Annotated in this window: 44 protein-coding genes, 1 other RNA gene and 2 pseudogenes (2 of these 47 only partly in view); 28 read left to right on the top strand and 19 right to left on the bottom strand. The window is 36.1% G+C overall.

All coding sequences use genetic code 11. The features are described 5' to 3' along the window. From G498_RS0108210 to G498_RS0108170, 7 genes are all read right to left on the bottom strand, one after another. Positions 1-1026: part of a hypothetical protein coding region (locus G498_RS0108210; protein ID WP_026980738.1), annotated on the bottom strand (this coding region is incomplete at its 3' end). Its footprint begins 194 nt before the window's first position; the window shows 1026 of its 1220 annotated nt. Between the two features lie 256 nt (positions 1027-1282). Next, positions 1283-2326, bottom strand: coding sequence for an o-succinylbenzoate synthase (locus G498_RS0108205; protein ID WP_026980737.1), 1044 nt, complete (start codon positions 2324-2326; stop codon positions 1283-1285). A 119-nt stretch (positions 2327-2445) separates the two neighbouring features. After that, the gene (locus G498_RS0108195; protein WP_026980736.1) at positions 2446-3123 is read right to left on the bottom strand and encodes a metal-dependent hydrolase; all 678 of its coding nucleotides are present in this window, start codon (positions 3121-3123) and stop codon (positions 2446-2448) included. A gap of 11 nt (positions 3124-3134) precedes the next feature. Next, the gene (locus tag G498_RS0108190; protein ID WP_026980735.1) at positions 3135-4037 is read right to left on the bottom strand and encodes a 1,4-dihydroxy-2-naphthoate polyprenyltransferase; all 903 of its coding nucleotides are present in this window, start codon (positions 4035-4037) and stop codon (positions 3135-3137) included. 351 nt (positions 4038-4388) lie between these two features. Further along, positions 4389-5915, bottom strand: coding sequence for a PH domain-containing protein (locus G498_RS0108180; protein ID WP_035744665.1), 1527 nt, complete (start codon positions 5913-5915; stop codon positions 4389-4391). Then, the gene (locus G498_RS14850; protein ID WP_051269800.1) at positions 5893-6444 is read right to left on the bottom strand and encodes a PH domain-containing protein; all 552 of its coding nucleotides are present in this window, start codon (positions 6442-6444) and stop codon (positions 5893-5895) included. Before G498_RS14850 ends, G498_RS0108180 begins: the two co-directional genes overlap by 23 nt. A 98-nt stretch (positions 6445-6542) precedes the next feature. After that, complete coding sequence (locus G498_RS0108170; protein WP_026980732.1) at positions 6543-7382, bottom strand: 1,4-dihydroxy-2-naphthoyl-CoA synthase; 840 nt, start codon at positions 7380-7382, stop codon at positions 6543-6545. Positions 7383-7563: 181 nt separating this feature from the next. On the opposite strand from G498_RS0108170, the gene G498_RS15885 reads away from it, so the two are divergent. The 3 genes from G498_RS15885 (at position 7564) to G498_RS0108150 (ending at position 9753) form a co-directional block, all read left to right on the top strand. Further along, on the top strand, positions 7564-7764 hold the full coding sequence (locus tag G498_RS15885) for an entericidin (RefSeq protein ID WP_131387695.1): 201 nt from the start codon (positions 7564-7566) through the stop codon (positions 7762-7764). A gap of 319 nt (positions 7765-8083) precedes the next feature. Further along, complete coding sequence (locus G498_RS0108155; RefSeq protein WP_026980731.1) at positions 8084-9271, top strand: serine hydrolase domain-containing protein; 1188 nt, start codon at positions 8084-8086, stop codon at positions 9269-9271. A 56-nt stretch (positions 9272-9327) separates the two neighbouring features. After that, positions 9328-9753: a PH domain-containing protein gene (locus G498_RS0108150; RefSeq protein WP_026980730.1), complete on the top strand. Its 426-nt coding sequence runs from the start codon at positions 9328-9330 to the stop codon at positions 9751-9753. A 178-nt stretch (positions 9754-9931) separates the two neighbouring features. Here G498_RS0108150 and ygiD read toward each other — a convergent pair whose 3' ends face one another. The 6 genes from ygiD to G498_RS0108120 all read right to left on the bottom strand — a co-directional run bounded on the left by ygiD (position 9932) and on the right by G498_RS0108120 (position 15326). Next, complete coding sequence (gene ygiD / locus G498_RS0108145) at positions 9932-10765, bottom strand: 4,5-DOPA-extradiol-dioxygenase (RefSeq protein WP_081694219.1); 834 nt, start codon at positions 10763-10765, stop codon at positions 9932-9934. 131 nt (positions 10766-10896) lie between these two features. Next, entirely contained in the window at positions 10897-11724 is an 828-nt protein-coding gene (locus G498_RS0108140) for a CvfB family protein (RefSeq protein ID WP_026980728.1), read from the bottom strand. 125 nt (positions 11725-11849) lie between these two features. Next, positions 11850-12191, bottom strand: a complete 342-nt coding sequence (locus tag G498_RS0108135) for a DUF2853 family protein (protein WP_026980727.1) — start codon at positions 12189-12191, stop codon at positions 11850-11852. Between the two features lie 96 nt (positions 12192-12287). Beyond that, a complete protein-coding gene (gene menD, locus G498_RS0108130) occupies positions 12288-13940 on the bottom strand; it encodes a 2-succinyl-5-enolpyruvyl-6-hydroxy-3-cyclohexene-1-carboxylic-acid synthase (RefSeq protein WP_026980726.1) in 1653 nt (550 codons plus the stop codon). Between the two features lie 49 nt (positions 13941-13989). Beyond that, on the bottom strand, positions 13990-14490 hold the full coding sequence (locus G498_RS0108125; protein ID WP_026980725.1) for a hypothetical protein: 501 nt from the start codon (positions 14488-14490) through the stop codon (positions 13990-13992). 245 nt (positions 14491-14735) lie between these two features. Then, a complete protein-coding gene (locus tag G498_RS0108120) occupies positions 14736-15326 on the bottom strand; it encodes a lysoplasmalogenase family protein (RefSeq protein ID WP_026980724.1) in 591 nt (196 codons plus the stop codon). A 148-nt stretch (positions 15327-15474) separates the two neighbouring features. Between G498_RS0108120 and G498_RS0108115 the strand changes: the two genes are divergently transcribed. Continuing rightward, positions 15475-15972: a GNAT family N-acetyltransferase gene (locus G498_RS0108115; RefSeq protein WP_026980723.1), complete on the top strand. Its 498-nt coding sequence runs from the start codon at positions 15475-15477 to the stop codon at positions 15970-15972. A gap of 96 nt (positions 15973-16068) precedes the next feature. Here G498_RS0108115 and G498_RS0108110 read toward each other — a convergent pair whose 3' ends face one another. The 3 genes from G498_RS0108110 to G498_RS0108100 form a co-directional block, all read right to left on the bottom strand. Next, the gene (locus tag G498_RS0108110; protein ID WP_026980722.1) at positions 16069-16656 is read right to left on the bottom strand and encodes a glutathione peroxidase; all 588 of its coding nucleotides are present in this window, start codon (positions 16654-16656) and stop codon (positions 16069-16071) included. A 108-nt stretch (positions 16657-16764) separates the two neighbouring features. Then, the gene (gene ccsA / locus G498_RS0108105; protein ID WP_026980721.1) at positions 16765-19962 is read right to left on the bottom strand and encodes a cytochrome c biogenesis protein CcsA; all 3198 of its coding nucleotides are present in this window, start codon (positions 19960-19962) and stop codon (positions 16765-16767) included. A gap of 119 nt (positions 19963-20081) precedes the next feature. Further along, on the bottom strand, positions 20082-21299 hold the full coding sequence (locus G498_RS0108100; RefSeq protein ID WP_026980720.1) for a porin: 1218 nt from the start codon (positions 21297-21299) through the stop codon (positions 20082-20084). A gap of 99 nt (positions 21300-21398) precedes the next feature. On the opposite strand from G498_RS0108100, the gene prmA reads away from it, so the two are divergent. Both prmA and G498_RS0108090 read left to right on the top strand, forming a co-directional pair. Next, complete coding sequence (gene prmA, locus G498_RS0108095; protein ID WP_026980719.1) at positions 21399-22235, top strand: 50S ribosomal protein L11 methyltransferase; 837 nt, start codon at positions 21399-21401, stop codon at positions 22233-22235. Positions 22236-22262: 27 nt separating this feature from the next. Further along, the gene (locus G498_RS0108090) at positions 22263-22538 is read left to right on the top strand and encodes an ATP-dependent Clp protease adaptor ClpS (RefSeq protein WP_026980718.1); all 276 of its coding nucleotides are present in this window, start codon (positions 22263-22265) and stop codon (positions 22536-22538) included. 30 nt (positions 22539-22568) lie between these two features. Here the strand turns inward: G498_RS0108090 and G498_RS0108085 are convergent, their stop codons facing one another. Together G498_RS0108085 and G498_RS0108080 are read right to left on the bottom strand one after the other, a co-directional pair. Next, positions 22569-22991 carry a DUF6691 family protein gene (locus tag G498_RS0108085; RefSeq protein WP_035744657.1) on the bottom strand — a complete coding sequence of 141 codons (423 nt, stop codon included), beginning with the start codon at positions 22989-22991 and terminating at the stop codon, positions 22569-22571. A gap of 9 nt (positions 22992-23000) precedes the next feature. After that, positions 23001-23558, bottom strand: a complete 558-nt coding sequence (locus tag G498_RS0108080) for a YeeE/YedE family protein (protein ID WP_026980716.1) — start codon at positions 23556-23558, stop codon at positions 23001-23003. Positions 23559-23679: 121 nt separating this feature from the next. Between G498_RS0108080 and G498_RS0108075 the strand changes: the two genes are divergently transcribed. From G498_RS0108075 to creD, 7 genes and pseudogenes are all read left to right on the top strand, one after another. Next, positions 23680-24162, top strand: coding sequence for a DUF4199 domain-containing protein (locus tag G498_RS0108075; RefSeq protein ID WP_026980715.1), 483 nt, complete (start codon positions 23680-23682; stop codon positions 24160-24162). A gap of 2 nt (positions 24163-24164) precedes the next feature. Then, positions 24165-24632 carry a hypothetical protein gene (locus G498_RS0108070; protein ID WP_026980714.1) on the top strand — a complete coding sequence of 156 codons (468 nt, stop codon included), beginning with the start codon at positions 24165-24167 and terminating at the stop codon, positions 24630-24632. 89 nt (positions 24633-24721) lie between these two features. Then, on the top strand, positions 24722-25540 hold the full coding sequence (gene kdsA / locus G498_RS0108065) for a 3-deoxy-8-phosphooctulonate synthase (RefSeq protein ID WP_026980713.1): 819 nt from the start codon (positions 24722-24724) through the stop codon (positions 25538-25540). 21 nt (positions 25541-25561) lie between these two features. Beyond that, entirely contained in the window at positions 25562-26407 is an 846-nt protein-coding gene (locus tag G498_RS0108060; protein WP_026980712.1) for a hypothetical protein, read from the top strand. Positions 26408-26569: 162 nt separating this feature from the next. Beyond that, positions 26570-27178, top strand: coding sequence for a hypothetical protein (locus tag G498_RS0108055; RefSeq protein WP_026980711.1), 609 nt, complete (start codon positions 26570-26572; stop codon positions 27176-27178). 1 nt (position 27179) lies between these two features. Next, entirely contained in the window at positions 27180-27476 is a 297-nt protein-coding gene (locus G498_RS0108050) for a winged helix-turn-helix domain-containing protein (protein ID WP_026980710.1), read from the top strand. Positions 27477-27635: 159 nt separating this feature from the next. Continuing rightward, a pseudogene (creD, locus tag G498_RS14845) lies at positions 27636-28936 on the top strand (cell envelope integrity protein CreD). A 69-nt stretch (positions 28937-29005) separates the two neighbouring features. Here creD and G498_RS0108040 read toward each other — a convergent pair. Next, entirely contained in the window at positions 29006-30208 is a 1203-nt protein-coding gene (locus G498_RS0108040; RefSeq protein ID WP_026980709.1) for an NAD(P)-dependent oxidoreductase, read from the bottom strand. Between the two features lie 289 nt (positions 30209-30497). On the opposite strand from G498_RS0108040, the gene ssrA reads away from it, so the two are divergent. From ssrA to G498_RS0107975, 15 genes and pseudogenes are all read left to right on the top strand, one after another. After that, positions 30498-30895, top strand: a transfer-messenger RNA (tmRNA) gene (gene ssrA, locus G498_RS15610). 245 nt (positions 30896-31140) lie between these two features. Further along, a complete protein-coding gene (locus G498_RS0108035) occupies positions 31141-32391 on the top strand; it encodes a site-specific integrase (protein WP_026980708.1) in 1251 nt (416 codons plus the stop codon). Between the two features lie 741 nt (positions 32392-33132). Next, a pseudogene (locus G498_RS15960) lies at positions 33133-33381 on the top strand (ATPase); the annotation flags it as partial. A gap of 117 nt (positions 33382-33498) precedes the next feature. Beyond that, positions 33499-34113, top strand: a complete 615-nt coding sequence (locus G498_RS0108030; protein ID WP_026980707.1) for a hypothetical protein — start codon at positions 33499-33501, stop codon at positions 34111-34113. Between the two features lie 234 nt (positions 34114-34347). Further along, positions 34348-39498: a DEAD/DEAH box helicase gene (locus tag G498_RS0108025; protein WP_026980706.1), complete on the top strand. Its 5151-nt coding sequence runs from the start codon at positions 34348-34350 to the stop codon at positions 39496-39498. An 8-nt stretch (positions 39499-39506) separates the two neighbouring features. After that, on the top strand, positions 39507-42344 hold the full coding sequence (locus G498_RS0108020; RefSeq protein ID WP_026980705.1) for a helicase-related protein: 2838 nt from the start codon (positions 39507-39509) through the stop codon (positions 42342-42344). Positions 42345-42347: 3 nt separating this feature from the next. Further along, positions 42348-46730, top strand: coding sequence for an Eco57I restriction-modification methylase domain-containing protein (locus tag G498_RS14840; RefSeq protein ID WP_051269798.1), 4383 nt, complete (start codon positions 42348-42350; stop codon positions 46728-46730). Positions 46731-46732: 2 nt separating this feature from the next. Continuing rightward, positions 46733-47119, top strand: coding sequence for a hypothetical protein (locus tag G498_RS0108010; protein WP_026980704.1), 387 nt, complete (start codon positions 46733-46735; stop codon positions 47117-47119). Position 47120: 1 nt separating this feature from the next. Next, positions 47121-47942: a hypothetical protein gene (locus G498_RS0108005; RefSeq protein WP_131387694.1), complete on the top strand. Its 822-nt coding sequence runs from the start codon at positions 47121-47123 to the stop codon at positions 47940-47942. Between the two features lies 1 nt (position 47943). Beyond that, positions 47944-48621: a hypothetical protein gene (locus tag G498_RS0108000; RefSeq protein WP_026980702.1), complete on the top strand. Its 678-nt coding sequence runs from the start codon at positions 47944-47946 to the stop codon at positions 48619-48621. Between the two features lie 10 nt (positions 48622-48631). Then, positions 48632-50134: a Fic family protein gene (locus G498_RS0107995; protein ID WP_026980701.1), complete on the top strand. Its 1503-nt coding sequence runs from the start codon at positions 48632-48634 to the stop codon at positions 50132-50134. A 30-nt stretch (positions 50135-50164) separates the two neighbouring features. After that, the gene (locus G498_RS0107990; protein WP_026980700.1) at positions 50165-54784 is read left to right on the top strand and encodes a DUF3883 domain-containing protein; all 4620 of its coding nucleotides are present in this window, start codon (positions 50165-50167) and stop codon (positions 54782-54784) included. Then, positions 54781-56751, top strand: coding sequence for a DUF2779 domain-containing protein (locus G498_RS0107985; protein ID WP_026980699.1), 1971 nt, complete (start codon positions 54781-54783; stop codon positions 56749-56751). Before G498_RS0107990 ends, G498_RS0107985 begins: the two co-directional genes overlap by 4 nt. Positions 56752-56755: 4 nt before the next feature. Beyond that, positions 56756-57514 carry a metallophosphoesterase gene (locus tag G498_RS0107980; protein ID WP_026980698.1) on the top strand — a complete coding sequence of 253 codons (759 nt, stop codon included), beginning with the start codon at positions 56756-56758 and terminating at the stop codon, positions 57512-57514. Between the two features lie 90 nt (positions 57515-57604). Beyond that, positions 57605-57671, top strand: partial view of a MarR family transcriptional regulator gene (locus G498_RS0107975; RefSeq protein ID WP_026980697.1) — the 5' portion only. It continues 923 nt past the right edge of the window; only the first 67 of its 990 coding nucleotides appear in the window; the start codon lies at positions 57605-57607; its stop codon lies off the right edge, out of view.

The raw sequence follows: 57671 nt of genomic DNA, 5'->3' as shown, positions 1-57671 counted from the left end.
TACATAAACTGTCGTTTCTCCTACCGGAAATACATACGGGTTGGGTATGGTTGGCCCAAAATTACTGAGACTGTAACTCAGTGTTGGTGCCGGATTACCTGAAAAGGAAATAGTACTGCCTAAACTTACTGAAGCGGAGCAAACTCCACCATCATTTGGAACAAATATATCTTCTGCAGCTGTAATCGATGGCCCGGAATTCACATTAACTTGTGGCTGTGTGGCTAAATCCGGAAATTTTGTCGTGGAAAAATCATTTCCAACCCATGCTGATGTAGTAAACGTATAAGGATTAGAAACTAAAACAGGTGCAGTTGCCGTAAAATTTATTACTATTGATTCACCTATTCCTAATGCGTTTGAAGCTCCTCCCGTCCTACTGACATTAATGTTTCCGGAAGTATAACTGATTGCAAACCTAGTTGGCAAGCTTGTCGTCCAATCTGAAACAGAAGTAAATTCGGGCGGAACCGCAATTCTCATCGATCCGCATCTTGCGTTGTTTCCTGGTGGAGATCCTCCAAATGTTAAATTAGTAACTGTCATTGAGAAACTCGTGTTTGCTCCGGCACATATAATGGAAGGCGTTGATACGATTGAAGCCGAAAACAGCAACGCATCTGTAAAAGTCGTCTGAGCCATTAAGCCGGAAGATTGTCCGGTAGCCGTCACAACAAAAGTTACCCCTAAATGATAGGTGTTAAAATAGAACTGGTCATAAAAAATATTCCCGTTGGAATCTGCCACCGTATAGCGGTTATGACCATTGGTACAAACAGCTGGTGTTTCATCAAAATGCAGCTGAACCGTTTCTCCAGGCTGCCATCCGGAGCCGTAAAGACGTAAGGTGTCTCCGGGTTGATAATCCGGCCTGTCCGAAGCGATTGATGCCGAGGATTTTCTGAAGGATATTTTTTTCTTAGTTGAGGGATGATGGTCGTGACCAAACACTGCGATAGTCGCTAACAACATCAGCAAAATCGTGAAACAACCCCAAAATCCTTTTTTGTGTATTTGTGTTTCCATAGGGTAGAGATTTACTTAAACAATAGATATGCTTAACAACTTAACTAAAGCGTCAAGTTGCTCATTTATTCATAAAAATGAGGTAAATTGTTTTTAGGAGTTTAAGGCTTGTGTGGTATTTCGCTTCTTAAACTAAGTAGATAATCCGATGTATTTCTGAACACTAAATTATAACATGAAACCAAGTAAGCTTAACATTAATTGAAATTTTCGACAAAAGGAATAAAAAAAGCCGCATAACGCAGCTTTAGGTATTTTAGAACGCTCCTTTCACAATATCCCATTGATATTCAGGAATATAATTTAATTCTCCCTTGCTAACTTCAAGAGGACAATCGAAGTTGTTGGTGTAAAGTGCTCCGGTTCCTAATCCCTGCGGCATCGGATTGTTTAATGTGTAAGTCCATTGCGCAATGGCGTTCAAACCGATGTTGGATTCTAAAGCGGAAGTAATCCACCAGCCGATTTGGTATTTTTCAGCCAGTTCGATCCACTCCTGAGAGCCTTTGAAACCACCAACCAAACTTGGCTTTAAAATAATATACTGCGGTTTGATGGTTTGCAGCAATCGTTCTTTTTCTTCGTAAGTGAAAATTCCGATTAGCTCTTCGTCCAGCGCGATGGGTATTGGTGTTTTTTGACACAGAACCGCCATTTCGCTCCAATTTCCGGCTTTTATGGGCTGTTCGATGCTGTGTAATTTGAATTCCGATAATTTTTGCAGTTTGGATAACGCTTCTTCGAGAGGAAATGCTCCGTTGGCGTCTACGCGGATTTCGATGGTTTTTTCGTCGAAGTTATTCCGGATGAATTGGAGTAAATCGAGTTCCTGCTGAAAATCTATGGCGCCGATTTTCAATTTGATGCAGTTGAAACCCACCGCAAGTTTTTCTTCGATTTGCTGTTTCATGAAAACTTCGTCGCCCATCCAGACTAAGCCGTTGATGGGAATGCTTTGTTTTCCAGAAGTGAATTCAGAAGGAAATAGCAAAAATGGATTGTCACTTTCCAACGATAAAAAAGCCTGCTCCACTCCAAATTGTATAGAAGGAAATTCCCGTAAGGCTTCCCAAAGTTTTTCCTTTTCTAAATTGATATTTTCACAAACCCATTTTAATTTTTCTTCATAATCTGGGCGGTCGTCGATGCTTAAGGTTCGTAGGATACCGCACTCGCCTATTCCTTTTTTGCCGTTTTGCTCCAAAAGGATAAACCAGGTTTCTTTCTCGGTTAAAACGCCGCGTGACGTTCCCGAAGGCCGTTTGAAATGGAGAATATATTTTTTATACGATGCGTGAATCATGGTATGTTTACTGGTACAAAAACGGATTACTTCCTAGCCCCGATTGCAGTGGCACGAAGTAAAACGGAAAGCGGGAAAAAGGTTTCCAAAAAAGCCTGAACCATTCGCTCCCAAAATTATAAATCGATGGAACCGCCAATCTCCAAAAGCATCAAATCTTTGCCTTTGTCGAAAAATTTCTTGATGGCTTCTTCGTGGTTGATTTTAATAAAACCGAACGTATCGTAATGATAACCAAGCACTTTGTCGCACTCCAAAAAGTCAGAAGCGATGATGGCATCGTTGATATCCATCGTGAAATTACTGCCGATGGGAAGGATGGCCAAATCGAGTTTGGTACGCATCGGAATGAGTTTCATGTCCAGGGTTAAGGCGGTGTCGCCGGCGATGTAGATGTTTTTGTGTTCGCCTTCGATTACAAAACCTCCGGGGTTTCCGCCGTAAGTGCCGTCTGCGAAAGAGCTGGTATGATGGGCAGTTACGTATTTTACGGTTCCGAAATCGAATTTCCAGCTTCCGCCGTGGTTCATCGGGTGGTAATTCAGGCCTTTTCCGGCAAAATGCATCGCGATTTCATAGTTGGAAACAACTACTGCTCCGGTTCTTTTTCCAATGGCTTCCACATCCAGAACGTGATCCTGATGAGCATGGGTTACTAAAATATAATCCGCTTTTAAGGTATTGATGTCGATGTGGGATGCCAACGGATTACCACTGATAAACGGATCCACCAAAATGTGTTTTCCGCTTACTTCAATGCCGATGCAGGCGTGACCATAAAATGTAATTTTCATAAGATTGTATTTTACAGATATTTCTTTAAAAGTACTAAAAAAACATAAAACAATAAGGACAGTAAAAACGTGCTTAAGGCTACTTTTTTAAGTTCGGGATCGAAATCTTTGTAGGTTTGCGCGCGGTTAACCACTTTTATGTGTCGTATTAAAAGGAAAAAAACGATAATAACCGGGACAATAGACGTTTTGGTTAACATACAAAAAGTCAACATACACGGCATAGGCATGAAAACCAGAAAGTTATGATAGTGCTTTGCATTTTCCAGCCCCATTTTTACAACCAACGTGTTCTTCCCGGATTTTTTATCGTTTTCGATGTCGCGCATGTTGTTGAGATTCAGTACCGCCACACTTAACAAGCCAATGGAAATAGCCGGTAAAACCAACAGCCAGTCGAATTGTTTGGTGAACAGAAAATTACTTCCCAAAACGCTCACCAGCCCGAAGAAAATGAACACGAAAACATCACCAAAACCGCTGTAACCGTAAGCGCCTTTTCCAACGGTGTATTTGATGGCGGCAACAATGGAAGCGATTCCCAAAAAGAAAAACAACAGCGAATAGCCGAAATCTTTCTTACCAAAAGCTACGTAAATCAACGCTACTGCGGATAGTAACGACAACAAAGACGTAATAATGATGCCTTTTTTCATCTGCGAAACGGAAATGATTCCGCTTTGAATGGCGCGTTTCGGGCCTACGCGGTCTTCGTTGTCGGTTCCTTTTACGCCATCGCCGTAATCGTTGGCAAAATTGGACAGGATTTGAAAGAAAAGCGTGGTCAGCAAAGCCAAAACCACAATTTTCCAGTTGTCATGTCCTTTAAAATAAGCGTAACTGCTTCCCACAATTATCCCCGACACCGATAGCGGTAACGTTCTGAGCCTCGCGGCTTCAATCCATTTTTTCATATTCTTTTTCTAATACCCGACGCTTTTATACAAGTAAAAAACGGTCAGGCCATTTATCAATAAGGCGTAAAGCCAAATCGTTTTAAAACTAAATTTATTTTTAACATACATCACCAGATTGATTATTGGTAATGTAAAAAACAGCAACAGAAACGGGAACCACAATATTTCGTAAACAGCTCCCACTACAGCATATTGGTAAACATCAATTGAACCGAAAATTACCCAAAACGCTAAAAGTAAAACACTTAACAGGAAAAGCAATTTAGCTACTCGCTCAAAAAAATCGAAAATTTTTGTCATAACATAATCATTTTGAATCTTTTCACTTCTCACTTCTCACTCCTCATTTTACATCCAGTTTTTCTCCGTAGTTTCCACCTGATACAACCAAAGGTTCGCCAATTCTTTTACCCTATCAAAATTCCCCAGTCGGAACGATAAACTACCGCCTGCCGTTGCTATCGTAATGCTTCCGATATTTGCCCGTTTGTGCCAAAACAACTGACTTACTTTAACCGACTGGATTTTATGCGGTTCAATGATTTCCCGGTCAATATCCCAGGCTCCGCTTTGTCGGATGATGTATTGTTCATTAACAAACAAGCGGTAGTGTCGGTAACTGAAATACAGCATGATTGCCACAAAAGCCAAATAAAACGGGAGAAAAACCAGATAATTTAACGTTGCTTCTTCGCTGTTGAACACATAAAGCAACAACACGGAAACCGGAATTACGACGTAAAATAACACCGGAAAGAGCAAATAACGCCAATTCGGTTGCAGTTTTGCTCCTTGTTGCGGAATCTGACTGAAAAGCAACTTCAAAATCTCATCTTTCTCCACCGCATTGCAACCCGGAATTTCAAGGGCTGATTTTTTGTTTTCCTTATCGGTTTCATTGCCCGAAGCCTGCTTGATTTTGATGTTCAGGACGTCCATTTTCTTTTGCAGCCAGTTTTGACTTAAGGCTACAATTTGTACTTTTTCGGGTTTGATGATCGTATTTTTGGTGTTCAGCAATCCGTAGGACAACAATAAGGAATGGTTTTGTTTGGCCATTTTAAAGTCGAAATAGCGTATAATCGTTCGTACCAGATTGACTATCAGAATTAAAACAAATAAAACCAGAATAAAGAGAAACGCCGAATAAACGGCCATGTCGAAATTCAGATAACTGTCGATTTTTTCATCTACGGCATTCGCAGCATCACCAGCATCGGCACTTTGCAGAATCTGTTTGACATTTTCGTAAATGGTGATGAAAAATGCCATCAAAACACCGAAACTACGCACGTAATTGGACGTAACCCCGATTTTCAGTAAACTGACGAAACTGATTTTAATAAACGGTTCCTCTTTATCAGTTAGCGGAATTTCAGTCGATTGATTGTTTAGCTGCTCTTTCTTAGCCTCACTCAACAATTTCGTTTTCAGCGCAACCGCCAGATTGTGGGAAATCGCGCGGATGGAAACTTCTTTTTTATTGCTTCCGGCCGTATCCACATCCAGCGCATGCACGCCGATAATTTTCTGAACTAACGTCTGATTGATGTTAACCTGCTGGATTTTATGCAGTTGAATAGCAATTTTCGTCTTGTTTAAAACGCCTTTGCTGATGATGAACTCGTCGCTTTCTTCATCAATGTAAAAGGTAAAATTCAGATATTGCAGATACGCAATAATTCCGACCAAAGCGATTACGACAAGCAAACCCAAACCAAGGTACAGCTTGTTCATCTGGTTGAATTTGAACAACCAAACCACCAGCAACGGCCACATCGCACGGATAATCTTCTGAAAGGTATCGGTAAACATGACCAAAACACCTATCAGAGACTGTCGCTGCGGCTGATTAAAGTTCGCTTTCTCCGTCATGGTCAACAATCGGATTTTCGGGTTCTTCGCTGAGTTTTGACATCAGCAATTGCTTAATCTGTAAGGCTTTTTCTTTTTCAATGCCCGGAATTTCGATATCGCTGTCGCCACCGCCTGCTGTAAAAATTCCGATGGATGCCAAACCAAACATGCGGGCAAAAACGCCTTCATGCATCGCTACGTGCTGAATTCGGCTAAACGGAATTATGGTCGTGGTTTCGGAAATGATGCCACTTTTGTACAGCACATCGTGCTTCCGAAAGGCGTAACCTTTTTTCTTAAAACCAAGCTTTCCCAATACTACGGAAATCCCAAACAAAACCAACAGGATTACCATAAAATAACCCCAAAATTCACGGATTTCGTCATTAAAAAACAACACAATTCCGGTTACAATGCCAAGAATCACAAAGAAAATAATCCTGCTGATAAGCATTACTTTCCAGTAATCCGGATGCAACGGCTGCAACGGAACTTCCTGATACTTTGGCAGTTCGTCTATGTTTAGGGTTTCGTTGGTGAAATTCACGGTTTTTCTTTTTTAGTTATGAGGGATAAGCAATAAAGGGATAAGGGATAAGATGTAATTCAACTTTTCCCTTTTCACTTCTCACTTTTCACTTCTCACTATGGAATATATTTTTTCTCAAAATTCGGCTTGCGTTTTTCAAGGAATGCGTTTCTTCCTTCAATCGCTTCGTCGGACATATAAGCTAAACGGGTGGCTTCCCCGGCGAAAACCTGTTGTCCTACCATGCCGTCATCGGTTAAATTCATGGCAAACTTCAGCATTTTGATGGAAATCGGCGATTTTTCAAGAATTTCCTGCGCCCACTGATACGCGGTGTCTTCTAATTCCGCATGAGGAACAACAGCGTTCACCATACCCATCTCATAAGCGTCCTGAGCGGAATAATTTCTTCCCAAAAAGAAGATTTCACGGGCTTTTTTCTGTCCTACCATTTTGGCTAAATAAGCCGAACCGTAACCGCCGTCAAAACTGGTTACATCGGCGTCGGTTTGCTTGAAAATGGCGTGTTCTTTACTGGCTAACGTTAAATCGCAAACTACGTGCAAACTGTGTCCGCCGCCAACGGCCCATCCCGGAACTACCGCTATTACCACTTTCGGCATGAAGCGGATTAAGCGTTGTACTTCCAATATATTCAGTCTGTGATAACCGTCTTCTCCAACATAACCCTGATGACCGCGTGCTTTCTGGTCGCCACCGCTGCAGAATGACCAGATTCCGTCTTTCGGTGAAGGACCTTCCGCAGACAATAAAACCACACCGATGGAAGTATCTTCGTGGGCATCGTGAAAAGCCTCTAAAAGCTCTTTTGTGGTTTTGGGACGGAATGCATTACGCACCTCCGGACGGTTGAACGCAATACGCGCCACTCCGTTGCATTTCTTATACGTGATATCTTCAAACTCCTTTACGGTTTGCCAGTTTATTGTACTCATACTATTAAAATTTTACCGTAAAAATAATACAATTTGAGCGGTTTGGGGCTAAGAAATACCACTAAAAATTTTAACACAAAAGTTTTTCCTGTCGCTTTACTTTCATTTGATTTTTTCGTAATTTTAACTACTTCTTTCACAAGAAGTTAGTTCACTGATTTATTAATTAAAAAGTTATTCTTTGAAAAAATCTGTAATTTTTGTCGCTCTTTTAGCTGGGATGTTTTTTGTTAGTTGTAAAAACTCTGCGGATGTGAAGCCGGAAGAAACAACCACCGAAACAATCATGGAAGAGCAAATGGATTCAGTTGCAACTGACAGCATTAAGGCCGATGAAGTAGCACCTATGGGAGTTGAGAAGGACACATTGACAAAAAAATAAAGTCAATTTCTTTTAAGTTATTTTAAAAACCACGGGTAACGAAGTGAATGTCGGATTAATGAGATGAAGTTTCGACTATCCATTTAAAAGACAAAGAAATTTTAAGACAATTCTGTTCAGTACTATTTTTCGGCTGAGAGAATTCGTCAGAATTTATTTTTTTAAAAAAAATAAACAAGGAAGGCTGTCTCGAAAAAGACAGCCTTTTTTATTGTAACCTGCCAGATGAAACACTGCAAAATTTTAACAGAAATAATTCCCTCCTTCCATTTTGAAAATTATCGCAGTTGGTTATATTTGCTTTTTACCTAAAATTACAATGAGACTTTCAAGATATATTACCCTTATTTCAATTTCACTATTTCTAAGCTGCAACAAAGACAAATCAGGAAAAGACGGAAAAACCAACGACACCTTACTGTTAGCCGACAAATACGAAGTGAGTTTACCCAAACTCAGTAAAAAGTATTTAACGGAAAACAAAAACTACGCGGAAAACTTCTACAACAAGTATTATAATCCGAAAGATTACAGCGGTGGCTTTTTAGTCGCGAAGAACGGCCAGGTGATTTACGAAAATTACAGCGGCTTTGCCTACAAGGAAAAAGGCTGGAAAATTGATGCGGAAACGCCGCTTCACATCGCATCGGTCAGTAAAGTTTTTACGGCGGTTTGTGTTTTAAAGTTGGTTGACGAAGGCGATATTGAACTGGACAAAAGTGTACAAACGTATTTGCCTACATTTCCTCATGAAGCGACAACCGTACGTATGCTTTTAAACCACAGAAGCGGCTTGCGCAACTACGCCTATTTTACGGATGACAAAGGTGTTTGGGACAAAAAGAATACCCTTACCAATCAGGATGTTCTGGACTTATTGGCTACGAAACCCATTGGACTGGAATCGAAACCCGGAACGCGATTCGGTTACTGCAACACCAATTATGCACTGTTGGCGTTAATCATTGAAAAAGCTACCGGAAAATCGTATCCCGAAGCCATGAAAGAAATGATTTTCGAACCTCTGGGCATGAAAAACACTTTTGTTTTCGACAATCTGGAAAAGAAAGACGAAGTAAGTCAGTCGTACAAAAACAATTATTTACGACTTGCTTTTGAATTTCTGGATCAGGTGTATGGCGATAAAAACATCTATTCTACACCGAGAGATCTGCTGAAATTTGATATCGCGACGTATTCGGATGAATTCTTAAGTCCGGAGATGAAAACAGAAATGTTTAAAGGTTACAGCTATGAAACCAAAGGACAGCGCAATTACGGTTTAGGAATCCGTATGCTGGAATTTGAAACCGGACAGAAATATTTCTTCCATAACGGCTGGTGGCACGGAAACACTTCCTCATTGGTGACTTTACGAAAAGAAAAAGTTACCATTATAGCGCTTTCCAACAAATACACGCACAAAACCTACAAAACCAAGAAATTGGCGCCTCATTTCGGCGATTATCCGTTTAAATTTAAAGACGAAGAAATCGGAGCAGAATAGTTCGGACTGTTAGATTGTTGGATTGTTGCCAACTTTCATTATTGATTTTAATTGCTATGAAAACCTATCGTTCTACCCTGAATCCAATTATAGTACCGTTTTTGGTAATGGTTGTTTTTGGTTCGGTTGCTTCCTTTTTTGTGGAAAATGAAGGGGAAGAAATGCCGGTTGCCGTTTCCATTTTCCTGAGCGTAATTTCCCTGTTTATCGTTTGGATGCTTTTCGATACCAAATACCAGATTAAAGGAAATGATTTGCTTTATTTCTGCGGTCCTATTCGTGGGAAAATAGACATCCTTCAGATTCGTAAAATTGAGAATGTAAAAACCTGGTTCGTAGGGATTACCCTGAAACCGGCTTTAGGCTCATACGGTTTGAGCATCACTTATAACAAGTTTGATGAAATTTACCTTTCACCCAAACGCAAATCGGAATTTGTGGCAGAATTGCTCAAAATCAATCCGAATATTCAGTTAACTTAACCGCAAAGTTCGCAACGATTTATGCAAAAGGTGGCAAAGATGGTTTATGTAAAGTTCGTAAAGGTTTACGTGAAGTTTGCAACAATTTATTCGACAATCTTTTAAGATTTACTTTTTTACGACATTCCAAAATCCGTAAAAATCCGCGTTGCTAACATCCGTATTATCTGTGTTCCATTTATCCGATTTTCACCGAAGTCATCGTTAACGAACCGCCAACCGCTTTGTCGTTAAAGAAGCTAATCTCGTCTTTCGAATCCTGCAACGCTAAATTGTAGAGCATCGGGTAATAATGGTCCGGTGTCGGAATGGCTAATTTGGCTGCTTTATTCAGGGTTTCATAGTCGATTAGCGCTTTGTGGTTCCCGTCTGCAATTTTGCTTTTGAAAACCGTATTCATTTCGGTCGCCCAATCGTAGCCGTATTCCGATTCATTCAGCTTATCCCACGCTACCATTCTCAGGTTGTGCACCATGTTCCCGCTTCCGATGATTAAAACGCCTTTTTTGCGCAGGGAAGCCAATTGTTTTGCCAAATCATAATGGTATTGCGGCGGTTTGCTGTAATCGATGCTTAACTGTAAAACCGGGATATCGGCATCAGGATACATGTGGCGTACTACTGTCCAGGTGCCGTGATCTAAGCCCCAATCGTGGTCTAAACCAACATCTGTAGAAGTGATTAATTGTTTGGTAGCCAGTGCTAATTCAGGACTTCCGGGCGCTGGATATTGTACCTCAAACAATTCCTGGGGAAAACCACCAAAATCGTGAATCGTTTTAGGATTGTTCATCGCAGTGATATGTGTGCCACGGGTTAACCAATGCGCGGAAATCACCAATACCGCTTTGGGTTTCGGAATTTCAAGTCCCATTTTGGCCCAGTTTTGCGAAAATTCATTGTCTTCGATACCGTTCATGGGTGAACCATGCCCAATAAACAGAACCGGAAGCTTTACGTCTTCTTCTTGTAAATCCCGTGTCCAATTGTAAAACGGATGTAAACTTGCCATAACGGTTCCTCCCAAAATTGTTTTTATAAAATCACTTCTTTTCATTCCTATACAACAATTGTATATACAAATGTAATAATAAATCAAATACTAAAAATTAAATTAGAATATTTTAACAGTATAGAATTGATTTACAACAGATAAATTCCGTCTTCCTTAATGTCGATAAGTTTTTGTTTGTAAAGCGTTCCGATGGCTTTCTTGAACGTTTTTTTACTCATCTGAAGCACGGTTTTGATGTCTTCAGGATGGGAATCGTCATTTAAGCGCAGGAAACCGCGACTGGCTTTTAATTCGTCCAGAATGCTTTGAGCCGAAGCATCGATGCGTTCCATTCCGAAAGGTTGTCTGGAAACGTCAATTTTTCCGTCCGGGCGGATGTTTTTGATGTAGCCGATGATGCGGTCACCGGTTCGCAAATCTTCAAAAACTTCATTTTTATACAGCAGTCCTTTGTGTTTTTCGTTGATGATGACATTGATGCCAACTTCGGTGATATGGGAAACGATTAAATCCACTTCCTCACCTACTTCCACGGTAATTTTGTCGTTATTCAAAAACTGATTGGTTTTACTGGATGCTACCAAACGCTTGGTTTTTTCATCGATGTACATGTAAACCAGATAACGTTTTCCCTGTTCCATCGGGCGTGCCTGTTCTTTGAACGGTACAAACAAATCCTTCTCCATGCCCCAATTCAGGAAGGCGCCGAATTTGTTGGTGTAATTTACGCGCAGTAAGGCAAATTCATTCAGAAAAATATACGGCTCCAAAGTGGTGGCTACCGGACGTTCTTCATGATCCAGATACACAAAAACGGTGATCTCATCTCCAATCTGAAAGTTCTCCGGTACATATTTGTTGGGCAGTAAAATATCGGTTTCCCCATCGGATAAATATAAACCTACTTTGGTGTCCCGTGCTATTTTCAGAGTATTGTATTTGCCAATTTCAATCATATCTTGCGTTTATTATATCTGTTCTCCTTTACGGCTCCAGTCAAAGCGGCAAAGTTACAAAGTTTCAAAGTGGTTTCAACAAAAAAGCGCCCAATTCGGACGCTATCTTGTAACTCTTCGGTTTTTTATTTGTAAACACTTTCTTTTTTGAAGTGAAGCGTCAGCAGATAATACACCACCGCACGATACTTGTTCTTATTGGATTTTCCGTATTTTTCAATTACCGCGTTAATGCCTTTCATCAGATCCGGACTGTCTTTTAATCCTAATTTTTTAATCAGGAAATTGTTCTTTACGGTTTCAAGTTCTTTTTCAGAAGAGCCGGAAACTGTGGAAGCATCCTGATTGTAGATGGACGGTCCGCAACCGATGGTTACTTTGGTCAGCAAATCCATGTTTGGGGTTACACCACACTTGTCTTTTAAATCGGCGGCGTATTTGGCAATCAATTCGTCTCTTTTACTCATATTGCGAAATTTTTAAATTTATACTGATTCAATCCTTTCAAATATAAGCAATAGAACGGAAAAGAAAGCCATTTTCTTACGGCTGAAAAATTATATTTATGTTAAACTTTTAAAATAGTTTTTCAAAACGGCATCATTTACTTCGGTTGGTGTGAATATTTCGATTATAGAAGGTTTATCAGCCTTCAGGAATGCCGCCATTTCTGTATTTAATTCAGATTCACCATTTACTGCAAAATAATCGAAATTGTACATTTTGGCCAGATGTTCTGCGGTTAACTGATGTGAGGTTTCAAAAAACGTATTAAACACAGGCGTTTCCTGATGTCCCGGTAAAATCCTGAAAATTCCTCCGCCTCTGTTGTTGATTAAAATGATTTTGAAATCTTTCGGGATATAACTGTTCCAAAGCGCGTTACTGTCGTAAAAAAAGCTTACATCGCCCGTAATCATCAGGGTTGGTTTTCCGGAAGCCAATGCCGCTCCTATGGCTGTGGTGGTACTGCCGTCGATGCCGCTGGTACCCCGGTTGCAAAAAACCTCAATGCCCGGATCAATCGAAAACAATTGTGCATAACGAATTGGCGAACTGTTGCTGATTTGCAGTTGGGAATGTTTCGGTAACATCGGCAAAATGGTTCCGAAAACTTTAAAATCGGAATACGAAACCGTTTGCAGGTATTGTGCATGCTTTTCCTTCCGAAGTGCTTTTATGGCGTCAATTTGCTCAAAATAACTGCTTTCATTTTTTACGGAACAGCTCAATAATGCTTTGAAGAACACATTGGGTGTGACCTCAAAATGTTGTGTCAGACAGCCAAATGTATTGTACGCCCGCAATTCGTCTATGTGCCAATGCTCTTGAGGCTGGTATTTTCGTAAGAAGGCTTTGATGCGTTTCGACACAATCATGCCTCCTATCGTAATTAAAATTTCGGGTTGTAATGCTTTGAAATCGTCTTCGGTAAATGGTGTGATAAGCGTATCGATACTGCTGATAAAATTCGGATGATGCACGTTGGACGTCGTTTCCGTCATGACCACTACCGAACCGTCTGTCGCTAATTGACTGATGATTTCCGCGTTGATGGCATTCGGATAATTTACACCGATTAAGATGAGTTTCTTTTTAACAGCATTCCATTTTTCCGCAAAAATATCGAGGTTCGGTAATGCTTTTGCTTCGTTGGACAATTCCACAACGGAAGGGTTTACGGAAAGTTCTGTTACCGTTTCATACAAAGGTTCTTCAAACGGCACATTAATGTGAACCGGACCTTTTTGGGTTATCGCGGTATGGATGGCTTCATTGATTTTCAAATCGTTTGCTTCGGAAGCCTCTTCGTACAGGTTTGCGGTGTAAAGAATATGATTGGCAAATACGTTTTCCTGACGGATGGTTTGCCCGTCGCCGATATCAATTTTAGCTTTCGGCCGGTCTGCGGAAATTATAACTAACGGAATCTGACTGTAAAAGGCTTCGGCAATCGCCGGATAATAATTAAGCAGTGCGGAACCGGAGGTACAGACCAAGGCAACAGGTTTACGCTTCTGCTGGGCTATTCCCAAAGCAAAAAAAGCAGCGCAACGTTCATCGGCTATACTGAAACAATTAAATGCAGGATTGCTGGCAAAACCAATGGTTAACGGCGCATTCCGGGAACCCGGGGAAATTACAATCTCGTGAAGGTCTTTAGCTTTACAGATTTCGATAACACTTTGGGCTAAAGGTATTTTTGGGTAAATCATTTTTCTTATTCGGTAAGAAACAAAGATACAAAGTTGCCCGCAAAATGACTTAACTTTTTTCGCTGTCCTTGAAAATCATAAACTTGTAAAAGGTATAATGCGAAATTCCGTAAAAAACAACAACCATGTGGAGAAAAATGTCCTGCTTGAGATAAAATTTGTTTACGAAAAACAGTCCAATCTGAATGACAAAAAGTAAGGCGCTGAGTAGCAGCCAAAAGCTTTTCTGATCTTCTTTGTAGCAATAATTGGTTACGGCCAAACCGCTCAGAAATGCTGTCAAAAATCCGTTAGCTATCCATACATAATAGCTATTGGCAATACTGTCTCTGATTAAATTGACGAGATACAGATAAATGAAAAAAATCGGCAAAGATGTTAAAAAAATCATATGCCAACGTTTGTCCTGAGTTGCTTTTAAAATAATGACAATTGAGATAAACCGATAGGCAACCGATGCAACCGCACCGTTAAACATACCTGCATCGGTTTTCTGACCAAAGAAAATGTAGGCGGCCTGAAAAATCAGCAAAGCCAGAAAATACAACATATCCTTCTTTACTGAGGAAAAATAATACAAGACCATCAGAATCGGTATTCTTATGAAACCAAAAATTTCTCTTAATGTCTGATATTCACAGTAAATACAAATGTTGTAAAGTACTATAACCGTGAAGTACAATAAGGTTAAATTGAGTACAATTCTATATTTCCCCTGGAAAACCATGCTTAAAGTTATGGCTTTTTTCTGAGATTATTTAGCTTTACATCGCTAAAAATCAATTTTTTACATTTTCAAAACAGTTCATTTTCCTTCAAAATCAAAAACTTATAGAAGGTAAAATGTGAAATTCCGTACGACAGAATAATCATCTGATAAATGCCTTCATTTTTCACATAGAATTTATTAATGAAAAATGCAGCAATCTGAACAATAAACAAAATGGCACTGATTAACAGCCAAGCGCCTTTTTCATCGGAATCATTCAGGTAATAAACAATGGCAACACCTCCGATAAAGGACGTCAGTAAAGCGTTAATAATCCAGATGTAATACGTGTCGCCTAACGAATCTACCACTAATTCAATCACATAGAGATACAATACAAAAAAAGGCAGTATTGCCAAACCGATGGCCGTACGATTCTTAACAGTAACCAACGTAAAAATCAATAAAACAAGGCAAACTTTAAAAAGTACGGATGACAAGGTTCCGAAAAGGAAATAATTCGGATTACCCGTAAAAAAGAAAACGGATGCCAACTGATAAAACAGAAGCCCTGCAAAATAGATAAGCTTCTTTTCCTTCGAACTGATAAAATACAAAACCGCCAAAATCGGGATTCGTGCAAACCAGAAATATTTACTGCTTTCTTCGTTATCCAAAAGTGAAAATAAACTATATAAAACAAGATTTATAAAGTAAAGTATGATTAATATCTTGGAAAAATTCAGTAACTTCATGGTGCCCTTACGACTTGAAATAATTGATATATCATATAAATTTACTAAATTAAATCCATACTTAAACCTTATGTCTGTAATAATCCGACAAGCCACTGCCAAAGACATGATCGCAGTACTCGAAATTGTTAACTACGAAATCCTGAACACTACGGCAATTTGGGATTACGACCTTCGGACATTACCGCAGCAAACCGAGATTTTCAACGAAAAAAACGAAAAAGGCTTTCCCTTTCTTGTGGCAGAAAAAAATGATACCGTTGTAGGATTTGGCACGTATGGCCCGTTTCGGTTCAAGGAAGGTTATAAGTTTACGGTGGAACATTCCGTTTATGTGCATCATGATTATACCGGGAACGGTATTGGTTCGTTACTCCTGAGTGAATTGATTGCCATTGCCAAACTGCAAAAACGTCATACCATGATTGGTGTTATCGATGCGGAAAACATCGGAAGCATTGCGTTTCACGAACGCATGGGCTTTAAACGCGTTGGCCACATTAAAGAAACCGGCTATAAATTTGACCGCTGGCTGGATTCGGTTTTTGTGCAGATTCTTTTGGAGTAAACAGTTGGCAGTGTTCAGTAGACAGTAAAAAAAAACTAAAATTGAAAATCCAATTTTAGTTTTTTTTATGTTGAGTTTTTAACTGCTTTCTGTTCACTACCCCTTTATCCAATCGGTAATTTCCTTATCGTCGGGCAAAATTCTTGGGTTAATTACGTGTTCCAATTCGCCTTTTTCGTTAATCAGATATTTTTGAAAGTTCCATTCCACCTGATTGTCTTCCAGACCATTTTTCGCTTTTTCGGTTAAGAAATGATACAACGGATGCATATCGTCACCTTTAACTGAAATTTTTTCCATCATTGGAAAGGTTACACCGTAGTTTTTAGTGCAAAAGGTTTTGATTTCGGCATTGCTTCCGGGTTCCTGTGCGCCGAAGTTATTCGCCGGAAAGCCAACGATTACAAAGTTTTTGTCTTTATATTCCGAATACACTTTTTGCAATTGTTCGTATTGCGGCGTTAAACCGCATTCGGAAGCCGTATTGACAATCATTACTTTTTTGCCTTTCAAAGTGGCAAAATCAAAATCGTTGCCTTCAATATCTTTTACCTTAAACTGATAAATCGTTCCCGATTTAACGGTTCTTTCTTTCTGTGTTGTTTCCATGTTTTTTTTATTTTGTTTTTGCCCCTGGCAACTTAAAACAAGTAACAAACCAAAAGCTAAAATTATATTTTTCATTCTTATTCTTTTTATAAAATTACTCAATTTGGAAGTTTTAAGCGTACCGATACGTTTAAAATTTTGTTAAACAAAAAACCCACAACCTTGCGATTATGGGTTTCTTTATCATTTTTTGTAATGTTTTCGATATTGAAAATAAGACGCTATTCCCAGAAGTACCACTAAGGCAACCGAAATGTATACGAAATTAGGAGTTACCACTTTATCGCCCTTCGCATAGGAATGCAATCCGGACAAATAGAAATTCACCCCAAAGTAGGTCATCAGAATCGAATAGAAAGCAAAAACACTCATCAAATTGAAAGCCCATTTCCCTCTTAATGCCGGTACAAATCGGGCGTGAATTACAAATGCATACACCATGATACTGATTAACGCCCAGGTTTCCTTCGGATCCCAGCCCCAGTAACGGCCCCAGCTTTCATTAGCCCATTGGCCACCAAGGAAGTTTCCGATAGTTAACATCACTAATCCAACGGTTAAAGCCATTTCGTTAATAATGGTGATTTCGCGGATGTTCAGTTCCATTTTCTTCTTGTTCTTTTCGGTGGTTAACAACATCAGTAACAACGATACGACTCCTAAAATCATCCCCAACGTAAACGGACCGTAACTCGCTACGATTACCGCTACGTGAATCATTAACCAATACGAATTTAAAACCGGCTGCAGGTTCGCAATGGCCGGATCCATCCAGTTCCAGTGAGCAATCATTAAAATCATGGAAGTAACAAAAGTCCCGGCAGCAACTGTCAATGGGGATTTATTAATCAATCTGCTCTTTGTTAGTAAAAATAACCATAAAGGGTTACCAAATCCTAAAGTCAAAGTGAAAAGCATCGTCGCCCATCCCACGTAAATCATCGATTCGTAAGCATCACTCCAAGGCGCGTGACCGGAAATATACCAACGGACAATTAAACCAAGAGTATGCAACATAAACAATAATGTAACAACCCCATTAAGAGCTTTCAGTAAAAATTGAAGCCATTTTTTCTCGCTAAATATGTTCACAATGGCTAAAATCAACATCAAAACGCCTGCATACATATACCACGAGAACAATTTCTTGAAAATATCGTATTTGTTATACAGAATTTCCGAATCGATTTTTTCTTCGCTCGGATAAACTTCTTTACCGTATTTTTTCTGGAATTTGATTAAACCGTCCAGGAATATTTCGGCACTTTTATAATCTTTCTTTTCAGGAACTTCATCCAAAGCCTGCAAATACAACGGAATGGCGTTTTTAGTGAACAGGGAATCCATTCCGGTTAACTTCGCTTCGTTCAGTTCTAAATGCGAAACCCATTTGTTGTTTTTGTCATACGGAATCGGGAAAACCTTCAAAATCTGACCGCTCAAAGCCGAATACAACAGGTTTACTTTCTTATCAGTTTCGATAAAATCTTTCTGAAACTGATTCGGTACGGCCGCTTTATAGGCTTCCTCCAAGTACGGCGACAATTTGTAATTTCCTCTTTCGTCGAAAAATTTCATCAGGGAAACATATTTTGCTCCTTTTTCCGCACCAATTAAGTTGTGGATACTGTCGTTGCCTTTTTTGATGTAAATAATCGGAACATTGTACCAAAGCTGCGGAAACTGTGTCATGGACAAGAACACCTGATCGGAATCCATGCCTTTGTAGGTATCGCTTTTGCTTACTTTTCGCAATAATTCGGAGGAAAACGTATTTACCGGTTTCATCCGTCCGCCCTGATCCTGAACGATTAAACGACCGAACTTATCTGCGTGTTCCTGAGAAACTTTATACCGGAACAGCAACGAATCTATTTGCTCTTCAGTCGGCATTTTCGGCTGATGCGTATCGTGCTGCGCCACCATGCCAAAGCTGAAAAATAATGCAATTACAGTGGTAAGCGTTGCTTTTTTATCTTTTACTTTTTTCAGTTTTCGGGTTAAATCGCCAAATCTTGAGCCTTTTGTAAACAGAATGCCTAACAAACCGATATATAAAAGCGTATAACCGATATAAGTCGTCCAGGTTCCTGCCGAATCGTGGTTTACGGAAAGAATCGTTCCTTTTTCATCCGGATCAAAAGAAGCCTGAAAGAAACGGTATCCTCTGTAATCCAGAATATTATTCATATAAATTCTGGCGTCGAATTTGTTGTTTTGCTCTTTATCGTCGATGGTTACCCTACTTTCAAAAGCGGAATAACTCTTTTCCGTTCCGGGATATTTGGATGCAATAAAGTCGTTCAGTTTTACGGAGAACGGCGTTTCGTATACTTTACTTCCGTACTGAAGTGTATATTCCAAATTTCCTAATTTGAAAGACTGTGGTTCTCCCATTTTACCTTTCGAGCCCACAAGGGTTACTTCTTTTTCTTTGCCTTCATTGCTGACGGTAAGTACTAAAGCATCGTCGGTGTCTTTGTCTTTGAAATCGCCGTTGGATTCCATGACGATTTTTCCTTTCATCGCCGGTTCCGGAAATACGAATTGTGTGCCGCCCATATTGTAAAGCGAACGCAACATTAACGGCTGAATTTTATCTTTCTCGACTGTTCCTTTCAATTGGTCTGCCATGCGCATAAAATCGCCCTCAAACGGCGACTGAATCGTGTAAGCTTCACTTATTTTGGTAATATTCACCGCGCCTTCGGTAAACTTGTTGAAAGCAAAAAGTACGTTGTGAATGTTCTGCACTTCGCCTTCTTTGAGGTAGTGTTCATGGCGGGTTCCTTCGCCCGATTCAACCAATTTTAAATAGAATTCTCCGTTAGCGTCTTCCTTTACCGCTTGTTCCGCACCCATGATAAAATCTTTATAGCGGATTTCAAACGGAATCTCGTCAAACTTTTCGGAAATAGAGAAATCGTTGTTGGTTATTGGAGACAGCAATACCTGTTTTTCAATTGTACGACGTTTCATTTCGCCCTGATACTCACCGTCAACCAATACTGTAAGATAGGTTTTATCAGAAAAAATCTGGTTTGTCGATTCGCCTTCGCGGATAGGCATCATTCCTTCAAAACTGATGTAACGGGTGATAAAAGCACCGCCAATAATCAGAATAAACGACAAATGCAGCAGCAATGAAGCCCATTTTTCTTTGCTTAAAAGATTGTAACGCTTAATATTCCCGATGAAGTTAATCACGAAAAGTACCATGATAACTTCAAACCAGCGGGCATTGTAGATTAAAATTCGGGCAGTATCCGTGTTGTAATCATTTTCGATAAACGTTCCGGCTGCCATAGCAACAGCAAAAACAATAAACAAAACGGCCATTAAACGCGTGGAAAACAGGAAGGAGAATATTTTTTTATCCATGACGGAATCGTATTTTTCAAATTGTTGCGAAGATACTTAAAAACAAACTTTTGTAAGTGCTCTTTAACTAATTTTAAGAAATAAAAAAGCCCGACTGAAATTACAGCCGGGCCTGAGTTTTAAATTCCGAATTCTATCTGGAAACGGATGTACCAGTTGTCTTTTGCGGAACCATCACCAAAACTTAACTGATCGTAAGCAAACTCGGTCTGTACTTTGAATGCGTGTTCCCAGACATATTTGGTAAGTCCGAGCGTGTATTCTCTTGTGTTGGGTGTCAAGGCCTGAATATCTTTATGAACATTCTGAAACGAATACCTCCCGATAATTTCATACATCGACGGAAAAACATAACTCAACTGATAATCCATTCCTTCTCCCGTGTAAACATAGTTTGTCTGGGCAGCGTCAAGCGGATTTACGGTAATCGGATTTTTAGCCATCCGTTTCATGTACGTTACCATTCCGGACCAGCCGTTGTATTTCAGCATAAAATCTCCGAAAAGCGACGACATGGTGCGCTGTTCATACAAATCGCTTCCGGTTTCGCCTTGTGTTCTTCGGGCATGATTGTTTTGATGCGCTGCTCCGGACACTAAAATTTTCGGACTTTCTTCGCGCGCCAAATCGCCTTCGAAATTGGAACCGTTTTTTTTGAATGAACCTAACGGAAACAATTCAATTTTTCCGGTAAACGCTACGCCATTATCAGGGCTTTTGGTCCAGTTTCGGCCTTCTCCGGTGGTAATAGCGGTTTTTAAATTATAGGAAAACCTATCCTTTTCCTCGTGCAGATAATACGCCTGAATACCGAAATCACGGTCAATATTAAATTTGCTGTTGTTGAGGGAGCGGTCTGTAAGCTGCAAAGCGCCGGAAGAATTTACCCGCTGACGGTTTCCGGGAATCTTGGTTTGTCCGAAAGTGAAACTCCAGTTTTTATCCGGTCTGTAAATCACCGCAGCATCCCGAATGATGTTGATATTGTTTCCTTCGTGAATTTCCCCTACATCACCGGGCGCAAACGACAATTGCAGCACATACAAATACTTCGGATTGCCCACATAACCGTCAAAACGCAAACGTAAACGTCGAATCTGACCGTCATAAGCAGCATCTTCCCCTTCATTCTGAATGTAGCCAATACGGTTCTGCATCCGGAAACGGATATTCAACTGAAATAAACTGTCTGCCGAGGTAATACCCAATCCTTTTCCGTAACTGTAATACGGCAATGCGGCCAATTTCAAATCGTTGTCTTTAGTGGACAGCTTTATATCTTGTGCCTGTAAAGCCGTCACAAAACATAAAGACAAATATGTAATTAGTTTTTTCATGTTAAGAAAAAGCAAGTTGGATGTTATTTGAGTGCAAAACTACTGCTATTAATTTCAGTCCATATTAAGGAATTGTTACCTTTGCGGAAATTTTGCGTTATGGAAAACAGCTATATCGGTTATCATTTCACGATTGAACCTAAAGAACCGGGATCCGAAATTCTAATTGCCGAATTGGGCGAAAGAGCTTTTGAAAGCTTCATTGAAACAGAAAACGGAATTTCCGCCTATGTTCAAAAGGCATTATGGAACGAAGATATTCTAAATGACATTTATATCCTAGAGAATGAGGAATTTAAAATTTCATACACCATTGAAGAAATCGCCCAGGTAAACTGGAACGAGGAATGGGAAAAGAATTTCGAACCAATTGATGTAGACGGCATCTGCCACGTAAGAGCGCCTTTTCACGAGAAAACCGATGCAAAATACGACATCGTAATCGAACCGAAAATGAGCTTCGGAACCGGGCACCATGAAACGACCTACATGATGATTCAGCATCTGCTGGAAATGGATGTAACCGATATGAAAACGCTCGACATGGGCTGTGGAACGGCCATTTTAGCCATTTTAGCCGAAATGAAAGGCGCCCAACCCATCGACGCCATTGATATCGACAATTGGTGTTACCTGAATTCGATTGAAAATGCGGAACGCAACAACTGTAAGCACATTTCGGTTTATGAAGGCGACGCTTCCTTGTTAAACCAAGGACAGAAATATGATTTGATTATTGCAAACATCAACCGCAACATTCTGCTGAACGATATGCAAACCTATGTAAACTGCTTAAACAAAGGCGGAATTTTACTGTTAAGCGGATTTTACAACGAAGATATCCCTTATATCGATGCTTCCTGCACCGAAAAAGGGCTAACCTATGTTAAAAAGTTCCAAAAGAACAATTGGGTAGCCTTAAAATACGTAAATTAGCATAAAATTTAACGCAAGTATTTGATTATGAGTGTAAAAGAAAAAATAAAAGAACAGGTTTCCGTAAAGGAATTACTCGCCAGCAACTACGAAATTATTTTGTTCAATGACGATGTGAATACATTCGACCACGTGATTGACACCTTAATTGAAGTTTGCGACCACGATCCCTTACAAGCGGAACAATGTGCCCTTTTGGTACACTACACCGGAAAATGCGGTGTTAAAACCGGTTCATACAAAGAATTGGAGCCGCAGTGTTCGGCTTTACTCGAGGCTGGTTTAAGTGCTGAGATACAATAAAAAAGTCCCGATAATTCGGGACTTTTTTAATTAATGTGGCAGTTTATTTTTAAAAACACCATACAGGTAAGTTCCTAATAATGCACCAATCAGTACAATGACAATTCCGTAGAATCCTGCTCCCAAAAGAATAAAAATCGGTCCGGGACAAGAACCAACCAATCCCCAACCCAATCCGAAAAGGGTTCCTCCGATGATATAACGCAGAAATCCTTTTTCTTTATCGGCAATTTCAATCGGAAGGCCCTTGATGTCTTTCATCTGGTTTCTTTTAATCAGCTGCACTCCGATTACACCGGTTACGACGGCCACGCCAATAATTCCGTACATGTGAAACGACTGAAAATGAAACATTTCGTAAATTCTGTACCAGGAAACCGCTTCGGATTTTGTCAGGACAATACCGAAAACAAATCCAACCAAAAGGAATTTTATCAAGTCTAAAAATCTCATAATCAAGGTTTAAAAAATTAAGGGTAAAAGGAAATGCGCCATAATCAGTCCGCCAATAAAAAATCCGACAACGGCAATTAACGAAGGCTTCTGTAAATTACTCAAACCTGAAATTGCGTGACCGGACGTACAACCTCCGGCATAGCGAGTTCCGAAACCAATCAACAATCCACCGAAAAATAAAATCAGTACCGTTTTGGGTGTTTTAACCGCTTCCCAACTGAATAAAGAATCCGGTCCTAATTTGCCGTTTGGTGCTTCAATATGCATGGCTGCCAACTGCTCAACAGTTTTCGGATTCAGGTGTACCCCGCTTCCGTCGCTTAAAAAATGAACGGCTGCAAATCCGCCTAAAATCGCTCCCAGTACAACAGCTAAATTCCATTTTTGTTCCCGCCAGTCGAATTTGAAAAAATCAACGTTTTTCCCGGCGCCTGCCATGGTACAAAGGGTTCGCAAATTGGACGACATTCCGAACTGTTTTCCGAAAAAAATGAGCGTCAGCATTACTGCTCCTATTAAAAACCCTGAAATATACCAGGGCCATGTTCCGTAAAATGAATACATAGTAAATTAGTTTTCAGCAAAAATAACCATCATCAAAATATTTTCTGTAACAATCATTACTTATTTTTCGTTACATGGGAATATTCTGTTACTTTTGACTGTAATAAATTCATTTCAGAACATGAAAAATTTTGCTATTGAAATCAAATGGGCTATCGCAGCCACTGTGCTTTCTTTACTTTGGATTTTTTTGGAGAAAAGTCTTGGTTTATACGATGCTAACCTAAAGTGGCAGCCGTTATTCAGTATGCTGATTGGTTTTGTGGTAATTCCGTTGTATTATTTGGCAATCCGTGATAAGAAAAAGAACTTTTACAATGGCATAATTACCTGGAAACAAGGTTTTTTTACCGGACTTATCATGACTTTCTTCATTATGATTTCCAGTCCGTTATGCCAATACCTCTCGCATAATTTTATTGCTCCTGATTTTTTTGAAAAGGCTATTACTTACACTGTAAATTCCAAACGAATGACACAAACCGATGCGGAGGCTTATTTTAACCTGAACAGTTACATCACCCAATCGGTGTCCATGATGCTGTCGTTTGGTGTAATAATATCGGGTATTGTTTCTTATCTGCTTAAATCTAAAAACAATTAGTTATGACAAAACGAATTTGCAGTATACTTTTGGTTTTGGTTGTTATGATTTCGTGCACCAGCACCAAATCGACCATTAAAAATATTGATGACACTGCTGTAAAACCAGCAGTTAAAGACAATGCCTTTCAGATAAAACAATACGCTGATGACGATAAATACGGATTCGATCAGGATTACCCGATAAACATTGGGTTTATTATGGAATCCAGCGAAGAAAAGTTCATCGGCTATTTCTTTAAAGGGCTTCAGGGGCCTGAAGGAGAAACCTTAACCTATAAAAAAGTGGAATCCTGCTGCCCTTTCCCTACAAAAAACAATAAGGTTGGTGTGGGAATGCTTTCCATTTATGAAGTGCGCTGGCCTGGTGTAAGAAAACCGCTGATACTTTACTTCAACATTTATGAAAGAGGAAGAATTTTGTGCCCAAAAGGTCTTACCATTAAAAACTACGCAGCAACTAAGCCTTAATTTTAAGAATTTTATAAGAATCGAAACCTTCTAACGTGTTCATTAGAAGGTTTTTTTATTATATCTTTGCACCACATTTAGACACGATTATGAATTTACAGAATATCCCACAAATTAAACATACCGACAGCGGAAACTTCTTCCTGTTAGCTGGTCCTTGTGCTATCGAAGGCGAAGAAATGGCGATGCGAATTGCCGAAAAAACCGTAGCGGTAACCGATAAATTAAAAATTCCTTATGTTTTTAAAGGTTCTTTCAAAAAAGCTAACCGTTCGAGAATTGACAGTTTTACAGGAATTGGTGATGAAAAAGCATTAAGAATCCTTGAAAAAGTTTCCAAAGAATTCGGAGTACCGACTGTAACCGATATTCATACGAACGAAGATGCAGCTATGGCTGCGGAATATGTAGATATGCTTCAGATTCCGGCCTTTTTAGTGCGTCAGACAGATTTGGTGGTAGCGGCAGCCAACACCGGAAAAACCGTAAACCTGAAAAAAGGTCAGTTTATGAGTCCGGAAAGTATGAAACACGCGGTTCAGAAAGTTTTGGACTGCAACAATCAAAATGTGATGGTAACCGATCGCGGAACCATGTTCGGATATCAGGATATGATTGTGGATTTCAGAGGAATCCCGACAATGCAACAGTTTGCCTCAACGGTTTTGGACGTTACGCATTCGCTGCAACAGCCTAATCAGATGGTTGGGGTAACCGGTGGACGTCCCGAAATGATTGAAACTATTGCCAAAGCCGGAATTGCTGTTGGTGTTGACGGTATTTTTATCGAAACCCATTTTGATCCGGCCAATGCCAAAAGTGACGGCGCCAACATGTTACATTTAGATCTTTTCGAAGGCTTAATGAACAAATTAGTAGCCATCAGACAAACCATAAACAACTTTTAATCAATACATTGTAACCTACTAATGAGACATCCGTTTTTAATGGTTGTGCTTCTTTTTAGTGTTTTTTCTCAGCACAGCATGGCGCAGGAAGCCGATGTTACTCCAGAAAAATACACCGCGCATAATAAAGGAAAATTTTACATTTTTTGGGGAGGAAACCGTGAAAGTTATTCCAAATCGGATATCACTTTTAAAGGAGAAGATTATAATTTCACTCTTCACGATGTTGAAGCTCATGATAAGCCAAAAGGTTGGCATGTCGACTACATCAATCCCGCAAGAATGACCATTCCGCAAACAAACCTGCGAATTGGTTATTTCATCACGGACAAATACAATATTTCGATAGGTGTAGATCATATGAAATATGTGATGTATCAGGACAGAGCCGTTGATTACACTGGTTATTATCAAAATCAGGGAACTTACGGAGAAACCTTACCCAACGGACAGGTTTTATTAACCGAGGACTTTCTGACGTTCGAACACACAGACGGTCTAAACTACGTAAACACTGAGTTTTCAAGAGTTGACGACATCTCAAAACTTTTCACAATCGGTAATACCGATAAATTTCAGATTAACCTGACCGAAGGTGTCGGGGCCGGAATATTATACCCTAAAACCAATGCTAAAGTTTTGGGAATGCAGCGTCACGACGATTTTCACATTTCCGGTTATGGCGTTTCGGCTAAGGTTGGCCTGAATTTTACCTTCTTCAAATATTTCTTTCTTCAGACAGAACTGAAGGGCGGTTATATCAATATGAACGATATCCGTACGACTCACAATGCTGCAGACAGAGCCTCACAGGAGTTTTTCTTCCTGCAAAGAGTTATTGCGTTTGGCGGAATCTTCAGAATTTAACCCGATTCCCATAATTATATAAAGGCTTTCAATTTGAGAGCCTTTTTTATGCCTTAATTTTCTCATTCTGGCAAAATACACTTGAAAAAAACTAAAAAAATAGTCTAAAATAATTGCACAGGTTAAAATAAATACATTACTTTGTTTTTCAAAGTACTTTATATGGAAACACAAGACTATTTGCAGGATCTGAAGGAAATTAAAGAGATGATGAGTAAATCGACACAATTCATTTCTTTAAGTGGATTGTCCGGAATACTGGCAGGTATTTATGCGCTTATCGGAGCGGGTATTGCCTATTTCCTAATAGAGAATCATACCGAGTATTACATTACCTTAGAAAGCAGAACCTTCAAACTGATTATTTTAACAGCGGTGTGCGTATTAATCGCCTCGCTAATAACCTCTTACCTGCTGACGGTAAACAAAGCCAAAAAAGTGGGTGAAAAAGTGTGGAATCCTTCCTCAAAACGTTTGTTGGTAAATTTCTTTATCCCTTTAATTACCGGAGGAATTTTCGCGGTTTTATTACTAAAAAACGGGCATTACGGCTTGGTTGCCCCTATCACCTTAATTTTCTACGGATTGGCTTGTGTAAACGCGAGTAAATACACCTTCCGAGATGTACGTTATTTAGGAATTACCGAAATCATTATTGGTTTACTGGCCGTTGAATTTTCCGGTTATGGTTTGTACTTTTGGGTGCTCGGATTTGGGATTTGTCATATTATCTATGGCAGCGTGATGCATTATAAATACGACCGAAAATAACTTGAAAAACATCATCCAAAATATCAACAAAGCTTTTGACAATCGTATCCGTTTGGGTATTATGTCGATATTGATGGTAAACGAATCTGCCGATTTTTCCACATTGAAAGAACTTTTGGGTATCACCGACGGGAATTTAGCCAGCCACGCCAAAGCCCTCGAAGCCGAAAACTACATCAGCGTTGAAAAACAGTTCATCGGCAAAAAGCCAAATACGAGTTACCGTGCCACACCGGAAGGAAAAAAAGCCTTTCAGGAACATATTGAAGCGCTTGAAAAATTAATCAGCAAAAGCTAGCTATTTTTTTATCTTAAAACTTTGAAACACAAAGTACTTTTTAATCATAAATCAAAAACTGAAATCATGGAAAACGAAAATCAAAAAACAGCACAAAACGACCAACCGGTGGCAAACATTGCGGTAAAAACATCCTTTTTACAATCGAATACCGCTAAAATGATTATGGTCGGCTTTCTCACACTGGTTCTTTTAATACCGCTTTCTTTTGTGGAAGAACTCATTTTTGAAAGAGCCCAACGCAAAAAGAAGTGGTCAAGGAAGTCGCGCAACTTTGGGGTGAAGATGTCTTTTTCTATGGTCCTGTTTTAAGAGTTCCGTACAAATCGTATTCCGAAACTTCTGTAATTGATCCCAATACAAAACAAACCATTATCGAACGAAAAGCCACGATTGATTATGCCTATTTCTTTCCTGACCAATTGCGGAATACGTCAAACATTAAAAAGAATACGTCTTTAAAACGCGGTATTTACAACAATGTCGTGTTCACGGCCGATATGAAATTCCACGGAAGTTTCGGCAAACTGAATTTCGAAAAACTGGGCATCAAAGAAGAAGATTTGCTTTGGGATAAAGCGGCTTTGATGGTTAAAACGACAAATCTGAAAAGCATCAAAAGTGATTTGAACATCAAACTGAACAACCAAACGTTCAATTTTGAATCGAAGGCGGAAGACGATACTTTTTACGGCACTCTGGAAACCAACCGATTCGATTACAAAACACTGGCTGTCAACAACAAACTCGCTTTCAACTTTACGATGCAATACAACGGCAGCAACAGTGTCAAATTTATTCCGGTGGGAAAGACAACGCAAATCAACCTGAATTCCGACTGGGAATCGCCAAGTTTTGAAGGCATGTTTGCCGCGAATGACACCACAAAATCCGTTAACGACAAAGGATTTCACGCCGATTGGAAGATCTTGGACATCAACCGTTCGTTTTCACAACAATATGTAAGCAAAGTACCGAATTTAAACAGTTATTCCTTCGGCGTAAAACTGATTGAAACCGTAGACGAATACCAACAGAACGAGCGCGCCGTAAAATATGGTTTTTTAGTCATCGGCCTGACCTTTCTGATTTTCTTTCTGATTCAGTCGGTGAATAAAATCAACATTCACATCTTTCAGTATACGATGTTGGGGCTTGCACTGATTATGTTCTACACGTTGCTGATTTCGATTACCGAACATTCCAGCTTTTCTTTGGCGTATTTAATTGCTTCGGTAGCCGTTATCGCAATGATTGTCCTCTACTCGATTTCCTTCCTGAAAACGAAGAAATTCCCAATGTTTATAGGATTGGCGCTTGGCGGCTTGTATTCCTTCATTTATGTGATTATCCAGCTTGAAAATTATGCGCTTTTGGTCGGCAGCATCGGCTTGTTTATCATCCTTGGTCTGGTGATGTACTTCTCCCGAAAAATTGACTGGAATAACGGCAATGCTTAAAACAAAAAGCCCCGATATTTAATCGGGGCTTATATTTATAGTTTTTTACTTCTCACTATTCACTTCTCACTATTTCCCATCTACATAATCCTGCAGATATTGGAATCTTTCGGTTAGTTTTCCATTCTCGGTGATTTTGGCTCTTGCTAGAATTCCGTCTTTATCGTCATTGAAGAACGCCGGAATAACGTGGGTTAAAAACATTTCGCCGAAACCTTCACTCGCGTCTTTTGGTAATTCGCAAGGCAGATTATCTACCGCCATTACCACAATTGCTCCGGGATGGTTGATATCCACTTCGGTTCCCTGGCTCGGATAATACCCGTACAAAGGTTCCGCAATCGTGGAAGCGCGCAAAGTCGATTCTATCGGACCGTTAACATCACAGGAAATATCGGCAATGACTTTGATTTTATTGTCGGGTGCATTTAACATTTCACGGGTTAAAATAACCGGTGCACCGTTGCCGTAAAAGTGTCCGGCCATAAAAATGTCCGCTACTTTTGTAAATCTTTCAAAATCAGACTCATAATCACCTGGATTTTCATAGAAATCTAATTTTGAAGCGGCTTCACCGTCTTTTCGCCTGTTGTAATCGAGTACATCAATTTGCGTATAAACAGGCTTGTCGAACGTTTTATTTAAAAAATCTTCCGCCGAAACCTGCTTGATTTTCATCGCATCTAAAATCTCTTTCGCTCCCATGCCCACTTTTCCGTGACCGGTTAAAACAATTTTGATAGGCGGTAACATCGGACGGCGCAAACGCTCTACTAAAGCTGCTTTGTCGTGCAAGGTTTCCGCTTTCGGCAAATTGAACAGCTCGTACTTGATTCCGAAAGCTCTGAAACCGTTGTAAGCCCCCACAATCCCGGCATAACGCCCGAATCCGATTAAACGGTGATTGGTATGGTCTACGATGGTTTCGTGATCGTATAATTCAATGTTTTTCTCTAAGCAAGCAACAAGTAATTTTCGGTTATAGGCCTGTTTTTTAATCGTGTGGGAAAAGAAAAAATATTTTTTGTTCGGAATCAACGCCTCAACGGGCACTTCTTTAACGCCAATTAAGACATCGCAATCGGATACGTCTTCTGTAACTTCAAAACCTAAATTGGTATATTCCTCGTCTTTAAAAACACGAATATCAGACGACTCTACCTCAATTCCTGCCTGAGGGTACAGTTCTTTAAGCTTCACCAGTTCCGATGGAGTAAACACCACACGACGGTCCGGCGGATTTTTTCTTTCTTTAATTATTCCAAATTTCATTGTAAGGCAATCTTTGTAAAATTCTAAATGAATGTCTGATTTTTATAACAATTATTTAAATTTTACACTTTAGTTCGGTTTGTTTTTAATAATTTTCGCCCAAATGTAACATTTAAAGCGTAGCGGTGCAATACTTTTTACCCGAAACTCCAACAAAAAAATAATTTTCTGCTGTTAAAATGTGTTTTGAGGTTCCGAACCCCTAAAAAACAACGAAAGACTTTCGGAAGAAAATTAAATACTTTAACTTTGCGGTCTGATTTTTGTACAACACAAATCGTATTTCATCGGGGTCGACTGGTTTTGACAGCGGGTGGAATTGATTAGTAAGCACGTCGAGCCAAGTATGGTAGGCTCGTAAATCTCTGCTATACGACTTTTAAACGGCGAAAATAATTACGCTTTAGCTGCTTAATCTGAATCATAGTAAGATTTGCCTAGTTCCTACCAGGTAGGAAAGCTAGATTCTCCTCAGAAGCCTTGGTTTATGGCGTCTGGTACAGGGGAACCGTAAAAGTAAACCTAGGAACGGTAATGCTTTAAATCCGTTCTGACACTGATAAAGCTAAGCAGAAAGTGGCGGTTTCCGGCCTTGCTTCCTGTCGAAAACCCAAGCGGAAACTAAACGTGTAGAAAGCTCTTTGATTGCCTGTTTGGACGAGAGTTCGATTCTCTCCGACTCCACTAGAACAAAACTATTTAAATGCAAAAGCCTGTAAATCGTATGATTTACGGGCTTTTTTGTTTTTCAGCTATTCAAATTATTCAATAAATCGTAAAAGGATTAACACTAAATCGGTTACCCGAAAAATTAGAAAATAAGGTAACCGAATTTCTTGTAAACCCCAGTAAATACAACCAGTTCAAAGAATGAACATCTTGTATGAAGAAATGATTATAAATAAATTGAATAACAAATAAAGGCTACCAACATGAAAAACAAAATTTCAATTCTCTTTTACGCGAAATCTGTAAAAGAGACAAAAAACGGGTTAATTCCAATTTACTTAAGAATTACCATTGACGGTAAAAGAATCGAATTAAGTACTTCAAAGTTCATCGAGAAATCAAAATGGAACTCGCAATCCGGTAAAATAAAAGGTAATTCTGAAGAAGCCAGAACAATAAACAGTTACCTTGACATCCTCCGGAACAAGGTATATGAAACCGAGAAAAATATGATCAATAATAATATAGACATAAATTCTCAGACATTCAAAAACAAATTCTTGGGTATTGAAGAACGAAGTCATAAGCTTATTATTTTGTTCGAGGAACACAATAAAAGGATGAAAGAATTAATTGGCTTTGAGTATTCAAACAACACCTATAAAAAGTACGAAACATCTTTAAGTCATACGAAAGAGTTTTTACAGTATCAATATAATGTTAGTGATATCCCTTTAAAAAACATCGACCTTGCATTTCTAAATGATTTTGATTTCTACTTAAGAAAAGTCAAAAAATGCAATAATAACTCGACAATCAAATACATTAGAAACTTCGGTAAAATAGTCAAACAGGCTTATACAAATGGATGGATTGAAAAAGACCCATTTGTAAAATATCGTGGAAAAGTAAAAGAAAAAGAACGAGACTTTTTAACAGAACAGGAAATAGAAGATATTATGACAAAATCATTTGTAACTGATCGCCTAACCCTAGTCCGCGACATTTTCATATTCAGCTGCTTTACCGGCCTTGCTTACATCGACGTTAAACAACTTACAAATCATAACTTAACTATCGGAATCGATGGCGACAAATGGTTATTCAAAAACCGTCAAAAAACAGACACAACCTCTAAAATACCATTATTACCAACAGCACAGGCAATCCTGGATAAGTACAAAAATCACCCAACCTGCAAAAACGAAGGCTGTTTATTACCCATATTATCCAATCAGAAAATGAATGCCTATTTAAAAGAAATAGCCGACGTTTGCGGCATTAAAAAAGACCTAACCTTCCACATTGCCCGACATACTTTTGCAACGACTGTAACCCTTTCCAATGGCGTTCCTTTGGAAACGGTTAGTAAGATGCTTGGGCACACAAATTTAAAAACGACACAACATTATGCGAAAATCCTGGATAACAAGATTAGTAATGATATGGCGATTCTAAAACAGAAATTCGCTGTAAGTAACATAAAATCAAGTCAGTCTAAAAAAACAAGTTAACCGTTAAGTCAGTCAATCATTATTTGAAACTAAACAGTTAACGAACCTTCAGCTTATCTTAGAAAGTTGATATTTTTTTTGGTTAGCTGGAACCTTCTTAAAAACATAAAAAAATCGATACAAAAGTGAACATGCTATTGAACAACTACTGTACTAGTAGTGGGACAAGTACTGTACTAGTAGCGGGACAGGTACTGTACTAGTAGTGGGACAGGTACTGTACAAGCTCTAGTACCTTCTATAAACTATATAAACATTATAAACTATATAAAAATTTCAAACATGGGTAAACACACATCCTAAACTCAAAAAAAAAAAAAAAAAAAATGAAACATTTTTCAGAAATTAAAACCTAATCAAACCAAAAAAAAGTTGCGCGAAAAAAAAGGTAAAGCATTCCAATCTCAAAACCCGATACAATGAAAAAACAATCTGAGCATGCCGAAAAAAAACTCGATTCAAATTCAAAATTATGCACTAAAACTGCCTATTAATTGATTTCTTAACAGAAGCAAAATAAAGACAAATAAAACAACTTAATATCTTCGGCGGTATACTTTGTTATTAACACTACAATATTGTCAGAAAATAGCTGTAAATACCTAATTTAGCCGTTTTAATAACACAAACACAACCGCGAAATAAAAATCTGAGACAAAAGCGAAGTCAAGTTTATTAATCAAGGCTTAGAAATCATGCTTAATTACATTGTAAATCTTAAGCAAAAAGCTGTATGTCAAATCCGGTTATTGCTTCGACGATTTAGGAGCCGAACAACAAATCAAACATTTCGGGAACAATTGAAATGTAATGGCGGAAATTCTTATTAGTCGTTATGAACAATTTATTGAAAACAAAACAGTCACCCACATCACCACAAAATTGTCAGCTTCAGAACTGGAAAACTGTTACGGAAATCGTGTTCGCTCAAGACTGAGACAAATATTTAACCTCATCGCTTTTGATAGCGAAACAAAAGATAAAAGATGATTAATAAAACCATATCGCATATCGCGATATGCGATATAGGTTTGTAAAACATTGTAAATGAATATTTAATGGCGAGTTTTTCTTGTTTATTCTATATTTTTAAAAGAAAAAATAAATATGAAAACCCCAATATCAATAAAAAGAATTGTCATAGATTTTATGTACATCAGGGAGCAATTAAAGGAATTCTTTAAAGACAAAAAAGAATACCAGCCAATTATAGAATTCCTACACGCCAAGGATTACCTGGATGAAGAGCAGGATATTCCATTTCCAAAATTAAAAGATGTGGAATTGGAAACCGGGCTAAAGCCACACACGCTCCGAAAGTTATTGCTTGAGATGCATGGTCAAATATTTAATTATACAGGTTGTTATAAACTAAGCTTTAAAAAAGTCTTGTATCATTTTCACATAAAGTTCTATGATAAATTATGCTACTTTACTATGGGTCATTTAGAACATTTACCACGAGTTGGTGAAGGAATAAGTCTTCCATTCGTTACGGCAAGTCTTGATATCAGTTATTTTTATGTAGAAGATATTCGACATGAATTTGATGGTGTCACACAAAATATTTATTTCATACTCGGTATTGGTCAGTATAATCAGTATTGGCAATTTATGAAGGATAGAGCTATTGAGTTGAAAGAAGTTAGTTATCAGGATATGATAAATCTGAGTGAGTTAGATCTGAAGCGTAAAATATATTCTAAAAATCCCTATCGGTAGCTTTGCGAAGCTTAAAGTGAATAAGGGATTTAATAAGAAACGGTATTTTCGCTAATAAATGAACTGATTGGGAATGGAAATAGTTGTAAAAAAAAAACAATTAAGTTATTGTCTATCAATATGTAAAATAGTTGAAAAAATGAATTAATAAGTTCAAAAATTGAATAGGTTTTTCTTATAAAATTATTTAGATTTACGGATTTACATATTTCTAAATAAACAGGAAGAACATCAATGGACGCATTCATTACGCACAATCAAGTTATATCCGATTACAAAGAATACCTTCAGTCTTTTATCAACATTAATGATTCAAAGATTTTAGACTATATTCAGAATGAAACTTTAGTAAAAAACATTATACCTGAGCCTTTAATTCAATTTAATCCTTCATTTGAAAAAGGGAAATCATTTGAAGAATTAATTAAAGAGGCAACTGTTCATCCAAACCTTTCTAAAGCATTAGGGTCTTATAGATTATATAAACATCAAGTTGAAGCTATAGAACTAGGAGTCAAAGATCGTGGTTTTGTTGTTACCTCAGGAACAGGGTCTGGTAAGTCTTTAACTTTTTTAGCTACAATTTTTAATGAATTATTCAACAGAGGATTTGAAAAAAAGAAGGGTGTAAAAGCAATTTTGGTTTACCCAATGAATGCTTTAATTAATTCTCAGTTTGAAGAAATTAAAAAATATGCTAATGCTTATGGGGAAGATTTTCCAATAACCTTTGCACAATATACAGGTCAAGAAGGTGGTGATGTAAGAGAAAAAATTAAAACAGATCAACCTGATATCATTTTGACAAACTACATGATGTTAGAATTGATAATGACACGTCAGTCCGAAAAATGGTTAAGAGATTCAATAAAAGAAAATCTTAAGTATTTGGTATATGACGAGTTGCATACCTACAGAGGTAGACAAGGGGCAGATGTGAGTATATTAAATCGAAGAGTTCAGGCTTTAGCTATGAACAAAATTATATTCATTGGAACATCAGCTACAATGGCTTCTCATGGTTCACCTGAAGAAAAAAAGAAAAAAGTAGCAGAAGTTGCAACTCAAATATTTGGTAAACAATTTAGTTCTGAAGCTATAATTAATGAATACTTAGAACCTTGTACACAAGCAAAAGAGGTAAATTCTTTTATGCTGGCTAATGCTATTAAAAAAGGTATAGATGTCAATGGTAATGAAGATGATTTTGTTTTGAATGATCTTGCCAATTGGCTTGAAATGAATGTAGCTTTAAAATCTAATTTTGGAACATTAGAAAGAGGTAAACCTTTGAATATTGATCAAATAACAGAAGAAATTCATAAAGTTACATCTCTACCTAAAGAGGAAATTAAAAGCTGCATTGTTGATTTACTAAAATGGGCTGAAAAAATAAATGAAGAAAACAGAATAGCTGGAACTAGAAAGTCGTTTTTACCATTTCGTTTTCATCAATTTATTTCTCAAACGGGTTCAATTTCTGTTACGTTAGAGCCAAGAAAAACAAGAACAATTGCGTCATCTGATGAACCTTTTTTAAAAATTGATGGAAAAGAAAAAAAACTATATCCTCTATTGTTTTCTAGATATTCTGGTTATGATTTTATTTGTGTAGAATTAAATGTTGATGAGGGTAATTTAATACCCATCATACCAAATAAAGAATTCGTAAATAAGAAGAAAGAGGAAATTAATCAAAAAAATCCAGATATTAGAGATTTTAAAAATGGATATATTGTTCTTGATGAAGGGGAGGAATTTTGGAATCTTGATTACATTGATTTAGTTCCTTCACAATGGTTAAACAAACAAGGATCAGATTTACTTCCATACTACAAAATGTTAATGCCACACGAAATCTATTTTAATAGTGATGGTCAATTTTCATTTGAACCTAATTTTCCAATTAAAGGATATTTTATACCTGCCAAATTAAGAATCGATCCAACGGCTCAAATTATTTATGAAGATAGTAAGACAAGTGATTTTACTAAGTTATCAAGATTAGGTTCTGAAGGAAGAAGTACTGCTACATCTGTAATTTCATATGCTGTTGTAAAAAGTTTGGTAGACCAAGGCGAAGCATTGCAAGATCAAAAACTACTGAGTTTCACAGATAATAGACAAGATGCTTCATTGCAAGCAGGACACTTCAATGATTTTTACACAACGATTAGATTGAGAGCTGCATTATTTAATGCGTTACAGAATTCTAGTAAGCCAATAGAAATTTATGAAATAGCCGAATCTTTATTTCAAAGTTTAAATTTGAAAGAAGTACAATATGCATTATATCCATCTAATGATCCTGATTTTCCTGATGAAAGAAATATTGAAGCCTTAAAAGAATATTTAAAGTATAGAATTTTTCAAGACTTAAAAAGAGGTTGGCGTTATACCTTACCAAACCTAGAACAAGTAGCTCTTTTAGAAATCGACTATAAAAATCTTGATAAATTAGTAAGCCTTGAAGATCGTTTTCAAAACATTGAATATCTAACACGTATATCGGTTGAAAAACGAAAAGAATTTCTTAGAAATATTTTGGATTATTTTAGAACTAATTTTGCTTTAGATCATAAGTTTTTTAAAGATATAGCAAATAATGAATCCCTGATGAGAGATAGACTTCATCCAGATTCATTATGGTCGTTAGATTATAACGAAAAAATCGACAAACCTACAGAAATGGTATTGTCTATTCCTTCCCCTAGACCAAAGGGAAAATTTATAATTTCGATGGGACATCGTTCTAATCTTGGAAAATACATAAATCGTTGTCTAGTAGAAGAAGGATTAGATAAGCTTAATAGAGACAATTATGATACTTTCATGCAAAGTATTTTAAATTTATTACATATTACAAACCTAATAACTGTAGAACAAGACAGAAGAAATCCTGAATTAAGTTATTTTAAACTTAGAGCGGATCAATTGTTATGGCTAAAAGGAGATGAAAAAACGATTCGATTGGATCACACTAGATTTAATTTCCAATCAGATTTAAATGATTTGAACCCCAACAACTATTTTCAAAATTTATATAAAACAGATTTTACAAAATTTAATAAAGAACTAATTGCAAAAGAGCATACTGGTCAAATTAATTCTGCACAAAGAATTGAAAGAGAAGATGCTTTTAGAAAAGGTGAAATATCTACAATGTTTTGTTCACCTACAATGGAGTTAGGTATCGATATTGCCAATTTAAATATTGTGCACATGAGAAACGTACCTCCTAATGCAGCAAATTATGCTCAAAGAAGTGGTCGTGCTGGACGTGGAGGACAAACAGCATTAGTGTTCACTTATTGTTCAACCATGTCACCACATGATGTAAATTATTTTAAGAATGCAACAGAGATGGTGGCAGGAACAGTTCAGCCTCCAAGAATTGATCTAATTAATGAAGAATTAATTACCTCTCACTTGAATGCCTTTTTGTTAATGAATTTAGAAATAAGTGAATTGAAAAGTTCTGCTGCAGAAGTTTTAGATCTTAACAACGAACAAAAGATATTTGTTAAAAATGATATTCAAGAAAGAATAGAACATTTGTGTGCTATCAATAAAGCATCCCTGTTGGAAGAATTTGAAAAAATAACATGGTCAATGTTACCAGAATTAAAAAACACAAACTGGTTTACGAAACGTTGGATTGACTCTAAAATTGAAAAATTTCCAACGCAATTTTCAAATGCATTTACACGATGGATCCGAATGTTTCAAAATGCTTGTACACTTAGAAATAAAGCACAAGCCATATTAGACAATCATACCTATAAGGCGGATAGTGAAGAAAGAAAAGAAGCTTCAAAACAAGAAAGATTTGCCAGAAAACAAATTGCTTTGTTGAAAAATGAGGCACAACAAAATTCTAGTAATTCAGAGTTTTATGTGTTCCGATATTTAGCAGCAGAAGGTTTCTTGCCAGGTTATAATTTCACTAGACTACCTGTCAGAGCGGTACTAGGAAAAAGTTACAGAGACGACGTTGAAGTACTTTCTCGCCCTAGAAACTTAGCACTATCTGAATTTGGACCAGCTAACACAGTATATCATTCGGGAAGTAAGTTTAGAATAAACAGAATGATGATTTCTGATTTGGAAAATGCAACTGAAAAAATAATGGTATCCAATAAAACAGGATATGCCTATTTTAATGATGAAATTAAAACAGCAAATATCGACCCTATTAGCAAAAGTCAATTAAAAGGGGATGCTATTAGCAATTTTTCAAACGTAATAGAATTTTCAGAATGTGAAGGAATCCCGCTGCAAAAAATTTCTTGTATCGAAGAAGAAAGAAGTAGATCTGGATATGAGATTGTATCCTACTTTAATTTTCCACAAGGAATTGAAAATACAGAATCAGTAGTTTTAAAAAAAGGCGGAGAAAAACTATTACAACTCTATTTTAGCAAAACAGCCAATCTCGTTAAAGTCAATAAAAAAGCCAGAAGATCTCAAAAAGAAGGGTTTAAAATAGACCAAAGAAATGGAGTTTGGGTGCAAGAAAGAAACATTCAAAATAATCCTGAATTACAAGAGAATTCAAAAGATATAACGCTTTACACTAAAGACACTTCAGATGTATTGTACATTCAACCCTTAGGGAATATTGGCGCTACACCAAATCAAGTGATTTCATTGAGTTATGCTTTAAAACGCGGTATTGAAAAATTATTTTTAGTAGAAGAAAGTGAAATTGCTGTGAGTATTATGGGAGATCAAGAAAAACCAAATATTCTAATAAATGAAGCTTCTGAAGGCTCACTAGGGATCTTATCTCAGTTGATTTCAGATCCTGTTAAAATGAAAGAATGGTTCATTGCCAGTTATGAAATTCTTCATTTTGATGCTGAATCAAGAGAGGAAACAGAAATAGGAAAATCGTTACCGCATGCAACTTATCAAGATTTATTAAGTTATTATAACCAAATTCACCACCAAGTATTAAATCGTTATGATATTAAAGAAACTTTGGAGAATTTGATGGATTGCGAAGTGGAATTGGTTCAAGGAAGTGATAATGACCGTGAAGAGCAATACAAATATTTATTGGATGCTTATGATAAAAACAGTAGCACAGAACTAAAATTGATAAAATATCTTTACGAAAACGACTATGTTTTACCAGATAAAGCGCAGGTGAATTTAAAGGACTATTATATCAGTGCCGATTTTGTTTTTAATACTGGTTTTGGTCCTACATTACTATTTTGTGACGGCTCAGTTCATGATAAAGATGAGGTAAAGAAAAGAGATGAAATGATCAACAAAATATTGCAAGAAGGAGCAATTGACGTTATTCGTTGGCATTATGCAGAGCCAATTGAAGATTTGATGAATAGAAGAAAAGACATTTTTAGAAAAGTAAAATAAAGATTGTAATGAATACAAAATATACACCGGGTAATTTAGTCCGCTACAGAAATCGCGATTGGATGGTTTTACCTTCTAATGAGGAACAAGTGGTTTTAGTAAAACCTCTTGGCGGATCTGATGAAGAAATTACCGGTATTTTTTTGCCATTAGCTAAAGATTTTGAGAAAATTGATAAAGCAACTTTCAAAGAACCAACACCCAATCAAATAGGAAATTTTGAAACAGCTAAATTGTTGTACAATGCATCCCGTCTTTCATTAAGAAATGCAGCTGGACCATTTAGAAGTATGGGAAAACTATCTTTTAGACCGAGATCGTATCAAGTGGTTCCTTTAGTAATGGCTTTAAAACAAGACATAACACGTCTTTTAATTGCTGATGATGTGGGTATTGGAAAAACCATTGAAGCATTATTAATTATTAAAGAATTAATGGAACGCGGCGAAATCAAAAGATTTGCTGTGATTTGTCCTCCACATCTTTGCGAACAATGGCAACAAGAATTAAAGGATAAATTAGACATCGATGCTGAAATCATTCGTTCTAGTACGGCTTCAAGATTAGATAGATTGGTACCAGATGATCGTTCTGTTTTCCATCATTTACCTTATCAAGTAATCTCTGTAGATTACATTAAAACAGACAAACGAAGAGGAATCTTTTTAAACGATTGCCCTGAATTAGTAGTGGTAGATGAAGCGCATACTTGCACATTACCAAAAGGTTCCACTTCTAAAAACCAACAACAGCGATACAATTTAATTCATGATATTGCAGAACAAGAAAAAAGACATTTAGTCTTATTAACGGCTACACCGCATAGTGGTAAAGACGAGGAGTTTTTATCGTTATTAGGCTTGTTAAAACCATCATTCAGAGAATTAGATTTTGAAAAGTTAAGCCAAGCGGAAAGAAAGAACATTGCCAAATATTTCATTCAAAGAAAAAGAGAAAACATTCGCAGATGGTTGAATGAAGATACTTTGTTTCCTGATAGAGATTCCAAAGAAGTTGGTTTTACCTTATCAGAAACAACAAAGGCTTTTTATAATGATTTAGTGACATTTGCTCGTGGTATTTCGGAAGTGGAAACCGATAATGAAAACACCAAATTATTACGTTCATGGGCAGCTATTGCTTTAATCAAAGGGGCTATGTCAAGTCCAGTGATGGCAAAAGAAATGTTAGAAAAGCGCCATGCTAAAGTAACTTCTGAGGAAGAAGAAGTTGAAATTGGAACAGAAGCTGTTGAAAATACCTTATTCGAAGAAAATGACTTTGGAGTAGATTTCTCTAGAAACGATTTGTTAAATGCTGTAGACTACAAGGCTAATGAATTACAAGGTTTAACCAACCTATTAAGTAAAGCAGAACTACTAATTGAAAATCCGGATACCGATTTAAAAATAAAACATACGGTTGATATCATTCAAAAATGGTTAAAAACAGGATTTCAGCCTATCATTTTCTGTCATTACATTGCTACGGCTAAATATGTAGAAGAAAAATTAAGACAAGCGCTTCCAAAAAATGTTCTAGTGCAAGCCATCACATCGGAATTAGCCGATGAACAAAGAAAAGAAGAAATCCAAAGAATGGGCGAACACGAAAAACGGGTGTTGATTGCAACTGACTGTTTGAGTGAAGGAATCAATTTACAGGATCTTTTCAATGCGGTGTTGCATTATGATTTACCTTGGAATCCAAACCGTATTGAACAACGTGAAGGACGTGTCGATCGTTTCGGACAAACTTCAAAGGAAATCAAAACCTATATGCTCTACGGAGAAAACAATCCAATGGATAAATTCATTTTGGAAGTGTTAATTCGTAAAGTGCGTGAAATTCAAAGAAGTATTGGAGTTACTATTCCTATTGGTGAAAACAACAAATCACTAATGGCGGAATTAACGCAGAAAATCTTAAAAACTAGTTCAGAAGCAGATCAATTAACACTGTTCCAAGAGGATAAAATTAAGATTGATAACGAACTAGAATTGGCTAGAAAAAAAGGAGAAAACTTACGTTCTATTTTTGCTCAAGAATCAGTAGATGCAGAAGCCATCAAAAAAGATTTAGAAGAAGTAGATGAAGCCATCGGAGATCCACAAGTGGTAGAAAGTTTCGCTACTTATGCATTGTCCTTATTAGGAGCTTCAGTAACACAAGATTTTGATGGTTATAGAATACAAGTCACCAACTTGCCTAAACATTTACAAGTGGCTTTATTAACAGCAACCGAACAAGCAAAAGGGAAAACAGAAACAAAAATCGCATTCAATTCTCCCACTCCTAAAGGATATCAATACATTGGTCGTAACCACCGATTTATCGAACAATTGTGTCATTATGTAATCAGTAATGCCTTTGAAGAAGAAGGCAATAATTATAATTTAGCGCGTACTAGTGTCATTCAAACCGAAAGTGTAACAAACAAGACTACTCTTGTGATGTTCCGAGTACGAAATGTAGTAAAAGAAGTTCGTTCTAAAAACGAATCCGTGGCAGAAGAAATGTGTTTATGGGGTTATTCAGAGCAGAATGGAGATTTACAGGCTATCGATTTTAAAGAAGCACAAAATTTAGTAGCTAAGGCAATTCCATTGAGCAATTTACCTTTAGAAAGACAACAACAATTGCTAGATCAAGAATTACATTCTTTTGAAAACAAAAAAGATGCTTTCATAGCTATTGCAGCAGAACGTGCTGATAAATTAGTAGAAGCACACGGAAGATTTAAAGCTTTAATTGGTGGAAGAAGTTATGAAAAATCGACTCCAGTATTACCACCAGATGTAATGGGCGTTTATATTTTATTACCAAAACCTAAAGCAATTTTTTAAGCCATGAAGTTCTCTACAATCAACATACAAGGTAACATTTTCACAAGTGAAATTCTAGATCGCATTCGTCAAGATAACATCAGCCATCAAAAGCCACAAGACTTTGGGTTAAAACCCAATGAATTAGTGCGTGATGAAATTAGCAATGCTTGGAGTTTGATCAATACGCATTGGCAAATTTTCAAACAAAAACGAAATGCTTTTCAACCTACCGACAATGGCGTAACCGAAACCCGCAGGTATTGGATATTACCCCTACTAAATCAATTAGGTTATGAAGTAGCACTGACTAATGCTGAAATAGTAAACGGTAAATCCTACGCTATTTCCCATAGAGCTAGCAATAAAGATGGTTTTCCCATTCATATTGTAGGTTCAGAACAATCGTTAGATAAAAAAGCAGAAAGCGGCCCTAGATTATCGCCTCATGCGTTAATGCAGGAATACATCAATTCTACAGAGCACATTTATGGTTTTGTAACCAATGGAATCCATTTTCGAGTATTGCGTGATGCCACTCGTTTATCACGTTTAAGTTATTTGGAGTTCAACTTAGAGCAAATGGTAGAAGAAGGCCATTATGCCGAATTTGCTATTTTCTACCGTTTATTGCATGCTTCACGTTTAAAAGACACCAAAGAAGAAGCAAAAGATGCTATTTTAGAGTATTACCATAACGAAGCTTTGGCATCAGGTTCTCGTATTCGCGAGCGTTTGAGTCAAGCGGTAGAAAAATCAATCCTTTCTTTGGCTAATGGTTTATTAAAACAACCAGAAAACAGAGAGTTACAACAATCTTTTGAAGATAATAAGATCCATGCGAAGCAGTACTATCTGCATATTCTAAGATCAGTATATCGCGTGTTGTTCTTATTGGTTATTGAGGAACGTAACTTGATTTACAAAGAAAATCTAACCGAAGAAGAAAAGAAACTAAAAGACATCTACTATAAGTTTTACAGCATCCAACGCTTAACCTATTTGGTAAACAAAGCGGTGTACATCGATCCTAAGAAAACCGATCTTTGGCAATCGTTATTAATGACCTTCCGTTTGTTTGAAGACGCCAATACAGGGAAAGTCTTAGGAATAGATGCGCTGGGTTCTGGAATATTTAGTTACAACGCTATTCAAAGCCTAAACGATACGGTTTTAAACAACAAAACGGTTTTAGAAGTATTCAAATACTTGGTTACTTTTGAAAACGAAAACAAGCAAACCATACGTGTAAACTACGCCGATCTAGATGTAGAAGAATTCGGTTCGGTGTACGAAGGTTTATTAGAGTTTGAACCCGTAGTAGAAAACGGGGAGTTTTATTTCAAACAAGGAGACGAGCGTTCATCTTCGGGTTCGCATTACACGCCAGAGGAATTGGTAAAACCATTAATCGTACACTCTTTAGATTACATCATTGCCGATAAACTAAAAGAAGCCGATCCTGAACAAGGATTATTAAGTATTACGGTTTGTGATGTGGCATGTGGTAGCGGTCATATTTTATTATCTGCGGCGCGCAGAATTGGTTTTGAGTTGGCAAGAGTACGCAGTAACGAAGACCAACCCACACCATCGGTTTTACGGATAGCTGTTCGCGATGTGATTAAAAACTGTATTTATGGGGTAGATTTAAACCCATTAGCGGTAGAATTGTGTAAAGTAGCGCTATGGTTAGAAGCGCATGAACCAGGACAACCACTTAACTTTTTAGACCACCACATTAAAAACGGAAATGCCATTGTAGGTTTGGCGCATTTTGAAGAACTAGAAAACGGTATTGCCAGCGAAGCATTTAAAACCTTACCAGGTGATGACAAAGACATTGCAAGTGCCTTTAAAAAGCGAAACGACTTAGAACGCAAAACCAAAGGGCAATTAACCACTTTTGATGTAGCATCTGCCGATGACGATTTAAAAGACTTGCAAAAAGACTTTACTACGTTTACGCAGTTACCAGAAAATACCCCGGAACAAATTGCTAAAAAGGAAAAAGCCTATCACGATTTAACACAAGGCAAAAAATGGTTTAGATTAAAACAAATAGCCGACATACAAGTAGCCCAATTCTTTATTCCTAAAACAGAGGATAACAAAGAAAAATTAACCACCCACAGCCAATATGTAAGTTACTTAAAAACCAACGCACAGATTATTGACCGAGGTGCCAGTATGGCATTAGCACAAGAAAAACGTTTTTTTCATTGGTTTTTAGAATTTCCACAAGTATTTCAGAGTGGTGGATTTGATTGTATTTTGGGGAATCCACCTTATTTAGGAGGAAAAAAAATAAGTGGAGCTTATGGGGATTATTTTAACAATTATATAAAAAGCGTGTATGAAGGCACTGCTGGAAGTGTTGACTTGGTTGCTTATTTTTTAAGGAGGGTTAGCAATTTGATTTTAAATGAAGGTTTTTTAGCAATAATAACAACTCAAAGTATAAAAGAAGGTGCAACAAGAGTTGCAGGATTAGAATTCTTAGTTGAAATTGGGTATTTAATTAACATGGCTAAAAAAAATATTGTGTGGCCAGGAGAGGCTGCAACGATTGTTGATTTAATCTCGTTAACAAAAAAATCTTCAAATATTTTTTATTTAAATGATAAAATTGTTACACATATTAATTCTTTTTTAGATGACGATTCTGAATCAAAATCTCCTCTAATTTTAGGAGGAATTAATGAATTTGCATTTCAAGGAACTGTGGTAAATGGTGATGGCTTTATATTAACTATTGAAGAAGCGGGGAAATTAATTGCTACTAATAATGGCTTAGAAAACATCATAAAACCATATTTAATTGGTGATGATTTGACAAGTAATTTTGAAATGAAAGCGTCTCGACAAATTATTAATTTTTATGACTTCCAATTAGAAAAAGCGAAAAAGTATAATGATGCTTTTAAAATTGTAGAAGAGAGAGTATATCCCGAAAGGCAAAAGAAGAAAGATAAAGGATATAGAGAAAAGTGGTGGATTTATGGCCGAAGAGCTGTAGCTCTTTATGATAGGATAAAAACCTTAAAAAAATATTATGTTACAGCTAAAACATCAAAACATCTCAATTTTATAATTACCGAAAATAAAGAAATAGTTTTAGATCAAAGTCTAACTGTAATAGGAATAGATGATATAAGAATTTTTGGAATATTACATTCTATGATACATCTTGAATGGTCACGGAAATTTTCAACTTCTCAGGGTGGCACTCCAAGATACAATCCTACGGATACATTTCAAACATTTCCTTTTCCAAACTTAGATATATTAGATGAGGCATTTATTAACTATTCTTTAGATTTTGATTTAAAAAGAAGACAATATTGTATTGAAAATAAAAAGGGGCTAACCTCCTATGGCAATGATTTAAATAATCCTAATATTCAAAATGATAATATTTATCAGATTAGAAATTTAATTACTTTGATAGATGGAGAATTAACTAAAGCCTATGGTTGGCAAGATATAGCCTTACGTCATGATTTTTATGAGGTAGAGTATTTACCAGAAAACGACCGTGTTCGTTACACCATTCACCCAGAAGCCCGCAAAGAGGTATTAAAGCGCCTGTTAGAACTTAACCATAAAATCCACGAAGAGGAAGTGGCGGCTGGGTTGTGGGATAAAAAGAAGGCGGTGAAGAAGGAGAAGGTGGTGAAGGAGAAGAAGATCAAAGTACAAAAACAAGAAACCAATCAGGTGTCAATGTTTGACACATCAAATGATACAATTATGAAAGAGTTTACTAATACAGACGGGATTTATACTATTGCCGATGTAGCTCGAATAATAAATAAACCAACAGAAAGAGTAAGACGTTGGTTTAATAAATTGGCAGAAATAGACTATGAAGGTTTAGATGGTTCCGTAAAAACAGATATAGATAATCGTCGTATTAGCTTCCATGGATTAATTGAATTGGTGGTTATTGGTGAATTAATTGAAAATAAATTTAACATAAGAGCCATTTTTAAAGCAAGACAAGACTTAGCAGATAAAACTGGAAAGTCATTTCCTTTTGCAACAAATAATGTAAATAAAAAATTAAGAGTATCAGGTAGTGACATCACTTGGGACTTTGAAGACGGTAACGTTACACTAAATGGTAAAAACCAATTTAATCTGGATATCGTTAGAGAATTTTTCAGAGATATTGAATTCGATACGTCAGGTATTGCACAAAGAATTACACCTGCAAAAGGCTTGAAACGAATTGAAATTACACCTAAAGTTGGAGGTGGAAAACCTTCAATAATCAGTCAAAAAGGAGTAAATGTAGAAACAATTTTACGTTTCTATTCGGGACCCGAATCAATTGAGGAAATCATTGAAGATTATGAAATAAGCAAGGAAGACATAGAAGCAGTATTAGCCTATCAATCATAAGTATGATGAAAATATATATTGATTCCAATTACCCACGTCCAGTGTTGAAAATATTAGAAGATGTGCATAATCTTCAAAAACAAAAAAAATATGAAATTGAACGTTGGGAAGACAATGAAATAAATGAAAATGATTTAAAAGACTCAATTTTTCTTGTTGTAGATTTTCAAAAAAAGGGAATTTCAATTCCTATAATTAAACAATCTGAAGAAGGATACAAAACAATAGTTTGTAGAGTAATGGATGAAAAGATTGACCGTTTTGAATTCGCTATGACTGTTTTAAGAGTTTGGCCACATATAATTGAGAAATCAGATTCAAAAGATAAATTGTTTTCGTTTAATTATGGAGGTAAAAAGTTGAGAGGTGTTAAAATTAAAAATGAATAGTATGAATTGGATATTTAATGCAAATAGTCTAAACAAAAAGTTAAACAATGAGGAAACCCAAAAAATTTCATTTACTCAAAAGAGAAAATTTTCTGGAGAAGTTGGTGAAAACATAATTATACTTGAAGAAAAAAGCAGAAATTGGGTATTTACTAGATATTATGAAATAGTAGGCATTGATCAAGAAAAAATTGAAGATGATTATAATAAAATTACGATTGCTATAACACTAAAAGACATTTTCAAAGAAGATAAATTAATTGAAGACTATAGTTATAGTTTGCTTAGAGTGACAGATTTTAAAAATCCTTCGAAACATTATAACAAAAGAGTTTATAACCGAATTGAAGATGTAGAGTTTGAGGCAATCGTAAATGATAAAATTTACACCAACCGCACAATATTAGGGACTATTTTAAATGCTTTACATCCTGATCATCAAAAGGCATTTATTGAATTTTTAGCAAGTGAAGAACCTATATTATTGACCAATAAAACAGATGTTGACAAAGTTTTAAATTATTTATATAAGTATGTAGAGTCAAATATTATTGAACCTATAAAGTACCTTAAAAGTTCAGGCGAATTATTCAGCAGCATTTTTGGACAGGAAGAATTTACCAATTTAGGTTTTGCTGAAGATATAGAGAGTATGGAAAATGTAAAAATGGTAAAACCACAAATTGATTTAATTGAACAATATGTTGAATTTTTACCATTATTTTCAGAGCCTGAAAGGGATACAACAATAAATACTTTATTTGGAAATAATAAATTCAGAACCTTATTTAGAAATTCACGATTACCATTAAATCTTAACTAATATGAATTTAGAGGATATAAAAAAGCTAAAAATAGCTACTGAAAAGTTGACAAAATGGGAATCTACTGGCCAAGCTTTTGGGCATTTTGATAATATCAAATCAAAACCAAAAGGGTATAACATCTATGAGTTTTATTGTTGTATGAGAATAATGAAAGATTTGCAGCAACATTATGATGTAGAATTAATTCCTAGTACCTTGGGAAAATCAATATTTCCAGAAAGTCCAGCTTCAAAAAATGGTTGGGCATATTTTAAAATAGAACCTAAAGATAGAACTTCAACACATTACCAAGTTTGTTTTGGAACAAATATTAAAATAAGTAGTTCGCCAGATACAACTTGCGCTCCGGATATATCTTTCCAAAATATTAATAGCAGTAGTGATCCTGATGAGAATGATGTAGAATTAATCATGGATGCAAAATTTAAAACAGACCGAGATACTAAGTTTAGTATAGGTACAATCCGAGAATTTATAACAATGATTAATGACTTACAAACTAATAATGCATCATCAACAGATATAAAATTTAATCTCTTGCCAAGTATAAAATCAAATTGTTTAATATCTAATGGAAAAGTTATTGTTAAGCATCAACAGTATTGTTCTAATAATAATCTTTTACAAGTAGGTTCTTTTGTCCATGATAGTTCAAGTTTTGATATAATTGGTTAATTTATAGTTTATGCCAAAAACAAGACTATTCATAAGTAGCGTACAAGCAGAATTTGCTGAGGAAAGACAAATGCTCTTCGAGTACATTTTGTCCGATCCTTTATTAGGTAAATTTTTCGAACCCTTTTTGTTTGAAAGGCTACCCGCAATTGATCAAAAAACAGATGCCATTTATCTAAATGAAGTACAACAATGCGACATCTATTTAGGTTTATTAGGCACGCAATACGGTTTTGAAGATGCTGAAGGCATTTCTCCTACCGAGCGTGAATTCGATCACGCAACGTTACACCACAAAACCAGATTAATTTTCTTAACCAGCCATAGTGCTCAAGAACGAAATGAAAAACAAAATGTTTTTATACATAAAGCGCAACAGGTGCTTATCAGAAAACGCTTTTCAACCATTGATGAATTAAAGGCATCGGTGTATGCAGCATTAGTTAATTACCTCATCGAAAAAGAACTGATTCGCACCGGTCCGTTCGATGCTACAACACATGCATCGGCAACTTTAGCAGATATAGACGAAAATAAAGTACGTGAATTTGTTCAGGTGGCAAGAGCTAAAAGAGGGTTTAGATTACAGGAAACAGCTTCGGTCGAAGAAATTTTAGTACATCTCAATTTGTTAAAAGACCACAAACTAACGCATGCGGCTTTATTACTTTTTGGTAAAGAACCCCAACGTTTTTTCATCAATTCCGAAGTACGTTGTGTGCATTTTCACGGCACCATTGTAGAAAAACCCATTCCGTCTTACAAAGTATTCAAAGGCGATGTTTTTGAATTGGTAGATCAAGCGGTAGATTTCGTTTTGTCCAAATTGGATTACTCCGTAGGAACTCGTGCAGAAAATATTGAAATTCCAGGAAAATACGAAATTCCAAAAGAAATAGTAGCTGAAGCCATAGTAAATGCCATTGCACACAGAGATTATACCAATAATGGTAGCGTACAAGTAATGTTATTCAGTGATCGCCTTGAAGTGGTGAACCCAGGTGCTTTACCTTTAGGTTGGACAATTGAAAAATTGAAAGGTTTACACACTTCTGTTCCGGCCAATCCATTATTAGCTGAACCTATGTATTTGAAAGGGTATATAGAACGACTAGGTACAGGAACAGCAGATATGATCCGTATTGCCAAAGATAACAACCTGCAAGAGCCTGATTTTATACAAGAGGAAGAGTTTAAAACGATCCTCTACCGACCAAGTTCCGACCAAGCTCCGACCAAGCTCCGTAGTACTTCCGCAGGAGTTCCGCAGGAGTTCCGTAGTACTTCCGTAGAAGTTAAAAACTTATTGAAAGTTTTAGAAGGTGAAATGAGTAGAAAAGAGATACAACAAGCTCTGGAATTAAAACACGAAGGTAATTTTAGAGAAAATTATTTGGAGCCGGCAATAGAAAATGGAGTTATCGAAATGAAATACCCGGATAGTCCAAATCATCCAAGACAGAAATATTTGTTGACAGAAAAAGGAAATGAAATAAAAAAGGAAATAAAATAAAGCTTTAAAAAACAAACAATATTTGAGTAAATGAGTAACGATACATTACTGAACAAACAAACAGTTGAAAACTTAATTGCTGAAAATTATAATACTTATAAAAGCCACAGCAGAATAATCAGTGATTATCGGGGAGAAAAAGGTTTAACCGAAGCCTATAATGGTCGTCAATTGTTAGAGATGCTTCAAAATGCGGATGATGCTCAAACAGACAAAGTTCATTTGCATTTAGATACTGAAAACACAACTTTAACAATAGCTAACAATGGAATTCCTTTCGACATTAAGGGATTGGGTTCTTTGATGTTGGCCAATAATAGCCCTAAAAATAAAAGAGATTTTATCGGCAATAAAGGTTTAGGATTTAGATCTATATTAAACTGGGTGAATGTTGTAAAAATCAAAACTAGAGAATGTATTTTAGAATTTTCGTCATCTATTGCTAAAAAGGAATTTGAAAAATTAATTCCAGATGTTACAATAAGACAACAAATTATAGATAACGAAAAAGATTTATCTAACGGAGATGTTCCATTTGCTGTTTTAGCAATACCAGATTTTAAAGAAAACACAGAAGTTCAAGATTGGGAAACGATAATTGAACTTAAATATAAGAAAAGTGAAGAAAACAAAATCCTCGAACAACTTGAAAAGATTACACCCGAAGTTCTATTGTTCCTAAATCATACAATTTACATTAAGATTTCTGGAGCCGGTAATATTGATAAAGAACTAATACTTTCACCTTCAAGAGATAAAATAGAAAAAATAATAACAGTAAACAACACTACTTGGAACCTTTTCGACAGCGGTGAACAAGGTTTACCAAACAATGTAGAAAAGTTTTTTAAGTATAAAATCGCATGGCAAAACGATTTAAGTGATAATGAAGCATATTTTGCCACTTATTTTCCAACCCAAGTTGCAACGCATTTACCTTATTTAATACATGCCACCTTCGATTTAGATCCCTCACGTAATCATTTGAATAAAAGTGACGATAATGAGCATATTCTAAATCAAATTGCTACAACAATCAGAGAAATTGCGATCACTAGTATAGTAAACAATGACAACCCAGATTGGAGAGCTTTAGAATTTTTAACGGTAAATGGTAAAAGTGAAAACAAACTTCTAGAAACATTCTTTGAAAACATTGAGAGGGCAAAATCAGAATTACCAATTTACCCAACCCTAGATGGTTTTTATAAAAAAATAGATGAGGTGAAATTTTATGGAAATGATTTTTCAGAATGGGTAATACGCAATAAGATAGAAGCTTTTTTCCCAAATTTATTACTCCCAATCCCACCAAACAAAATTGCTTTAACAAGTAAAATTGCTTCAAAATATAAACGTGAAGAATGGAAATCAATATTAGATACCGTTACACATAAAATAATAAATATTGACGAAAGAGTTCACCTTATAAAACTTTTGGAAAATGACAAATTCAAAGAATTGCATGGTACTTCTTTCCCGCTATTATTAGACCAAGATGGAAATATTGTAAAAAGTGATATCGAAGTTTTTACATTAAGAAAAGGTTCAACAGATATATATCAAATTCCTGATTATGTTAACATATCCTTTATTAATGATTCACTCTATTTTAAATTAGAAAATGTTTTCTCCGAAGAAATTGAAAAATTAAAAAATAGTCCAACTGAACATAAATCAAGAGCATTAAAAAAAATTATTGCTAAAATTGTTAACCTTGGTTCAAACGATATTACAGATGTAGTTAGAAACATCACAAGATCTTTTAATAGCAAAGTTGAAGAAGATACTTCTAAAAGTCAAGAATTAATAAAACCATTTATTAATTCTTTATATCAAATTTTCAAACAAAAAAAAGAAGGAGAAAAGACGGCTGTAGATAATATTAAGATTATAAACAGAAGTGGCAACTTAGTTTTAGCGTCAGATGTTTTTTTAGGAAAAGAATATTATTATGGTAAAGCTACTGAGAAAATATTTGAAGGTGTTTTCGAAGAAGATCAATATCTGATAGGAAACGAATTTTGGAATTTAGATTTTGAAAATCAAAGTCCTGATTATTTAGATAGTTTTTTTATTTGGTTAGGTGTAAATAAATATTCCAAAATTAAAAACACTAAACAGACAGTGTATCAGTATAATGGTTTGAATGAGTATACAAAATATGTTTTCAATAAAGTTGGCACACCAGATTTGTATACTTCTGTGTCATATGATATAGAGCAAATAGAATATTTTGATATGTTTATTTCGAAGAAAATGGTAATCGAGAAAATGCTAGCATGGATAATTTTAGATAAAAAATTGTTGTCCAAAATCGATGATGAAACAAATGGAGAAACCTTTACCTATTCTTATAGTAATACATTAAGAACTATTAATTTAAAACCATCATATTTTCTGTATCAAATTGCTAAATCGAAAGTAATAGATAATCTATTCGTAGATTTTGAACTTGCTGATATTTTAGGATTGAAATCAATAAATCCTAAGCATCCAATATTTTTAGAATTAGGAATATCCGATACTGCAGTTTTGGATACATTAAAAAAAATAGGAGCCAAAATGTCTTTTAAGGATTTAACAATCGATGTTGTTTATGGCTTACTGAATGGTTTAAAAATAAAAAATACAGAGTTCAAGAATGCTCGTAAAATATACCAACAAGCATTTAATTACTTTAAAAATCATAAACAACAAGACTTTTCTAGTTATCCAAAACAAACACATTTGGTAGCGGTAAAAAATGGTCAAAAAGAATATAAACTCACACAAGAAATTTATTATAGTGATAATACTACTCTTCCATCAAAAATCATTGAAGATTTCTGGATATTTGATTTCCCAAAAAGAAGTGGTGAAAAACAAATAGCAGATTATTTTGGTATTAAAACTTTTAAAGACATTTCTATCGAAATTCTTAAAGATAAAATTTTAGATCATCCAAAAAAAGAGGAGTTCAACAATTGGTTCAATAAGATAAAACCATTCTTATTAACGTATCGTTTAAATAACATTAATTCGGAAACATTAGCTAAAACAACTGTGCATGATATTAAAAGCAGCAATATAAAAATTGTTTCATCTTTAGAATATATAATTAATAATGGTGAGCCAAAAGCATTATTATCAAATGAATTTGTTAACAATGATAAACATACATTTTATATTGGAGCAGATTCAAATCTAAATTTAGAGCAATTAAAAGATACACCTGCCTTTTGCGAAGCTTTTTCTGAAATTCTATGCGTATTGTTTGAAGTTAATGAAAACAAGGATGATTTCAGAGCTATTTTCAAAGATAAAGAACATTTGAAAGACTCTAAGTATCTTGTTGAAACCAAAATGCTTTTGGATAAATATGAAGAAGCCTGTCTATTGCTTGGGCTATCTAAAAATGAAATGCTTTTTTGGAAAGCAATAACAGATGGTAAAATTAATGATTTCCCTGAAACACTTTCAAATACAGATGATTTACAAGTAATTCTCAAAAAAACTATAAATTATAATTTACCTGTTGATTACCATTTAGTAGATTTTGATGCTTTTAATAATATACAATCCTATAATTTTATCAAGGCAATTTGTGCTACATTGAATTATACATTAGAAGAAATAAAGTCTCGTCTAGAAAATTTTACCGGGTTATATTATTGGCACTTAGAAAGATTTAAACAAGCAGCTCTTAATGTTGAAATTCTATGGAACAAAGCATGGTGGCTTTATTTTTCCAATAAATCGGCAGAGGAGCAAAAAACATTTGAAAACAAAAGAAATTTATATCTTCAAAAACGTGATGAAATAATTATAAAATTAGCTAAAGAATGTGCTTTGACTATTGAAATAGATTATGAACAAAAATTATTAAATAAGCTCTCTTTAGACTATAAAATAGCTATTACAAAAGACAATATAGAAAATATTAAAATTGAAAATAAGTACAAACATCTTATTGAAAAATATAACATTGCTATAGAAGATTTAGGTCTTGAAATAAAGAGTTTACTCTTTTTTGAAGGACATGATGAAGAACTAAAAAACATATTTACTGAAATAGTAAAAAAAGAATTAGAAGATACCGTGAGTCCAATTTCTCCTCAAACTGAAGGTACTGAAATGAATTCAATAATAACCTCTATTGAGGCAGGAACTGCACCAACACAAAAACTGAATAATAATTTTGGAAACAAAAAAGGTGGGGTTCATTCTTCTAAAAAGGAAAAGCAAAAACAAAAGGCTGGAAAAAGGGCTGAAAAATTAGTTTTCTATAGACTAAAAGAATTATACCCTGATGGGGAAATCCGATGGGTGTCAGGAAATTCAGAAGATAATAGCATTACATTAGATGACACCAAAGGATATGATATAAGTTACAAAAAAAATAAAACAGATGACCAATGGAAATATTTAGAAGTAAAATCCAGTGCTGGTAATAGTTTTATCATCAGTAACAACGAGGTTTCTGTAGGAATTGAAAATAAAGATAATTATCATTTAGCACTAGTGAATAGTCATGATATTTATTTTATAGAAGACTTTTTCTTAGACGAAGAAAGAGTTTCTGAATTTAAAGCTTTAAGAAACAGCACATCAATTAGACCTATCGATTTTGAAGTGTACTATAATATTCCAAAACTTAAATCAACATGAAACCACTAACAAAATCCCGATTTAAAACAGCCTTAGAGTGCCCAAATAAACTCTTCTTTACATCAAAAAAAGAATATGCCAACAATAAGAGTGAAGACCCTTTTTTACAGGCATTAGCAAGTGGTGGTTTTCAGGTTGAAGCATTGGCACGTTTACATTATCCAAATGGTATTTTTATAGATACTGAGAATTACGAATACGAAAAAGCGGTTCAACTGACTCAAGAAGCTTTAAAACAGGAAAATGTGGTAATCTATGAAGCTGCTTTTCAATTCGAAGGTCTTTTCATTAGAACAGATATTATTGTCAAAACAGGAAATACAATAAAACTTATTGAAGTAAAAGCAAAATCATTTAATCCCAATGAAGATCATAATTTTGTGGGGGCTCGTGGTGGTTTGGTCAGCTCATGGAAGTCCTATTTGTTTGATTTGGCTTTTCAAAAGTATGTCGCTCAAAAAGCATTCCCTGATTTCAAATTTGAAGCCTATTTATTAATGGCAGATAAAACCAAGAAAGCAGCCATCGATGGTTTAAATCAACTGTTTCGTATTCCAAACAATGGTAATCCAAGGACGGATATTATTAAGAGAGTAAATTCCATTAATGAAATTGGTAATTCGGTTTTGTCTGAAACCAATGTAGACAATATAGTAAATGATATTATCAGAGATAAATACAAATATTACGAAAACCTCAATTTTGAAGAAGCAATAACTACTTTCAAAAACGCATATCAGGAAGACAGGTATCTGAATTGGCCAATACAATTCAGTGCGTGTAAAAACTGTGAATTCAAAGCAACACCCGAGCAGGAAAAAGAAGGAATGTTATCTGGTTTTAAACATTGTTTTTCCAAACAATTAAATTGGACAGAAAACGAGTTCAATAAACCAAATGCCATGCAAATTTGGAATTTCAGAGGTAAAAATCTTATGGAGGAAAACCGTTTATTGATGGAACAAATAACGGAAGAAGATATCAATATAAAACCAGAAGCTGGCAGAATGTCTCCATCCGAAAGACAATGGATACAAGTGGAAAAAGCAATAAACAAGGACACTTCAATTTATGTAGAAAAAGAGTCATTAAAACAAGAAATGGATAAATGGAAATTTCCTTTGCATTTTATCGATTTCGAAACCAGTACTGTTGCATTACCATTCACAGCTGGGAGAAAACCATATGAACAAGTCGCTTTCCAATTTTCACATCACACGTACAATGAAGATGGAACTATTGAACACCAAAGCCAATACATCAACAATACACCTGGTGAGTTTCCTAATTTTATATTTGCTAGAGCTTTACAAGCTGCTATAGGAAAGGATAACGGGACCATTTTTAAATTTGCAACACATGAGAATACCATTATCAATGCAATCATTTCACAATTGGAAGAAAGTAATGAAACAGATAAAAACGAATTAATTACTTTTCTGAAAACAATCAGTATTGCAAATAAAAATCATGCTCAACCTTGGGAAGGAGATAGAAATATGGTCGATTTATGTAAAGTGGTTAAAGACTATTATTACAATCCGCTTACTAAAGGTTCGAACTCTATTAAAGCAGTTTTGCCTGCCAGTTTAAATACAAGTGAATTTTTAAAAGCAAAATACAGCCAGCCAATTGGTAATATCAATTTGAGCAGTCATAATTTTCCAGCCAATCATGTTTGGTTACAATTAGAAGAAGAAAGTGTTATCAATCCATACAAAACATTACCACCTTTATTTGACAATTGGGAAGAAACAGATTTAGAAGAAAATGTTTCTGATATGGAAAACATAGCAGATGGCGGAGCTGCTTTAACCGCTTATGCTAAATTACAATATGTCGACATGACTCCAAATGAACGTGACGAAATAACCAAAGGTTTACTAAAATATTGTGAGCTTGATACTTTGGCCATGGTAATGATTTATGAGCATTTCCTTCATGACATTATAAATAAACCGAATTAAGAAAATGAAACTCCAATACTGCTCCGATTTACACCTCGAATTTCCGGAAAACAAAAAGTACATATTGGAAAATCCGATTCCACCGGTAGGTGACATTCTTATTCTGGCCGGAGATATTGTCCCTTTTGCAGTAATGTACAAACATCAGGATTTTTTCGATTTTGTTTCTGATCACTTCAAAATAACATACTGGATTCCCGGGAACCATGAATATTACTACTATGAAAGTTCTGATAAATTTGGAACTATCGATATCAAAATTCGTGAGAATGTTTTTTTGGTGAATAACATTGTCAAAGAAACCGAAAACGTAAAACTGCTGTTTTCAACCTTATGGTCCTCCATACCGCCGGATAAGCAATGGCTGATTCAAAATTCCTTGTCCGATTTTAAAGTAATCAAACCCAATGGCTCTTTATTACTGGCAGACGATTATAACAAACTGCATCAGGAAAGTGTGTCGTTTTTAGAAAAGGAGCTTAAACAGCAAACAGATAAACAATCCATTGTGGTATCCCACCACGTCCCTACCTTTTTAAATTATCCGCAACAGTATAACAATAGTAAAATTAATGCCGCTTTTGCCTCTGAACAGTCGGGTTTAATAGAAAACCACAAAATAAACCATTGGATCTTTGGCCATCATCATAGTAATGTACCGGATTTTTCAATCGGGAATACGGTTATGCATACCAATCAGCTGGGGTATATCAAATACGGTGAAAATCAGGATTATAATGACACTAAATGTATAGTAGTATAAATAATAATTGTATTTAATTGATATTTAGCATAATAAACCTATATTTGCACAATAAACCAATCAGGTTTATTATTGTAAAAAAGGTTTATTATGCGTAATGTAGAAGACTATTTCAAGGAAATATTGGGCTTTGAACTCAAATGCAAACCGGCAACTA

The organism is Flavobacterium suncheonense GH29-5 = DSM 17707 (assembly GCF_000430025.1).
In the GTDB taxonomy this organism is placed as follows: Bacteria; Bacteroidota; Bacteroidia; order Flavobacteriales; family Flavobacteriaceae; genus Flavobacterium; species Flavobacterium suncheonense.
This window is presented reverse-complemented; position numbering and strand designations above follow the sequence as displayed.

Bases quoted from the DNA above. Each gene is read 5' to 3' on its own strand.
- G498_RS0108140 (WP_026980728.1), bottom strand. From the start codon at position 11,724: ATGATTGAAATTGGCAAATACAATACTCTGAAAATAGCACGGGACACC.
- G498_RS0108035 (WP_026980708.1), top strand. From the start codon at position 31,141: ATGAAAAACAAAATTTCAATTCTCTTTTACGCGAAATCTGTAAAAGAG.
- G498_RS0108070 (WP_026980714.1), top strand. From the start codon at position 24,165: ATGACAAAACGAATTTGCAGTATACTTTTGGTTTTGGTTGTTATGATT.
- G498_RS0108005 (WP_131387694.1), top strand. From the start codon at position 47,121: ATGAATTGGATATTTAATGCAAATAGTCTAAACAAAAAGTTAAACAAT.
- G498_RS0108085 (WP_035744657.1), bottom strand. From the start codon at position 22,991: ATGAGATTTTTAGACTTGATAAAATTCCTTTTGGTTGGATTTGTTTTC.
- ygiD (WP_081694219.1), bottom strand. From the start codon at position 10,765: ATGGCAAGTTTACATCCGTTTTACAATTGGACACGGGATTTACAAGAA.
- G498_RS0108110 (WP_026980722.1), bottom strand. From the start codon at position 16,656: ATGAAAAATATAATTTTAGCTTTTGGTTTGTTACTTGTTTTAAGTTGC.
- G498_RS0108170 (WP_026980732.1), bottom strand. From the start codon at position 7,382: ATGAGTACAATAAACTGGCAAACCGTAAAGGAGTTTGAAGATATCACG.
- G498_RS0108080 (WP_026980716.1), bottom strand. From the start codon at position 23,558: ATGTATTCATTTTACGGAACATGGCCCTGGTATATTTCAGGGTTTTTA.
- G498_RS0108195 (WP_026980736.1), bottom strand. From the start codon at position 3,123: ATGAAAATTACATTTTATGGTCACGCCTGCATCGGCATTGAAGTAAGC.
- G498_RS0107980 (WP_026980698.1), top strand. From the start codon at position 56,756: ATGAAACTCCAATACTGCTCCGATTTACACCTCGAATTTCCGGAAAAC.
- G498_RS0108180 (WP_035744665.1), bottom strand. From the start codon at position 5,915: ATGACGGAGAAAGCGAACTTTAATCAGCCGCAGCGACAGTCTCTGATA.
- G498_RS0108115 (WP_026980723.1), top strand. From the start codon at position 15,475: ATGTCTGTAATAATCCGACAAGCCACTGCCAAAGACATGATCGCAGTA.
- kdsA (WP_026980713.1), top strand. From the start codon at position 24,722: ATGAATTTACAGAATATCCCACAAATTAAACATACCGACAGCGGAAAC.
- G498_RS0108135 (WP_026980727.1), bottom strand. From the start codon at position 12,191: ATGAGTAAAAGAGACGAATTGATTGCCAAATACGCCGCCGATTTAAAA.
- G498_RS0108040 (WP_026980709.1), bottom strand. From the start codon at position 30,208: ATGAAATTTGGAATAATTAAAGAAAGAAAAAATCCGCCGGACCGTCGT.
- G498_RS0108075 (WP_026980715.1), top strand. From the start codon at position 23,680: ATGAAAAATTTTGCTATTGAAATCAAATGGGCTATCGCAGCCACTGTG.
- G498_RS14840 (WP_051269798.1), top strand. From the start codon at position 42,348: ATGAAGTTCTCTACAATCAACATACAAGGTAACATTTTCACAAGTGAA.
- G498_RS0108190 (WP_026980735.1), bottom strand. From the start codon at position 4,037: ATGAAAAAATGGATTGAAGCCGCGAGGCTCAGAACGTTACCGCTATCG.
- menD (WP_026980726.1), bottom strand. From the start codon at position 13,940: ATGATTTACCCAAAAATACCTTTAGCCCAAAGTGTTATCGAAATCTGT.
- G498_RS0108060 (WP_026980712.1), top strand. From the start codon at position 25,562: ATGAGACATCCGTTTTTAATGGTTGTGCTTCTTTTTAGTGTTTTTTCT.
- G498_RS0108010 (WP_026980704.1), top strand. From the start codon at position 46,733: ATGATGAAAATATATATTGATTCCAATTACCCACGTCCAGTGTTGAAA.
- G498_RS0107985 (WP_026980699.1), top strand. From the start codon at position 54,781: ATGAAACCACTAACAAAATCCCGATTTAAAACAGCCTTAGAGTGCCCA.
- G498_RS0108155 (WP_026980731.1), top strand. From the start codon at position 8,084: ATGAGACTTTCAAGATATATTACCCTTATTTCAATTTCACTATTTCTA.
- G498_RS0108125 (WP_026980725.1), bottom strand. From the start codon at position 14,490: ATGTTGTATTTTCTGGCTTTGCTGATTTTTCAGGCCGCCTACATTTTC.
- G498_RS0108055 (WP_026980711.1), top strand. From the start codon at position 26,570: ATGGAAACACAAGACTATTTGCAGGATCTGAAGGAAATTAAAGAGATG.
- prmA (WP_026980719.1), top strand. From the start codon at position 21,399: ATGGAAAACAGCTATATCGGTTATCATTTCACGATTGAACCTAAAGAA.
- ccsA (WP_026980721.1), bottom strand. From the start codon at position 19,962: ATGGATAAAAAAATATTCTCCTTCCTGTTTTCCACGCGTTTAATGGCC.
- G498_RS0107995 (WP_026980701.1), top strand. From the start codon at position 48,632: ATGCCAAAAACAAGACTATTCATAAGTAGCGTACAAGCAGAATTTGCT.
- G498_RS0108030 (WP_026980707.1), top strand. From the start codon at position 33,499: ATGAAAACCCCAATATCAATAAAAAGAATTGTCATAGATTTTATGTAC.
- G498_RS0108090 (WP_026980718.1), top strand. From the start codon at position 22,263: ATGAGTGTAAAAGAAAAAATAAAAGAACAGGTTTCCGTAAAGGAATTA.
- G498_RS0108150 (WP_026980730.1), top strand. From the start codon at position 9,328: ATGAAAACCTATCGTTCTACCCTGAATCCAATTATAGTACCGTTTTTG.
- G498_RS0107990 (WP_026980700.1), top strand. From the start codon at position 50,165: ATGAGTAACGATACATTACTGAACAAACAAACAGTTGAAAACTTAATT.
- G498_RS0108000 (WP_026980702.1), top strand. From the start codon at position 47,944: ATGAATTTAGAGGATATAAAAAAGCTAAAAATAGCTACTGAAAAGTTG.
- G498_RS0108020 (WP_026980705.1), top strand. From the start codon at position 39,507: ATGAATACAAAATATACACCGGGTAATTTAGTCCGCTACAGAAATCGC.
- G498_RS0108100 (WP_026980720.1), bottom strand. From the start codon at position 21,299: ATGAAAAAACTAATTACATATTTGTCTTTATGTTTTGTGACGGCTTTA.
- G498_RS0108025 (WP_026980706.1), top strand. From the start codon at position 34,348: ATGGACGCATTCATTACGCACAATCAAGTTATATCCGATTACAAAGAA.